The sequence below is a fragment of the Cohnella laeviribosi DSM 21336 genome (assembly GCF_000378425.1).
In the GTDB taxonomy this organism is placed as follows: Bacteria; Bacillota; Bacilli; order Paenibacillales; family Paenibacillaceae; genus Cohnella; species Cohnella laeviribosi.
This window is the reverse complement of sequence record NZ_KB899831.1, coordinates 1-57,671: the sequence shown is the minus strand read 5'-3', so window position 1 is coordinate 57,671 and position 57,671 is coordinate 1. Positions and strand designations below refer to the sequence as shown.

Sequence of the window (57,671 nt, the reverse complement as noted above, 5' to 3'; positions counted from 1 at the left end):
GTCCGGATTGCGGAAGCCGATATGATACGTGGACAAGCCTCCGGCGGACGATCCGATCAGACCGGTGTTCGCGGGACCGGGAAGCGTCCGGAACCGCCGGTCGATATAAGGCTTCAAATCGCGGATAATGAAATGCTCGTAATCGAGACCCGTGCACGCGATGTGCTTGGCCTCGGCAGCCGGCGCGACAAAATGGTAGTATTCGTTGGACGTCACCGGCCGGACGTGGGCAATCGCCACGATGATGATTTCCTCGATGATTCCTTCTTCGATCAGACGGTCAGCCGCCTTATGGATGTTCCACGACTCCGTCCCGGGCTTCGCCGGCTCGAAAGCCCGCTGTCCGGCATGCATGTACAGGACGGGATACCGTTTGGACGTCCTCTCTTCGTAACCGGGCGGCAAATATACGAGTATCCTTCTCTCATTGTTCAATCTGCGAGCATAAAAGCTGTCGATGGTGACGATTGCGGATTGGCCCGGCAATGGTCCTCCTCCCTTCGTCGCTTAGGCTCACGATGCTCCGTATGCGGAATTTCTCGCCTCCTTCGGACAACCGCCAATGCGGGGACATGCGCGAGCCGGCGCAACGGCAAAAAACCCCGCGTCTCCTCTCGAGATCACGGGGTTGTCTCTGAAACCATCGGTCGTTTCAGCGAAGCATGGCCCTCAGATTGTCGGAAGTTTGAAATTTCACTTTCATGATAGTATGAATCTACTATTTTGTAAAGATTTCATTAAAAATAATATATTGACAGATTACCTATAATCTGTTTAATATAATCTCGCGGAATAATTTGAGGGCTCTGATTTCTTAAGCCGTTCCGGTTTGAGAACAACCCCGGTATCTCCCCTTGGAGCTGCCGGGGTTTTTGCTTTAAAGGAGGTGACGGCGATGTCCTGAAGTCCCGCGTTTGCGGCAGGATTTTTTGTAAGCGTTTTACCAAAAAGCGGTTCCGCACGGGCTTTCCTAACAAAAATAAAAAACAATAAGGTGGGAAATTATGGTTAATCATTTGAAAAAATGGATCGCCGGCATGGCGTTGACGCTCGCTCTGTTGACCGGGACGGTCGTTCCCGGCCTTCCGGTCCAGGTCGCTTCCGCCGCGCCCGACACCTCCGTATCGAACAAGCAGAACTTCAGCACGGACGTGATTTACCAGATTTTCACCGACCGGTTCGCCGACGGCAATCCCGCCAACAATCCGACGGGCTCGGCCTTCAGCCCCGGCTGCACGAATTTGCGGCTGTACTGCGGCGGCGACTGGAAAGGCATTACGGACAAGATCAACGCCGGTTATTTCACCAATATGGGCGTAACGGCGCTGTGGATTTCGCAGCCGGTGGAAAACATTTATTCCGTCATCAACTACTCCGGCGTCAACAATACGTCCTACCACGGGTACTGGGCTCGCGATTTCAAAAAGACCAACCCTTATTACGGCACGTTCGCGGATTTGCAAACCCTGATCAATGCCGCGCATGCCAAAGGCATCAAGATCGTGATCGACTTCGCGCCCAATCACACCTCGCCGGCCCTGGAAACGGACAGCTCCTTCGCCGAGAACGGCCGGCTGTACGACAACGGCACGCTGCTCGGCGGCTATACGAACGACACGAACGGCTACTTCCATCATAACGGGGGAACCGATTTTTCCTCGCTGGAAGACGGCATTTACAGAAACCTGTACGACCTCGCCGACCTCAACCACAACGTCAGCCGGATCGACACCTACTTCAAGGAAGCGATCAAAGTCTGGCTCGACTTGGGAATCGACGGCATCCGCGTCGATGCGGTCAAGCATATGCCGATGGGCTGGCAGAAGAACTGGATGTCCTACATCTACGGTTACAAACCGGTGTTCACCTTCGGCGAGTGGTTCCTCGGCACGAACGAGAACGACCCGAGCAACGTCTATTTCGCCAACGAATCCGGCATGAGCCTGCTCGACTTCCGCTTCGCCCAGAAGGTTCGCCAGGTGCTCCGCGACAACACCGACACGATGTACGGGCTGGATTCGATGATTTCCTCCACCGCCTCCGACTACGCGCAGGTCGCCGACCAGGTCACCTTCATCGACAATCACGACATGGAGCGGTTCAAATCGGGCTCGGTCAGCAACCGCCGGGTGGAGCAGGCGCTTGCGCTGCTGCTGACGTCCCGCGGCGTTCCCGCCATCTATTACGGAACGGAGCAGTATATGAGCGGCGGCACCGATCCGGACAACCGCGCGATGATGTCCTCCTTCTCCGAGACGACGACCGCGTTTAACGTAATCAAAAAACTCGCTCCGCTTCGCAAGTCGAATCCCGCCATCGCATACGGTTCGACCCAGCAGCGGTGGATCAACAACGACGTTTACATTTACGAGCGGAAATTCGGAAACAGCGTGGCGGTCGTCGCCATCAACCGCAACTTGTCCAGCTCCGCGTCGATCAGCGGATTGGTCACTTCCTTCCCGGCGGGCACCTATACGGACCAACTGGGCGGCCTGCTCGGCGGCGGCAGCATCACGGCAAGCAGCACCGGCGCCGTATCGACGTTTACGCTCGGAGCGGGAGCCGTAGCCGTATGGCAATATACGCCGGCCCAAACGACGCCGGTGATCGGCCATGTCGGTCCGGTCATGGGCAAAGCCGGCAACACCGTCACGATCGACGGCAGAGGCTTCGGCTCCACGAAGGGCACCGTCTACTTCGGCACGACTGCGGTGACCGGTTCGGGCATCGTTTCGTGGGAAGACACGCAGATCAAGGTCGTCGTGCCTTCCGTCGCCGCAGGCAAATACAGCGTGAAAGTCCGCACGTCGGGCTCGGTCGACAGCAACAGCTACAACGGCTTTAATGTGTTGACGGGCAACCAGGTGTCCGTGCGCTTCATCGTGCAAAACGCGACGACCGTCAGCGGCGAAAACGTCTATCTCGTCGGCAACGTCGCCGAACTCGGCAACTGGGATCCGGCCTCGGCCATAGGCCCGATGTTCAACCGGGTCATCCGAACCTATCCGACCTGGTATTTTGACGTCAGCGTACCGGCCGGCACCGCCCTGGAATTCAAATTTATCAAAAAGAACGGCTCCGTCGTGACCTGGGAAGGCGGCTCCAACCATACGTACACGACCCCGGCCAGCGGCACCGGCACCATAACGGTCAACTGGCAGTAACCCGTTGGAAGCCAGGCGGCGCATAGCCGCCGCCGGAAGCCGTGCCCGGATTCCCCGACAGATGGCGCAACTCGCCGCGGGGGGTCCGCGGCACGGCTTTTCCGTTGCCGGACGCTTCTTTGACCGCGATCCGCCCGCTCCGGCTGTGGGCCTTCTAACGATAAGACCGGACCGGCTTTAACAGCCAGACGGCCGCAAGGCTTGCGGCGAACAGGCACCCGCCGACCGCGCCGAGCACATTCGAAGCGCCCCATCGGTCGGCCAAGGCGGAGGTAACCGCAAGCCCGACGGTCGGCGCTACATTCGTAATCGCGCCCATCGTGCCGTAAATTCTCCCCTGCATGTCGACGGCGACTTCCGAACGAAGAATGATTTGCGTCAGCATCGAGCAAAAGGCAAACATGACGCCTCCGGCCAGCACGAGCGGAAGCGCCGCATGCGCGCTCGGCATCTCCGCAATCAGGCAGAAGACGGGGCCGAGCGCAACCAATCCCGTCATGATCCAACTTCCTCTTTTGCCGAGCCTGGAGCTGAAGGCCATGATCAGCCCCGCCCCGATCATATAGCCGAGCGGGATGCACATTTCGATCAGGCCGAAGGCGACCGGCCCCGCTTTCCATTCCTTGACGGCGATCACTTGAACGAGCATGAGAGCGGACATAAAAAACAAAATGAGCAGAGGATTCAAAATGACGATCGACCGGGTAAGCGGGTCCCGGCGGATGAAGGCTAAGCCTCCGTTCCAGTCTTTGAAGAACGAACCGTTCGCCGAGGAGGCCCGGCGCTCAAGAGGCGGAAAGGCTCCCGCCGCAAGGACGCAGACAGCCGAGACGAAAAACGTAATCGAGGTAAACAGCATCGCGGAAAAGCCGCCGAAAGCCGCCACGACGACCCCGGCCAGCGCCAGCCCCGATATCCGCGCGACGTTGTCCGCCAGGTGGACGGTGCTCGTCGCCTGCTGCACCCGTTCTTTGCCTGCCAGATGCGTGACCGAGGCGTGAAAGGCGGGGCCCTGAAACAAGCTGGCAAAGGCCGAAAGCGTAACCAGTACAAGCACGACGGCAAACGGCGTTTGAAGATAGAACAGGCATACGGCCAGCGTGCCCGCGATGCTCGCTCTCAGCAGATCCGAGAGCAGCATCAGCTTGCGCCGGTCCACCCGGTCCGCCACCGTTCCCGCGAAGGAGCCGAACAGGATGGTGGAGGCCATATAGCAAATTTGGATCGCCGCCATAAGCTTCGCGCTCCCGGTCGTTTGCAGCACCCACAGGCTGAGGGCGATTCCGTTGAAGCAGTCGCCGAACACGGAGACCGTATTGCCCGCCAAAATCGACACGAACGCCCGGTTTTTCCATAACGGGCGCCCGGATTCCAGCGCCGGCCGCTTTTTACGGAGAACGGGCTTTTGTTCCTCGTGCGGACGCGAAATTTCCATCGTCGTCTCCCCTGTCCCGCGCCGTCCGGCGGACGGCGTTTGTTGGCCATCGGCTTCGTCCTTCCCTTCCCGCCAAGCCCGGCTTAAAACGATCCCGTTCGCCGCCGGAAAGGGGACGAACCAAAACGGCACAGCCGCGCGGAGAGCTGCTCTTGTAGGCTCTTTGACCGTCGTTGCTGTGCCGTTTTTTCCGTATGCGATAGGCGATGAAGGTGGTGAGCGCCGGATCGCTAGCGGATGATGACCGTGCTGAACGGAGCGATGGAGAGCGTTTCCCCGTCAAGCGAAGCGCCTTCGCCGCCGCTGCCGGTCTGGCGCACGATTTCCCGGAACGCTCCGTACCGCTCCGACGCCGTCAGCTTCGCCGACTGCTTCTCGCCGCTCATATTGTGCACGACGAGGACTCGGGCGTCCTTCGTCATCCGCACGTAAGCGCCGAGCTTCGCGTTGCCGGTATCGTACTCGTCGATATCCCCGTCCCGCAGCTCGGGCATTTCATTCCGCCACTTGATCAGCGTGCGGTAATGATGGAGCAGCGACCGCTCGTCCCGCTCCTGCTGCTCGACCGATGTGGCGCCGGGCTTGTTGTAGCGCAGCGGTTCCCAAGACGTCTGCCCCGGACCGCCCGATGGGCCGGCGTACCAAGGCATGGGCTCGCGGATCGCTTCATCGGGCTTCATGCCGAGCATGCCGATTTCCTCCCCGTAATAAAGGAAAGGATTGCCCGGCAGCGTCAGCAGCACCGCCGCGGCCATCTTCGCGTGATTTACGTTCCCGCCGAGCACGCTCATGGCGCGGTTCTGGTCGTGATTGGAGAGAAACGTCGCGTCCGTGAACGAACCGCCGGACGCTTGGCCGTAAGCGCCGTATACCCGCTTCAGGCTGAAGGCGACGTCCGGGTCGCGTTCCCCCTTCGCGGCGTCTAGAATCCGTCCCGCCAAATCGAAGTTGAATCCGGAATTGAGCGCCTTGTCGAGCAGAGGCGCGATCGTCGTCGCCGAATCCCAGATTTCGCCCACGAGGTAAGCGTTCGGATTGGCCTCGTTCAACCCGCTGCGGAATTCCTGCCACCACGCTTTGTTTTTGCCCGCGATTTCCTCCGAGTGGACGGTGGAGGCGAAATCCCCGTAAATATGCTTGGCCGCATCCAGCCGGAAGCCGTCAACCCCCTGCTCCAGCCAGTACCGGCCGACCTTGATCATCTCTTCGCGAACCTTCGGCTCGTCGAAATTCAAATCGGGCATGCCTTCCCAGAAAATCCCGAGGTATTTGTAGCTGCCCGCATCATGCCAGGGACTGCCGGTCCCCGCCGCGTTGTCCGAAGGCGCCGCCTCGTCCGGCGGTTTGATCGTATACCAGTTGCGGTAAGGGCTGTCCGGATCGGCAAGCGCCTCCTTGAACCAGGGATGCTCGCGGCTCGTATGGTTGACGACAAGATCCATAATGACTTTGATGCCCCGCGCATGCGCTTCGGCCAGCAGCCTTTTCAAGTCTTCCAACGTGCCGTAGTCGGGGTTGATCGCATAGTAGTCCGTCACATCGTAGCCATGGTAGCTCGGCGACGCGTTGATCGGCATCAGCCAGATGCCGCCGACTCCCAACTCCTTCAAATAGTCGAGCTTCTCCGTCACGCCGTTCAAATCCCCGATGCCGTCTCCGTCGGAGTCGTAGAACGAGCGCACGAAAATCTCGTAAAACACCGTCGACGGTTGTTCATCCGCTTTCCACCCTGCGGCTGCCGCGGACGGGACCGGCGCCGGCGTTCCGTCCGGAGCGGAAGACCGGGCCGCATGATCGGCAGGCGCGCTTTCTCCCCCGAAGCAGCCCGCCAGCAAGCATACGAGGACAAGCCACGCTGCCCAACGCGGCTTCATCCTTTGGACGCCCCCGACGTCAGCCCTTGAACGAGGAACCGCTGCAGGAAAATGAACAGCAGCGTAATCGGAATCGCGATGAGCACGGACCCGGCGGCAAACATCGTGAAGTTGCTGTTCTGATAACTGTTGACCAGATCCCACATGCCGACGGCCAGCGTCCATTTTTCCTTCGTCCGCAGCACCAGACGGGCGAAAATAAAATCAACCCAGGCGCCCGTAAAGCTGGTCAGCGCCACATAGGTCAGCATCGGCCGGGACAACGGCAGCATGATGCGGGTGAACACCTTCAGGTGGCTGGCGCCGTCGATCCGCGCCGCCTCGTCGAGGCTGCGCGGAATCGTGTCGAAGAAGCCTTTGACAATGAAGCCGCCTAGCACCGCCCCCGCCGAATACACGATCACGAGCGCCGCATGCGTGTCCAGCAGCTTGAGCTGCAGCAGGATGATGTACAGCGCGATCATGCTCATAAAGCTGGGGAACATGCCGAGCACGAGCATGATCGTAAGCGTCGTCTGCCGGCCGCGGAAGCGAAAGCGCGACAGCGAATACATGCCGAGCGTCACCAGTATCGTGGAAAAGATCATCGACAAGGTCGCGATTTTGAGCGTATTCAGGTACCACGTGGCGTAAGGGAACGCCTTGTTCCCGAACAGCTCCCGGTAATGATCGAGGGTAAACCGGCTGGGCCACATGCTCTCGCTGTACAGCGCCGCCCCGGGCCGAAGCGAGGACAGCACGACCCACAGCACGGGGTATATGGACACGACCGCAATCGCGATCAGCAGAATGTAGCTTAGCGTCAGCCGAACTTTGCCTTTGCGCTTTTTCATTGGATCATATCCTCCTCTTTAAACGACCGCGACCGCCGGAAATTCCAGATCGAGAACGAAGCGATCATGAGGAAGATGACAATGCCGATCGCCGAGGCCACGTTGAACTTGCTGTTGTCCAGCGTCAGCTTGTAGAGCCATGTCACCAGCAGGTCGGTCGCTCCCGCGAACTGGTAGTCTCCCTTGATCGGGCCGCCGTTCGTCAGCAGGAAGATGACGTTGAAGTTGTTGATGTTGCCCGCAAATTGCATGATCAGCACCGGAGCCGTCGCGAACAGAATGAACGGCATCGTAATAATGCGAAACTTCTGGAACGAGCTTGCCCCGTCCACTTCCGCCGCTTCGTACAGATCCTTCGGAATCGCGGTCAGAACGCCGAGAATGAGCACCATGCTGACCGGGATGCCCAGCCACATGTTGACGACGATGACCGTCACCTTCGCCCAGAACGGATCCGTCAGCCAGGGCAGTCCGTCCAGACCGAACGCCTTGAAATATTGATTGATCGGGCCGAATTGGCCGTTGAACAGGTTTTTCATAATGAGCAGCGAGATGAGCTGCGGCACCGCGTAAGGAAGAATAAAGATGGTGCGCCAAAGCTTTTTGAACCGGATTCCCTGCTGCTCGATGAGCAGCGCGACCAGAACGCCTCCGAAATAGGTCGTCACGGTCGCGACCACGGCCCAAACGATCGTCCAGAACAGCACGCCGAAAAACGTATGGCTCCAGCTCTTCAGGAACAGCAAATCTTTAAACGTCTTGAAGCCGACCCAGTCGACCAGCTTGGCCGGCGGTATATGGTCAGGCGCCGAATAGTTCGTAAACGCCAGCAATATCGTGAATATAATGGGCATGATGGTAAAAAACAAAACGCCGAGCGCCGGCAACGCCAGCATGAGATAAGGAAAGTACCGGCCGGTCGCATTTTCGTAGGATTGCCTGAAGCTTTTCGGCTTTTCGCCGCGGTCCCGGAGCAAGCCGGTTTTGTAAGCGTCTTGAATATTGAGAACGTAAATGACGAGAAAAACGATCAAAACAAAAACGACGATCAAGCCGTTGAGCATCAGGAAAATGGAATGATCGCCTTTGACCAGTTGCGCCGAATTGTTGACTTTCACGAACTTTTGCGTTGTCTCGCCGAGGGTCGCAAGCCCCCAGAACGCTTCGCCGAGGCGCGGAACCAAATAGACGAGTCCCAGCGCTTCGATCAGCAGCAGAACGATGCCTTTCAGCCGCTGTCCGTTGTAAATCTGACCGAGTCCCTGCACCAGAACGGACAAAATGGTCGCGGTCGTGCGATGCTGTTTCATGTTGTCCGGCTCCTTCCGTTAAAATGCCGGGATCACCCGCCGGGTGCGTTCCGGCGGGTGAACCGCGTTTCGGTAACCACGATTATTGCTGACCCGATGCGATCCCTTCCTTGATCTGGTTGACGGCTTTATCGAGCGATGCTTTGACATCTTTGCCTTCGTCCCAAATCTCGGTAATTGCGGCGGTAATCGGATTCCAGACGCTGCCCATTTCCGGAATGGCCGGCATCGGAACGGAGTTGGCGAACTGTTCGAGGAACGCGATCGTCACCTCGTCGCTCTTCACTTTCGGATCTTCGGCCACTTCCTTGTTGGCAGGCAAAATGCCGTTCATTTCAAAGTTTTTGAGCTGCGCTTCCTTGCTGAAGATGTAATGCGCAAACAGCTTGGATGCGTTGGGGTATTTCGTATTCGCGTTCACATAGTACGCCTTGACGCCGGAGAACGAAACGAACTTGTTGCCGTCGATCGTCGGCAGCGGAGCGACGCCGATATCGATGCCCGCGTTGCGGTAATCGGTAAGCGCCCAAGGCCCGTTGATGTCCATCGCCAGCGTGCCGCCCGTAAACAGCCCCTTCTTGATGTCGTAGTTGACGTCGCCCGTTTTGATCGGCAGCAGCTCCTTATGCAGCCGTTGCAGGAATTGCCCGCCTTTGACGGCGCCTTCGTTGTTCAGGCCGATATCGTCCTTGTTCGTGCCGTTGTCGCCGAACATGTACCCGCCCGTCGTGGCCAGGAACCCGAAGTCGTAGTAGAACTGCTGCAGTTCCCACATCATGGCGTATTTGTTGTTTTTCGGATCGTTAAACGTCTTGGCGAATTCGATGACTTCCTCGAACGATTTCGGCGCTTCGGGGATCAGTTTTTTGTTGTAGATGAGCGCATAGGTTTCAACCGTGTACGGATAGCCGTACAACACTCCGTCGAACGTGACGGCGTTCACCGCGTTTTCCAGACTGCTGTTTTTCGTTTCTTCCTCATAGACGTCGTTCGGCAGGATCAGACCCGCAGTGGCCGCGCGGCCGATCTGGTCGGAAGGAAAGACGACAACGTCCGCCGCGAGCCCGGCCGGCCCGTCGGTCGTCAGCTTGGTGACCTGTTCGGGCGGCGCGACCTTTTCCATCTTGACGGGCACGCCGTATTTCTCTTCGAATTCCTTGGCGATCGTCTCGACGAATGCGCGCTGATTTTCGTCTTCCCAAATCACGAGGCTTGCGCCCGGCTCCGGCTGCAGTTTTTCCGCCCCCGATTCGTTCGGATCCGAGGATGCGGAGGGCGATTCGGACGAAGCCGACGGCGACGACGATGCAGACGGCGAGGCTTGATTGTTCCCGTTGTTTCCGCCGCAAGCCGCCAGGGCGAACACCATAACGCTCGCGAGCGCGATTCCAAGCCATTTTTTCATTTGACTTTCCCCTTCCGTAATCGTTTTTTCTTTTCGAAACGAGCGCCGGTTTCGATCCCGCTTCCGCCCCTGTCGGGACGGCGATGCCGGCCGGTTGCGCGGAAAACCGGGAAACGATCAGGCCGACCGGAAAACGTTTGTGCAAACGTTTGTCCTAAATCAGCCGAAATCGCCCGAATTCCTCCGCGAAACCGTTGAAACCCAGCATAGCACAGGATCATTCACGGAATGTAAACGCTGTATTCGCATCCTCATCATACACCACGATGCCGCTATTGTAAAAACGTTTGCACAATTCATTTCGGGCGATTTCCCGAACGGAACGCCCTTTATTCTCCCGATTACGCGTTTTTGCGGTGTATGGCTCGTTATTTCGTCGCCTGGAATCCGTTTTCATGCTTTCTATTTACATTGTTTCCGCTTTGCATTAACATTAGGAATGACCTCTCGAGTGTGTTTGTTCAAACGATTGCAGAAAGGTGAAATCAGCCATGGTCACCATTAAGGATATCGCGAAGCTTGCCGGCGTCTCGCCTTCCACCGTATCCCGCGTCGTTTCGAATCATCCTCGCATCAGCGCCGAAACGTCGCGCAAAGTCAAGAAGATCATGGAAGAGCTCGGCTATCATCCGAACGTCATGGCTAAGAGCCTCGTCTCCAAAACGACCCATACGATCGGCATCATGCTGCCGCGGCCCGCGGAAGAGCTGTTCCGGAACGATTTTTTCGGCGAGCTGCTGCGCGGCATCGTCACCCAGTCGACCCGCATGGGGTACGATGTGCTGCTGACCACCGCCACTTCCGAACAGGATGAGCTGGGCGCCATTTCCCGCCTCGTGCGCGGGCGCCGCGTCGACGGCATCGTGCTGCTCAGTTCCCGCCGGGACGATCCGCTTATCGCCTATCTGAACGAAGAAAAGTTTCCGTTTGTCCTGATCGGACGCAGCGAAGCGTATGCCGACGTTTTGATGGTCGACAACAACAACGTTCAGGCCTCCTACGACGCGACCAAGCACCTGATCGCCCAAGGGCACGAGCGGATCGGCTTCGTCAGCGGGCCTCCGAACCTGATCCTGTCGCACGACCGGCTGAAGGGATACGAAAAGGCGCTGGCCGAGGCCGGGCTCGAGAAACGCTCCGAGTGGATTGTCGAGGGCGAATTCCTGCAGGAAAGCGGATTTCGCGCCATGTCGCTGTTCATGAGCCTGCCGGAGCGGCCGACCGCGCTCGTCGTCATCGACGACAACGTCGCCTTCGGCGTGCTGAGGGGACTTGCCGAGCTGGGCTACCGGGTTCCCGAAGACATCAGCGTCGTCAGCTTCAACAATATTCCGCTGGCGGAGCTGGCGACCCCTCCGCTCAGCTCGATCGACATCGGCACCTATCAGCTCGGCTACACCGCCGTGCAATCGTTGCTCCGCCTTGTCCAGGGCGAGCCCATTCATCAGAATCCGATCGTTATTCCGCACCGGCTCGTCGTTCGCGAGTCGTCCATTAATCCCGCTTTGAAGAGGAGTTAGAGCCACATGTCCAACAAACCTTATCTCATCGACGCCGTGATCGGCAACGGGCGGATGCTCGGTTCCCTCGGACGGACCGGACGCCTGTACCGCTTGTGGTGGCCGCATATCGACCACCCTCAGCACATCGATCGGATTCGCACCGGCATCCGGCTTTCCGAAGGGCGCACGACCTGGTTCGATGAAGAGGCGGATGGCTGGCGTCACCGGATCGGCTATTTGCCGGGAACGAACATCGTCCGGATCGGGGCCGCACGGCCGCAATTCCCCTTGGAAGTTCGGCAGCATGATTTCGCGCTTCCGGAGGAAGACGTGCTTGTCCGCCATTATACGTTTACGAATATTTCGAACGGCGACGTTTCGTTCCGCTTTGTCTGGTACTCGTCCTTTCACGTCGATGAAAGCCCGTTGTACAATACGACCCTGTTCAACGAAGAGCAGGACGCTCTTGTTCATTACCATAAACGGTCTTTTTTTGCGGTCTCGGGCGCAAACGTTTGCGCTGAATTCCAGTGCGGATCGGCCTGGGACGCGGCCGAAGGCGGCAGTCTGAACGGCAGCGAGATCGACATGCAGCCCGACGGCGCGATGGCATGGGAAATCAAACGGCTTGCGAGCGGAGAAAGCGTCAGCTTGCCGGTCTACATCGCCGCCGGCGAAAACCTGCCCCAAGCGCTGGAGCGGCTTGCCGCGGTCAAGCGGTTCCCGGCGGAGCATTGGCTGGAGCAAACCCGGACGCATTGGCACAACGAGCTGGGCAAAGCGCGCCCGTGCCCCGGCGGCGGCCCGGAAATCGCGGAGCTGTACGAGCGGTCCGTGCTGACGTTCAAGCTGATGTCCGACCGGCAGAGCGGCAGCCTCCTCGCGGCGCCCGAGGTGGACGAGAACCATGCCCGCTGCGGGGGGTATGCCTACTGCTGGGGAAGAGACGCGGCCTTCATTACGACCGCGCTGGACCGCTGCGGTTTGACGAAGGCATCCCGACGTTTCTACGAATGGACGCTGACCGCCCAGGATCCGGACGGCTCCTGGCAGCAGCGCCACTTCCACGACGGCAGCCTGGCCCCGTCCTGGGGATTGCAGATCGACGAAGGCGCCTCGATCATCTGGGGCATGTGGCAGCATTACGCCGCCACCGGCGACGACTCGTTCGCCCGCCGCATGTGGCCTGCCGTGGCGAAGGGGGCCGAGTTCCTCGCCGGATTTATCGATCCGGACACCGGCTTGCCGAAGCCGAGCGTCGACCTGTGGGAGGAACGGAACGCCCAGCATACGTATTCTTCCGCCGCGGTGTGCGCGGGACTGCAGGCTGCGGCGTCCTTCGCGCGGCTGATGGGGGATGAAGCCGCGGCGGCCGCGTGGGAGCAAGCCGCGGGCCGCATCGCTTCCGCGATTGAAACGCTTTGCTGGAACGAAGCGGAGAGCAGCTTCTACCGGGGGCTGCACCTGAAGGTCAGCCGCGACGAATACGAACGGGCGACCCGCTCCGGGGCGGAAGGCAGCGTGACCTATACGGCCAAGGGCTATCCCGTATACCGGTTGAAATACGACCCGATCGTCGACATCAGCCTGCTGGGCGTATCCGTCCCGTTCGGCGTGCTGCCGCCGGAACACGGCTATATGCGCCGGCTTGCCGACACGATCGAACGCAAGCTCACCTCTCCGCGGGTCGGAGGCATCAAGCGATATGAGAACGACCCGTACATCGGCGGCAACCCGTGGATTCTGACGACGCTGTGGCTCGCCCATTACCGGACGGCCGTCGGACAATACGAAGCGGCTCGCGAGCTGCTGGATTGGGCCGTCCGCCACCGCACCGAAACCGGCCTGCTGCCCGAGCAGGTCGACAAGGATACGGGGGCGCCGGCCTGGATCGTTCCGCTCACCTGGTCGCACGCCATGTTCGTGCTGGCGGTCGACATGCTGGCTGCGGCCGGGCAGTTGCCCGCAGGAGAGACAGCGCGGGCGGAGGCGGATTCGGCCGCCGGCAAAAGCTGACCGCTTGCGGCGGTTCGGCGGTTCCTCCGGTCGGGCTCCCTCCTGCCGGCACAAAGGTGAACCCGGCACAGCGCCGAACCCCGACGGGCGGGAGTAGCTGGCCGCTTGCGGGCGGTAACTCCCCTGGAGCGGCATTCTCCTGCTTGTGCACCCAGCCGGTTGCTATTTTTTCTAAGGCCGCCTCGGCAGTGTTCAAGGGAGCGTCATCGGAGCGTATGTTGGAAAAAATCCAGCAAAATCGAACGTTTGGGCGCCGGGAGCCGAACTACGTTGGATTTATCCAGTCTAGGAGCCCGTTCTGGCCGGAAATGGCGTCTTGCTTAGCCTTTTTATTGGATCAAGTCCAACATAGGTGGCGGGTTAGAGCCGAAAGCGCGCGTATCCTGCACGAAATCCAGCATAGTCTTGCGCAAAGCCTGTGCATGCGGTTTGGCAGCCGCCATGCAGCCGCATGCAGCGCGCAACAGGAGCCGGAAGCGGCTCGCATTGGGGAAACGTTAGACGCGCTACCACGCGCGGCCGACATGACCGAGGTTCGGCACCAACTCACCATGAACCGGACTCCGCCGCAAATCGCATACTCTTTTCCGCAATAAAGCGGCAAGCGTCCCTTCCGCCGTAGGGTTCGCCTCCGACGCGGGACGCTTGCCTTTTTATATGCTCCAATGATGCCATTCCTGCTGGCGCTGTTCATAGCCGCCCAACCAGTCCGCGGTGGCCTGAAACAGCTCCTTTTTGTGTTTGCCGTTTGAATACGTATGATCCGCCTGAAAAATGATCACTTTGTCGCAGCGCCCCTCTCCCCGGAGCCAGAACGTCTTCTCGAGCAAAAACGTATAATCCGCCGGGATCACATCGTCGCCCGTTCCGTGCACAAGCAATACGTCGCCCGAAAACCGCTGCGTTTCCTGAAACGGCTGATGCCGCATCAGCGAGTCGAAAAACTCGGGCTTCAGCGTATAGCCGAGATAATCGGCGGAGCCGCGGGTTACCGATTCGTCGTACGTTTTCCGGCCCACGATGCGCAAAATATCGTTGAACGGATACCCGACCGTCGACCAGAGCACGAGCGATTTGATCCGCCGGTCCCGGGCGGCCGTCAGCAGCGCGACCGCTCCGCCCAGACTGTGGCCGAGCAGCGTTACGCGCAAGGGATCGACAAGGTCGAGCGAAAGGCCGTATTCCAGCACCGTCCGGGTTTGCTCAATCATCGAGTCGAGCCCGTGTTCGCCGTAGACGCCTTCGCTTTCCCCGCAGCCCGCAAAGTCGAAACGGATGACCAGATTGCCCTTTTGCGCAAATTCCCTGGCGGCGAGCACAAACAGCCGGTCCACGCCGATCCGGTTGCCCACAAAGCCGTGATTGATAATGATCAGCGGCAGCTTCTGCCCTTCCTTCTTGCCTTCCAGATTCGGATAGTGGATGGTGGCGGCAAGATTCAAGCCTTCGTGGCGTATCGTAAACGGTCTTTCCATAACGCAAGTCCCTCTATTCCTTATATTCCGATTAAATTACTGTGTTTTAAATCTTAACATTCCGGCCGACTCTCTGTCAATAGACGCCGAAAAAAACCGTCCCGTTCGGGGCATGCTACATTTGCCTTCGTTTCCAGCGGAGCGACTCTAGACAAAGCAGGTGTCAGGATGAACGCACTCGTGAACTGGCTGTCGAGCCATGTGCTCACAACGATTCTGATCATCGGAACCCTCGTTTCCGTCGGTTGGATTATTGCTCACCGTAAAACCTTGTTCTATAAAGAATAACCCGAATCGGTTCCAAAAATAAACGGCGGCGCGCCCGGTTTTGTCCGCATCAAGCCGTTCAGGCCCGGCCGCTATAAAAACCACAAAAAGACGGCCCGCCCGAAAGAGCGGAGCCGCCAGCGAACCTCATGTTTTTTCTTGCTCCCGTTTGTTATCCCTTGACCGTTTGCGCCTGCAAGGCCTTCATGGCAATATCGGTGCGGAAATGCTTGCCCTGGAATCGGATTCGTTCAGCGGCCGCATAGGCGCGTTCCCTTGCCTGCGCGATGTCCGCCCCTAATCCGACCACACCCAGAACCCGGCCGCCGCTCGTGACGACTTTACCGTCGCTGCGGGCTGTTCCCGCATGGAAAACAAGGACGTCGCCGGTTTGTTCCAGCCCCTCGATCGGCAGCCCTTTCGCGTAAGCTCCCGGATACCCTTCGGAAGCCAGCACTACGCAAACGGCGGCCTCGTCGCTCCACGAAATGTCGATATCGTGCAAACGGCCGTTGATCGAGGCGAGGATAATATCGACCAGATCCGTCTTCAGCCGCGGCAGCACGACCTGCGTTTCCGGATCGCCGAACCGGGCGTTGAACTCGATCGTTTTCGGGCCGTCCTTCGTCACCATCAGCCCGGCGAACAGCACGCCGCGGAACGGCCGGCCCTCGGCCACCATCGCCCGGGCGGTCGGCTTGATGATGTTCTCGATCGCATCGTCGATGACCGATTGCGGAATGTGCGGCAGCGGCGAATAGGTTCCCATGCCGCCCGTGTTCGGCCCTTTGTCGCCGTCGAACACCGGCTTGTGGTCTTGCGCCGGCACCATCGGCCGGACGGTCTCGCCGTCGACGAACGACAGAATGGACATTTCCTGGCCTTCCAGATACTCCTCGATCACCACCTTGTCGCCGGCCGCGCCGAACGACTTTTCGACCATGGTCTCCCGCAGCGCCCGCTCGGCTTCTTCGGCCGTAAAGCAGACGGTGACGCCCTTGCCGGCGGCAAGGCCGTCCGCCTTGATCACGATCGGAACCGGCTGGCTGCGAAGGTACGCGAGCGCCGATTCGTAATCCGTAAACGTCTCGTATTTGGCCGTCGGAATGCCGTATTTGCGAAGCAGGTTTTTCATGAAAATTTTGCTGCCTTCGATTTCCGCGGCGTTTTTGCGCGGACCGTATACCGGCACTCCGGCCGCCTCGAATGCGTCCACGATGCCTGCCGCAAGCGGATCGTCCGGCCCGACGACGACCAGATCGACCGCGTTGTCCTGCGCGAACTGCACGAGGCGGTCGAATTCCATTTCGCCGATGTCCACGTTTTCCGCAAGCAACGCCGTTCCGGCATTGCCCGGAGCGCAAAAGATATGCTTGACCTTCTCGCTGCGTTTCAGCGCCCAGACGATCGCATGCTCGCGCCCGCCGCGCCCGATGACAAGTATTCGCATGTTAACAGGCTCCTCCTTCATGTTCCTCCGCCAAGTCCTTGGGTCCGGACCCCGGACGGCGCCGAGCGGCGGGCTCTCAGTGCTTGAAGTGGCGCACGCCGGTCATGACCATCGCGATGTTGTTGGCGTTCGCCACCGTGATGGACTCCTCGTCCTTGATCGAGCCGCCGGGCTGGATGACGGCCGTAATGCCGGCCTTCGCCGCCAGCTCGAGCGTGTCGCCCATCGGGAAGAACGCGTCCGAAGCGAGCACGGCTCCGCGCGCTTTTGCCCCCGCCTGTTCGATCGCGATTCTCGCCGCTCCTACGCGGTTCATCTGCCCTGCGCCGACGCCGACCGTCATGCTGTCCTTCGCGAGCAAAATCGCGTTCGACTTCACATGCTTGACGACCTTCCAGCCGAACAGAAGCTGCTTCAGCTCTTCGGGGGTCGGCGCGCGGTCGGTGACCACCTTCAAGTCGGCCTCGCTCAGGCTGTGCACGTCGCTCTGCTGCACGAGCATGCCGCCTTCGACGCTGCTGATCAGCCATTCCGGCTTGCGTTCGGCCGCCGCCGCGATATCGCCGAGCCGGAGCAGGCGGATGTTCTTTTTCTTCGTCAAAATGTCCAGCGCCTCCGGCGTGAAGTCGGGCGCCAGGACGATCTCCAGAAAGATTTCGCTAAGCCGCTTTGCGGTCTCCGCGCCGATGACCCGGTTGGCCGCGACGATGCCGCCGAAGATCGAGGTCGGATCGGCTTCGTACGCCTTGCGGTACGCTTCGTCGATGTCGCCGCCGATGCCGACGCCGCACGGGTTCATATGCTTGACGGCCACGACCGCCGGCTCGTCGAATTCCTTCACGATCGCAAGGGCCGCGTTCGCGTCGTTGATGTTGTTGTACGACAGCTCTTTGCCGTGAAGCTGTTCCGCCGTCGTAATGCTGCCCGGAGACGAAATCGGCTTGCGGTAAAACGCGGCCCGCTGGTGCGGATTTTCGCCGTAGCGCAGATCCTGCACCTTCTCGTACGTCACCGTCAGGCGCTCCGGCAGCGGCTCGTCCAGCACTTTGGCGAAATAATCGGAAATCAGGGCATCGTACGCCGCCGTGTGGCGGAAGACTTTGGCCGCCAGCCTTTTGCGCGTATCCAGCGTCGTATCGCCGCTTTGGCGCACTTCCTCCAGCACCTTGGCGTAGTCGCCCGCATCGACGACGACGGTGACGAAAGCGTGGTTTTTGGCGGCGGAACGCAGCATCGTCGGCCCGCCGATATCGATATTTTCGATCGCTTCCTCGTACGTGACGCCCGGCTTTTCGATCGTCGCCTGGAACGGGTACAGATTCACAACCACCAGATCGATGTAATCGAGGCCCAGCTTCTCCATCGTTTCGCGGTGCTCCGCGTTGTCCCGGATCGCGAGAAGCCCGCTGTGCACCGCCGGGTGCAGCGTCTTGACGCGGCCGTCAAGCACCTCGGGAAAGCCCGTTACGTCCGAAATGCCGATGACCGGCACGTTTTCCTTTTCCAGCAGCGTTTTGGTTCCGCCCGTCGAAATGATTTCGACGCCAAGCTGCGACAGCTCCCGGCAAAACTCCACAATGCCCGTCTTGTCCGATACGCTGACCAGCGCCCTTCTGATCGCCATGATTTCACTCCCAATCTTCTGACTTCGCCGCTCACCGCGGCGGCCACTGCCTGCAAAAAAACTTCTGTACGCATCGATCATCATCCTGCCGGCCCGCATACGAAACCGAATCAAAATACGATTGCGGCGCTATGGCCTATGACCTATGGCCCGACTTCCTTCGCAACCGTAACCTTCCGTCCGTCCAGCTTGATGCGGCCTTCCGCCATCCACCGCACCACGCGCGGCAGCAGCTCGTGCTCGGCCGCATGAATGCGCTCGGCGAGCGTTTCCTCCGTGTCCCCGTCCAGCACTTCGACCGCCTGCTGCGCGATGATCGGACCCGTATCCATCCCGCCGTCGACAAAATGGACCGTCGCTCCGGTCAGCTTGACGCCGTATTCCAGCGCCTGGCGGACGGCTCCGATGCCCGGGAACGCGGGCAGCAGCGATGGGTGGATATTGATCATCCGTCCGTAAAAAGGGTTGAGCAAAATGCCCGTGATCAGCCTCATGTAGCCCGCCAGCACGACCAGCTCCACGCCCTCGGCTTCCAGCCGGGCGACGATTTCCCGCTCGTACGCTTCGCGCGAGGCGTATTCCTTCGGCCGGAACAGCAGCGTCGGCACGCCGAGCGCCTCGGCGCGCCGGACCACTTTCGCCTCCGGCCTGTCGCACACCAGCAGCGCCAGCTCGGCCGGAATGCCGCCTCCCGCGATCGCTTCGGCCAGCGCCTGAAAGTTGCTGCCGCTGCCCGAAGCGAATACGGCGATCCGCAGGGGAGACGAAACCATTATAGCTCAACGCCTCCAAACGTCACGATGCGGCTCCCCGGCGTTACTTTCCCGATCGTATAGGCTTTATCCCCGCATTCGCCGGCCAGCGCCACCGCCCGTTCGGCTTGCCCGGCCGGAACGACCAGCACCATGCCGATGCCCATGTTGAACGTCGTGAACATGTCGCGGTCGCTGATGGCGCCGTCGCGTTGCATGATGCCGAAAATCGGAGGGACCGGCCAGGCGCCGCGCTCGATGTCCACGTTCACGCCCTCCGGCAGCACGCGCGGAATGTTCTCGATGAAGCCGCCGCCGGTAATATGCGCCATGCCCTTCACCTGCACGCTTTCCAGCAGGCGAAGCACCGTCTTGACGTAAATCCGCGTCGGTTCGAGCAGCACATCGCCGAGCGTCCTGCCTTCCAGCTCGGGAAGCTTGTCGGTCAAGCGGTAGCCTTGCTTCTCCAGCAGCAGCTTCCGCACGAGCGAAAAGCCGTTCGAGTGGACGCCGCTCGAAGCGAGCCCGATGACCGTATCTCCCGGCGCGATCGCCGATCCGTCGATCGCCTTCTTCTTGTCGACGATGCCGACGGCAAAGCCGGCGATATCGTATTCGCCGTCTGGGTACATGCCCGGCATCTCCGCCGTCTCGCCGCCGATCAGCGCGCAGCCCGCCTGCTCGCAGCCGTCCGCGACGCCTTTGACGATCGCCTCGATTTTTTCCGGCACGAGTTTGCCGCAGGCTAGATAATCGAGGAAAAACAGCGGCTCCGCCCCCGTTACGACGACGTCGTTGACGCACATGGCGACCGCATCGATGCCGATCGTGTCGTGTTTGTCCATCTCGAACGCCAGCTTCAGCTTCGTGCCGACGCCGTCGGTTCCGGACACCAGCACCGGCTCCTCGTATTTGTCTTTGTTCAGCCCGAACAGCCCGCCGAATCCGCCGAGCCCGGTCAGCACCTCGGGACGGAACGTCCGCTTCACGTGCTTCTTCATCCGTTCGACCGCTTCGTTGCCCGCCGCGATGTCGACGCCGGCCTGTTTGTACGCTTCGGACACTGGATGGTCCCCTCTTTCCGTTGTGGTTGGATGCCGCTTCTATTCTCTATTTGCAGCAGCATTTGCAGCAGCCGTTGCGCCTTGCTTGCCGGGCCGTGCGCCGCGCTCATCGGATGGCGCGCGGCGCACGGCCTCAGTCGCAGCTGCAGGACGTCGCCTTCGCAAGCTCGAACTTCACCTGCGTCGGGTAGTCGTTATCGAAGCAGCTCAGGCACAGGCCGCGGTTTTTCTCGTTCTCGTGGCCGCCGATCGCTTCCAGCAGACCCTGTTTGCTCAGAAAATACAGCGAATCCGCATGAATCGCCTTGCGAATCTCTTCGACCGTTTTCGTCGAGGCGATCAGGTCGGCCGGGTTCGGCGTGTCGATCCCGTAAAAACACGGATTCATGAACGGCGGCGACGTAATCCGCACGTGCACCTCGACCGCGCCGGCCTCCCGCAGCAGGTTGACGATCCGCAGCGAGGTCGTGCCGCGCACGATCGAATCGTCGATCATGACGACGCGCTTGCCCTCGACGACCTTGCGGACGGCGGACAGCTTCATTTTGACGCCCCGCTCCCGCAGTTCCTGCGAAGGCTGGATAAACGTCCGGCCCGTATATTTGTTTTTGATCAGCCCCAGCTCGTAAGGAATGCCCGTTTGCTCCGCGTAGCCGATTGCGGCCGAGATGCTGGAGTCGGGAACGCCCGTTACGACGTCGGCGTCGACGAACGATTCGAGCGCGAGCCGTTGCCCCATCCGCTTGCGGGCCGAGTGCAGGTTGATCTGGTTGATGTCGCTGTCCGGACGGGCGAAATAGATGTACTCCATGGCGCAGACCGCGCGCCTCTCCAGCGGGGCGTACCGCTCCTCGCGCAGGCCGTCCTTGTCCAGCACGAGGATTTCTCCCGGCTCAACATCGCGCACGTACTCGGCGCCGACCGTCTCCAGCGCGCACGTTTCCGAAGCGAACACGTACCCCTCTCCCAGGCGTCCCATCACCAGCGGGCGGAACCCGTTCGGATCGCACGCCGCGATCAGGCAGTCCTTCGTCATGATCAAAAACGCGTACCCGCCGATCAAGCGGGCGAACGCGTCCTTGACCGCCTCGACCAACTCCTTCGGCGAACGGGCGATCAGGTGCGCGATGACCTCGGTGTCGCTTGTCGTCTGGAAAATCGAGCCCTGCTCCTCCAGCTCGCGGCGAAGGACCGGCTCGTTGACGAGGTTGCCGTTCGTGCATACGGCGAGGTCGCCCCCGCGGTATTTGAACACCAGCGGCTGCGCGTTGCCGATGTGGCTGGACCCGGAGGTCGAGTAGCGGACATGGCCGATCGCGCGGTCGCCGGTCAGCGAATCCAGCTTTTCGCGGTCGAACACTTCCTTGACGAGCCCCATGCCGCGATGGTAATGGAACCGGCCGCCGTCGGCCGTGCAGATGCCGCAGCTTTCCTCGCCCCGGTGCTGAAGGGCATGGAGGCCGTAGTAGGTGAGCGAAGACGCATGGGGAATGTTGAACACCCCGAATACGCCGCACTCCTCTTTCAATTTGTCGAAGACGTCCTCGTGAGCGTGGCCCTCGTTGTAGTAATCCCCGGTCCAAAAGCGCGACGGCGACGAGGCCGCGGCCCCGATGGCAGCGCCTGCCGCAGCCGAAGCCGCCGTGCGTCCGGAATTCACTTCATCCGGCATGGGATCGCATCCTTCCATTCTTTGCGGAGTTCGTCCACGGAAGCATCGATGGCCGCGCGGCCGTTCACGCGGATCGTCAGCCGGTCGCCGCCGACCGTTCCGAGACGCTGCGCCGGAACGCCTTGCGAGTCGAGCCAAGCGGCCAATTCATCCGCGCGTTCGGGTCTTGCGGACAGCAGCGCGCGCGATTGCGATTCGCTGAACAGCGCGATGTCGGGGCGCAGATTCGATTGAAAATCGACCGAAGCGCCCAGCCCGCGGCCGAAGCAGGCTTCCGCCAGCGCCGCCGCAAGTCCGCCTTCGGACAAGTCGTGTGCCGAAGCGACGAGGCCCTGTCGGATCGCGCCCAGAATCGCGCCGTGCAGCTTCTTCTCCGCCGCAAGATCCAGCTCCGGCGGCCGGCCTTCGGTTACGCCGTGGATGGCGTACTGGAACTCGCTTCCGCCCAATTCCGCCTTCGTCTCGCCGAGGAGGAAGATCACGTCGCCTTCCGCTTTGAATTCCTGCGTCGTAATATGATCGAGATCGTGCACAAGGCCGACCATGCCGACGACCGGCGTCGGGTAGATGGCCCCTTTCGCGTTTTCATTGTACAGCGACACGTTGCCGCCGATAACCGGCGTCTCGAAATAGCGGCAGGCTTCGGCCATGCCGTCGACCGCCTTTTCCATCTGCCAGAACACTTCCGGCTTCTCCGGAGAGCCGAAGTTCAGGTTGTCCGTTATCGCAAGCGGCTCGCCGCCGGAGCAGACGATGTTGCGCGCCGCTTCCGCGACCGCGATCCGTCCGCCGACTTCGGGATCGAGATAGACATAGCGCCCGTTGCAGTCGGTCGTCATCGCCAGCGCCTTGCGCGTGCCGCGGATCGTCACGACCGCCGCGTCCGAACCCGGCACAACCGCCGTCGACGTTCGGACCTGGTAGTCGTACTGGCTGTACACCCACTCTTTGCTCGCCAGCGACGGCGAACCGAGCACTTTTTTCAAAGCGCCGTTCAAATCGAGCACCTGCTCGTAGCGGTTCGTATCGATCGAGCCGTTCTTCACATAATAATCCGGCACCTTGGAAGGCTTGTGGTATACCGGGCAGTCGTCCACCAGCGCCTTGACCGGAATGTCGGCGACCTGCTCGCCCTTGTGGAACAGCCGCAGCCGCCCGTCGTCCGTCACTTTGCCGACTTTGACGCAATCCAGGCCCCACCGCGCAAAAATCGCCTTCGCCTGCTCCTCGTGCTGCGGCTCGGTGACAAACAGCATCCGCTCCTGCGATTCCGACAGCATCATTTCGTACGCAGTCATGCCTTCCTCGCGCTGCGGCACCTCGTCGAGATACAGCTCCATGCCGTTGCCGGCCTTGCTCGCCATCTCCGCGCTGGAGCACGTCAGCCCCGCTGCGCCCATATCCTGAATGCCGAGCACGATGCCGGATTCGATCAGCTCCAGCGTCGCTTCCATAACCAGCTTTTCCATAAACGGATCGCCCACTTGCACCGCCGAGCGCTTCGCTTCCGATTCCGCCGTCAGGTCCTCGGACGCGAACGTCGCGCCGTGGATGCCGTCGCGGCCGGTGGCCGGCCCCACATAGAACACCGGGTTGCCCACGCCCTTGGCGACGCCGCGCTGAATCCTGTCGTGGTCGATCAGGCCGACGCACATCGCGTTGACGAGCGGGTTGCCTTCGTACGACTCGTCGAACATGACCTCGCCGCCGACGGTCGGAATGCCGATGCAGTTGCCGTAGCCGGCGATGCCGGCGACAACGTTCTCGAACAGGTAACGCACGCGGTCGTTCTCCAGGCGGCCGAACCGCAGGGAGTTAAGCAGCGCGATCGGACGGGCGCCCATCGAGAAGATGTCGCGGATAATGCCGCCCACGCCGGTCGCCGCTCCCTGGTAAGGCTCGACGGCCGACGGGTGGTTGTGCGATTCGATTTTGAACGCGACCGCCTGGTTGTCGCCGATGTCGACGATGCCGGCCCCTTCTCCCGGACCCATGAGGACGCGCGGACCGGTCGTCGGGAACCGTTTGAGCAGCGGCTTGGAGTTTTTGTACGCGCAATGCTCCGACCACATGACGCTGAACACGCCGATTTCGGTGTAGTTCGGCCGGCGTCCGAGGAAGCCGCAGATAAGCTCGTACTCGGCGTCGGTCACGCCGAACTGGCGGTAAATTTTTTGCTCGGCGATCTGCTCCGCCGTCGGTTCTTTTGCGGACACTTGCTGCGCCATTGCGTTACCTCCTTAGTAGGCCCGGGCGCCGGTCGTGGCGCCGGACTCGGCCCGCTTCTTAAAAGCGTTTAGTACTGACGTAAACATCCGCGCGCCGCCCGTGGACCCGAGCAGCTCGGAAACGGCGCGTTCCGGATGGGGCATCATGCCGACGACGTTGCCGGCTTCGTTGCAGATGCCCGCAATGTTGTCGACGGAGCCGTTCGGGTTCTCCCCCGCGTAGCGGAACACGATCTGGTTGTTCGCTTTAAGCTGCGCGAGCGTTTCTTCGCTGCAGTAATAGTTGCCTTCCCCGTGCGCGATCGGGATCGTAACCACTTCGCCTTCCTCGTAGTCGAGCGTAAACGCCGTGTTCGCGTTCTCGACGCGCAGATCGACCGGATGGCAGCGGAATTTGAGCGACTTGTTGCGGATGAGCGCGCCGGGCAGCAGCCCCGCTTCGGTCAAAATCTGGAAGCCGTTGCACACGCCGAGAATGAACTTCCCTTCCGCCGCCGCTTTGCGCACTTCGTTCATAACCGGGGCGAACCGGGCGATGGCGCCGCAGCGGAGATAATCCCCGTAGGAGAAGCCTCCCGGCACGAGAATGGCGTCGTATTTCGAAAGGTCGTCGGCCGTATGCCGCACATAATCGACGGGCTGGCCGACCGTGTCTTCCACGGCCTTCAGCATGTCGATATCGCAGTTGGAACCGGGAAACACGAGTACCGCAAAGTTCATGAACGCCTCAGCCCTCCAATTCAAAGCGATAATCTTCGATGACGGTGTTGGCGAGCAGCTTCTCGCACATCGCCTTGACGCGTTCTTCCGCCTGCGCGCGGTCCGCCGTGTCGAGCTGGATTTCCATGTACTTGCCGATGCGGACTTTGCCGACTTCGTGGAAGCCCATCGTATGCAGAGCGTTTTGAACGGCGTTGCCCTGCGGATCCAGGACGTTCGCTTTGATGGTCACATATACCGTCGCTTTCATGTATGAGGTTCTCCTCCTAAGGTGGGGATTGTTTGGGGAAAAAAATAATGGCCGCAAGCCTTGGCGAATCCGCGCGATGAAGCGAGATTCCGTGAGATTGGCGGGATTTACGTTTACGATTGGGTCAATCGGCGGAAAATATCCCGGTAGCGCTCGGATGTCGCGTTCACCACTTCGTCCGGCAGCGGCGGCGGCGGGCTGTTTTTGTCCCAATCCGAACGGGCCAGATAGGTCCGTACCGGCTCCTTGTCCATGCTGTCGATCTCGATGTCGAGCGCGTATTTCTCCTGCGCCCAGAAGCGCGAGGAATCCGGGGTGAACAGTTCGTCGATCAGAACGACTTGCCCGTCGATCAGGCCGAACTCGAATTTGCAATCGGCCAAAATAATGCCGTGCTTAGCGCAATAATCGCGGCCGAATTCGTACAGCCGGAGGCTGCGGTCGCGAAGGCTTTCCGCGAGCTCCTTGCCGATGCGGCGGGCCATTTCCCCGAACGGGATGTCCTCGTCGTGGCCGACGTCGTTTTTGCCTGCGGGCGTGAAGACAGGCTGCTCGAGCTTGGCGTTTTTGCGCAGGCCTTCGGGCAGCTTGATGCCGTTCACTTCGCCGGCGGCCCGGTACTGCCGCCAGCCGCCGCCGGTGATGTAGCCGCGCACGACGCACTCGATGTCGATCCGCTGCGCCTTGCGGGCGACCATGATGCGGCCCTGCAGCTTGTCCGGATCGCGGATGACGCCGCCGAGCCGGCTTGCATCGGTATGCACGACGTGGTTCGGCTGGATGCTCTCGGTGAGCCGGAACCAGTGGGCGCTAAGCTCGTTCAGCACCCGGCCCTTGTCCGGCACGGCGGGCTCGAGCACATAGTCGAACGCGGAAATGCGGTCGGTGACGACGATGAGCAGGTGCTCGCCCAGATCGTACAGCTCCCGAACCTTGCCTTTGTGGATGAGCGGGGCGTTCACGAGCCCGGCTGCGGTAGTCAAAGCTTCTGTCGACATGGCGGCCTCCTTCCACCCCCCGATATATAATCGGTCGGGTTGTCCGGCCAACGGCCCGAACGGCCGTTAACCGGCGATATCCAAGCGGGTTTTCAATTCAGTCCAAGGCGTTCAAAAATCGTGTCCACATGCTTCAGATGCCAGCTCGGATCGAAGCAGTCGGCGATTTCTTCCGGGGACAAAAGGCTCGTAATTTCCGGCGTGGAAGATACAATCTCGCGGAAATCGCGCTGCTCCTCCCAAGCCTGCATCGCGCGCGGCTGCACCGTGTCGTAGGCCTGTTCGCGGCTTAAGCCTTTGTCGATCAGCTTGGTCATGACGCGTCCGGAAAACGGCACGTTGTACGTTCTGCGCATGTTCCGCTTCATGTTTTCCGGGAACACCGTCAGGTTTTTCACGATATTGCCGAACCGGTTCAACATGTAATTCAGCAGCATGGTCGCGTCCGGGAGAATGATCCGCTCGACCGAGGAGTGCGAAATGTCGCGCTCGTGCCACAGCGGCACGTTCTCGTATGCGGACAGCATGTGGCCGCGGATGACGCGCGCCAGGCCGCTCATGTTCTCGCAGCCGATCGGGTTGCGCTTGTGCGGCATCGCCGACGAGCCCTTCTGGCCTTTGGCGAACGGTTCCTCGACTTCGCGGAACTCGCTTTTTTGCAGGCCGCGAATCTCCGTGGCGAACTTGTCGATGGACGTGGCGATCAGCGCCAGCGTCGCCATGTATTCGGCATGCCGGTCGCGCTGCAGCGTCTGCGTGGAAATCGGCGCGGGCTTGATACCCAGCTTTTGGCATACGTACTGCTCTACGAACGGGTCGATGTTGGCGTAGGTGCCGACGGCTCCGGACAGCTTGCCGAATTGGACGCCGTCCGCCGCCCTGCGGAACCGCTCCAGATTGCGCTTCATTTCCTCGTGCCACAGCGCCAGCTTCAGGCCGAACGTCGTCGGCTCCGCGTGCACGCCGTGAGTGCGCCCCATCATCGGGGTATGCTTGTATTTGATCGCCTGGCTGCGCAAAATCTCGATAAACGCGACAAGATCCCGCTCCAGGATGGCGTTCGCCTGCTTCAGCAGGTAGCCGAGCGCCGTGTCGACGACATCCGTCGAAGTCAGCCCGTAATGCACCCACTTCCGTTCCGGTCCGAGGCTTTCGGATACCGCGCGGGTAAAGGCGATGACGTCGTGGCGCGTCTCCTCCTCGATTTCATAGATGCGCTTGATGTCGAACTTGGCGTTTTGCCTAAGCTTGACTACGTCCTCCTTGGGAATGTGCCCAAGCTCCGCCCAGGCTTCGCAGGCGGCCAGCTCCACCTCGAGCCATGCCCGGAATTTGTTCTCTTCCGTCCAGATGGCCCGCATCTCCGGGCGGCTGTAACGATCGATCATGCTGTATCAGACCCTCCATATTTTCGATTGGCTTATCCACTCAAGCGCCGCGCCGACATCCGGGGCAAGCACATTGACGTGTCCCATTTTGCGCTTCGGTTTGGCATCGGCCTTGCCGTACAAATGCACCTTCGGCTCCACGCCCAGCCGTTCCGCCGCCGGGTCGCGCTCCCGCATCCATTCGAGAAGCGGCGCGACATGCTCGCCGAGAATATTCGCCATGACGACCGGCGTCAGCAGGGCGGTATCCCCAAGCGGCAGATCGCAGATGGCGCGGATGTGCTGCTCGAACTGGGACGTGCGGCAGGCTTCGATCGTATAATGGCCGGAATTGTGCGGCCTTGGCGCCAGCTCGTTCACATAAATCGTGCCGTCCTTCGCCACAAACATCTCGACGGCGATCAGGCCGACGACGCCGAGCGTCTCGGCAATCGACACCGCGAGCCGCTCCGCCTCGCGGCGCACGTCTTCCCCGATGCGGGCGGGCACGATCGACAGATGCAAAATGTTGTTCACGTGCACGTTCTCCGCCGGCGGAAACGTCCGCACCTCGCCCGATGGCCGCCGCGCGGCGATCACCGAAATTTCCATCGCGAAGTCGATGAACTTCTCGAGCACCAGCTCCGTTCCGGCGCGCTCCGCTTCCAGCCAGGCCGGCTCCAGGTCCGCCTCGCCGCGCAGCACCCACTGGCCTTTGCCGTCGTAGCCTCCGGTCGCCGTCTTCAGCACCGCCGGCAGGCCCAGCCTGGCCGCCGCCGCTTTCAGCTCCGCAAGCGAAGCGATCGCCGCGTAAGGCGCAACCCGCGCGCCCGCCGCCTCGACGGCGCGCTTCTCCCGCAGCCGGTGCTGCGTCGTGTGCAGCAGCGCGCTGCCCTGGGGCACGTACGATTCGGCCTCCAGCATCGCGGCTACGCCCGCGTCGACGTTTTCGAACTCGTACGTGATGACGTCCGCGCGGCGCGCCAGCTCGCGCGCCGCCTCGCGGTCCGCGTAGCCGGCGACGATCTGCTCCGCCGTCTGGCCGCAAGGCGAATCCGGCGTCGGATCGAGCGTCACGAACCGGTAGCCCATCCGGCTGCCGGCATGCGCCAGCATCCGGCCGAGCTGCCCGCCGCCGAGCACGCCGATGGTCGCGCCGGGCGGAATGACGCGGCGGGCGCGGTCCGCGCCCGATGCGCCGGCAAGCGCGCCTGCCGCGCCCGGCAGGGCGTTGGCGCCGTCCGTCACGCCGTCCTTCGCGCCTTCCGCTTCCCCGCCGATCGGACCGCAGCCGTCCGCGCCGCAGACAAGCCCTCCGTCAAACAGGCGTTCCAGTTTGTTCTCTTCGTTCATGGCAGTTCTCCATTCGCCAGCACTTCCTGCGTAATTCGCTCGCGGCGTGCCTCAACGCGCCGCTGAACGTCCGGGTCGAACGCCCCGATGATCTGGGCGGCCAACAGCCCGGCGTTCGTCGCCCCGGCCGCGCCGATGGCGACGGTCGCCACCGGAACGCCCCCCGGCATCTGCACGATCGACAGCAACGAATCAAGCCCGTTCAAGGCTTGCGACTTGACGGGCACCCCGATGACGGGCAGGACGGTTTTGGCCGCGACCATGCCCGGCAGATGAGCCGCGCCGCCCGCTCCCGCGATGATGACCTTAAGCCCCCGGGACGCGGCGGATGCGGCGTATTCGAACATCAGATCCGGCGTGCGGTGCGCCGAGACGACTTTTTTCTCGTAGGCAATGCCCAGTTCATCGAGCACGTCGCACGCTTTTTTCATCGTTTCCCAGTCCGACGTGCTTCCCATGATGACTCCGACGAGTGCGGACATGATTCCACCCTTTCCCGGCCGACCGGTGATCGTTCCCAAACATACAAAAAGGGCGACGGGTCCATGTGGTAAGCATTCCCCGTCAAGCCCATCTTCTCTCGCGAAACCGGCCCTTTCGGCCAGCAGCCAACAGGACGTCGCTAAGGCGCAACACCGCCCGGTCGAATGTTGTCGCAGACCGATAGCGGCATTCCACCTGCCGTCCAGTTGGCTCGTAGTCCGAAAATTTACGGTTTCCGGGTAGAGACGATCGGGCCATATTCCCGAAGATATACGAGCAAAATTGCGGTTTTACGGTTCTAAGTTTACTGTAATGGCGGCCGATTGTCAAACGAAAGACGAACGCTAATGTTACATGAAAATATAAATGTTCGGATTTTGGAGCAAGAGAAGGCAGGAGAAAAAACAAAAAACGGACAAGGCCCCATGACGGGCCCTGTCCGCCGCCGCGCCGGTCCGTGGCGTGCGTTATTCGCTCCACAGCTTGACGCGGTCTTTCACCAGCTGCGTTCTCAGCTCCTCGGCCTTATGAACGCCCGCTTTTTCGAGCTGCTGCAAGTAATCGTCCCACACCCGGTCGAATTCTTCCGGCTTCGCCAGAACCGCTTTCGGAATCATTTTCCAGGTGATCGTTTTCAGCTTCTCGTCCAGCACCGTCAGCTCGTTGTCGCTCGGCACCGGAATGTTCCAGGCCGCGCCCCACGGCTTGACTTTGAATTCGCTCTCCTTCGGGAACAGGTCTTTCCAGGTCGTGGCCCCGTACGCCTTAAGCACTTCCTTCTCCACGTCGCTGTAGCCTTCCACGAGCTGTTCGGGAAACCTCAGCGTGTAATAGTTGCCGCTCGGGTCCTTGACGCCGTCGCCGTAGTGCGGACCGATCGTATTGTAGTTGCCGATGCCGGTCTCCTTCTGGAAATTGGTGGCGTCGTTGACGCGGCGGTCGTTCACTTCCTTGATCATCGAGCGCTTGCCGTTTGCGTCCACCGTATAGTGCTTATCCTTGATGCCCCAGTTCAGCAGCACTTGCCCTTCGTCGGAAGCGAGGTAATCCAGGAATTTGATCGTGCGCACCGGGTCCGGGTTCGTCTTGGAAATCGCGATTCCGTAGCCGGCTAGGAAGCCCGTCGGCCAAAAAGACGTGTCCTTGTAGTTTTCGTTTAACGTAACCGGATAATGGCCGTACGTATATTCGAACTTGCCTTCGGCTTTCAGCGCTTTCTCTCCGTCGGCGTAATCCCACAGCTGGTCGATCAGCCCGAGCACGCGGCCGGAGGCGATTTTCGCTTTGTACTGGTCGTATTTCTGCACGAAGCTGTCGGGATCGAGCAGGCCTTCCGCGTTCATATGGTTGAGCCAGCGGAAGTATTCCTTCTCCTCCGGACGGAGGTAATGATACGTTGCTTCGTAGGTGTTCATGTCGATGTAATATTCGCCGTCATCCGGCGCGCCCGTGGCGAAGAAGGCCGGGTTCGTCACGGAGATGTACATGTGCCAGTCGTCCGCGTTCAGCGACACGCCGATGTTTTTGTTTCCGTTCTCATCCGTCGGATGCTTGGCGAGATATTGCTTAATAGCGTTTTCAAAATCCTGGACCGTGCGGATTTTCGGATAGCCCAGCTCCTTGACGACGCGATGCTGCAGCGAGAAGCCGCCGCCCGCTTCGAAAATCGTATTGCCTACGCCGTCGTACGTCGGGATGACGTAGATGGAAGGATCGTCGTTGCTGTAGCGGAGACGGTTCATCTGGTCTCCGAACAGCTTCTTGATGTTCGGGGCGTGCTGGTCGATCAGCTCCGTCAAGTCGATGACGGCGCCCGCGTCGACGAATTTGTTGATGCTGTTTTTGGCGCTGATGATGTCCGGATATTTGCCGCTGGATGCGATCAGCGCGGATTTCTGCACCGGGTCGCCGACCGCAAATTCCGCATTCAGGGTAACGCCGGTCTTTTCCGTAATGACTTTGCCGATCTCATCCTGCATGTTGGTCCAGTTCGGATTCGGGTCCTCGCTGTAAAAGGTGAATGTAATCGGCTTCAAATCGTCCGATGCCCCCGAACCCGCTTCCGCGGAGCCGGAGCCCGACGGACCGGCGTTGCCGCCGCCGCTTTCGCCGCAGCCCGCCAGCAAGCCGACCGAAAGCGCCGCAGTCAACAGCACGGCCGGCCATTTTTTCTTGACTGCCATGTTTGTACCCCTCCTGTTGGTTCAGCAAATGTATTGTATAACAGGTCGCCCTGTCTATACCGGATGTCTGCCCAGGCGTCAGCCCTTTACGGCGCCGAGCGTCATGCCTTTGACAAAATACCGCTGGAGAAACGGATACACGAGCAGGATCGGCACGGTGACGACCATCGTGATCGCCATTTTGACCGATTCGGGGGAGACGGTCGACAGCACTTGCGTCATGTTGGTGGTGCGGTAGTCCCCGCCGTTGCCGGCCGTCGTGCTCTGCAGCACTTTGGTCAGCTCGTACTGCAGCGTCGTCAGATGCGGGCTGGTCGCGTTGTACAAATACGTGTCGAACCAGGAATTCCACTGGCCGACCGCGATGAACAGCGCGATTGTCGCCAGCGCGGGCGTCGTCATCGGCAGCACGATGCGCCAGTAGATCGTAAAATCGTTCGCCCCGTCGATCTTCGCCGATTCCTGCAGAGCGTACGGAAGCCCGTCGATAAAGGAGCGGATCACGAACACGTTGAACGCGCTGACGAGCCCCGGCAGAATATAAACGGCGAACGTCCCCATCAGATGCAGATCCTTGATCAGCAGATAAACGGGAATCAGCCCTGCCGACACGTACATCGTGATGGCCAAATAGACGGATACGAACCGGCGTCCCTGGAAGTCGGGACGGGCGAGCGCATAGGCCAGCATGGAGGAGCTGATCAGGCCCAGCAACGTGCCGACGACCGTTCTCAGCACCGAAATTTTAAAGCCGGTCACAAGCCCGCCGAAGGAGAAGATGAGCTTGTAATTTTCCAGGGTGAACTCGCGGGGGATAATCGTGATGCCTCCCCGCACGCTGTCCGTCGAATCGTTTAAGGAAAGCGCGAGCACGTTCAGGAACGGATAGATCGTCACGATCGCGACGGCGGCCAGAATGACGGTGATGAACAGGTCAAGCAGCCGATCCGCCCAGGAAACGCTTTTGCGCCAGGTTTGGGTTGCCAACGGGGTACCTCCTCGCATGATGCATGCCATGATGGGTTACATAATGCTTTCTTTCGTCATGCGCTTGAACAGGCCGTTCGCGACGAACAGCAGAATCAGACTGACGACCGAGTTGAAAATGTTCACCGCGACGCCGAAGGAATAGCGGTTCATTTGCAGCCCGTATTGCAGCGAATACAGGTCGAGCACCTGCGAATAGTCGAGCACGAGATTGTTGCCGAGCAGGAACTGCTTCTCGAACCCGATGCTGACCAGATGGCCGATCGACAAAATCATCAGCACGATGATCGTGGAACGGATGCCGGGCAGCGTAATGTGCCAGATTTGCCGCAGACGGCTGGCGCCGTCGACCTTGGCCGCTTCGTACAATTCGCCGCTGATGCCCGTCATCGCCGCCAGATAGATGATCGCGTTCCAGCCGGTTTCCTTCCAGACGTCGGAAAGCGTGACGATGCCCCAGAAGAAATGGCCGTTCGCCATAAACTGGATCGGTTTGTCGATGAGGCCGAGCCCCATCAAAATATCGTTTACGACCCCGTTGTCGGTGGCGAGCATCCGGGTGACGATGCTGGCGGCAACGGCCCAGGACACGAAGTGCGGCAGATAGGATACCGTTTGCACGAACCGTTTGAAAAACATGTTGCGGACTTCGTTAAGCAACAAGGCGAATACGATCGGAACCGTAAAGGCGGCGATCAGCCCCATCACGCTCATGGCCAGCGTGTTGCGCAGAACCTGGTAAAACAGGTCGTCCTGGAACAGCGTTTTGAACTGATCGAACCCGACCCATTTCTGCTCGAATAGCGGCTTTCCCGGCTTGAAGCTTTGAAACGCCATCAGCCATCCCCAGAGCGGATAGTAGCTGAAGACGAACACCCAGGCGACGAACGGAAGCGTCATCAAATACAAGTACCGGTTGCGGTAAGCGGTTTTCCAGAATTTCGGCGCTCGCCCCTCGGGCGGCATGCCGCCGCTTGGAACGGCCGCGCTTGACATCGCTTTCATGAAACCCCTCCCTGCTGTATGCCTCCATGATAAAAAAACCGGACCCTCCGCTCTACCCGAAGGATCCGGCATAAATTCATATCAAAATTAGTGGAGGCGCTTACGGTATTCGGAGGGCGAGACGCCCACGTATTTGCGGAATTTGCCGTGAAAATAATCGACATTGGCATAGCCGACCCGTTCCGCGACCTGATACACTTTCATTCCGTCGGCCAGCAGTTCCTTCGCCTTCTCGATGCGGACCTGATCCAGATACGTGTTGAAAGAAACGCCCGTCGTCTGTTTGAACAGCTTGCCGAGGTACGAGCTGTTGTAATTGAACACTTCCGCCAGCGATTCCAGCTTCAGATTTTCGGAATAGTTCCGCCGGATGAGCTCGATCATCCGCTGGACCTGCTTGTCGCCCCCGCAGCCGCGGAACGGCTCCGCCATCTCGCGGGCCAGTGCGGTCAGCCGCCCGATCAGACCGGAAAACCGGTATTCGGCGTAGATGTCCGGCACCGCGGAGGAATAGGCCTGCACTTTCTCCTTAAGCTCCGGCCGGTTCTGCGCCAGCTTGCCCAGCGCCATCGTCAGCATTTGCGCGAATCCCGCCTTGATCTCCTGCTCGGTCATTCCGGCCTCAAGCATCGCCTCGCCCGTACCCCGGATCAGCTCGGCCGCCGTGTCCGCGTTCCCGATATCCAGCGCAAGCAGCAGCTTTTCGCCCGCGGCGTTCAGATCGGGCGCCTCCTTGCCGCCGCCGGCCGCGCCGCCCCCGGCATGCCCTTCGGACGCCGGCGGTTCCCAGACATGCACCTTGCCCCCTTCGAGCGCAAACCGGCTCTTCATCCTCTCACGGGCGTTGCGGTAGGAGCGTTCCAGCTCGTCCAGCCGGGCGACGGCTCCTCCGCTGACGGCGGTAAAATCCAGGCCGCTATCCGCGCAGGCCCGCGCGATGGCCCGGCAAGCCGCGTCGAGCGCTCCCGGATCGCCCGCGCTGTTTTTCAGCACGATGCCCAAATACGGGTCCATGGAAAAGACGACGCCCCTGCCCGCCGGCTCGTAGGTTTCCGACAGCTTGCGCTTGACGCGGGCGGTTGTCGCTCCGTCGATCTCCTCCCTGCTCTGCGGCTTGATCAGCACCACCTCGAATGAATCGCCGTCAAGCCCCGCGCCGGCGACCGCTTCCTCGGGCACCGAGCCGAAGTCGCCGGCCAGCAGGGACGCAACGATCCGTTCCCCGCTCCATTCGGCTGGCGGCACTTTTTCCTTCCGGCTTTCCTCGTCCAGAATGCTTTTCATCTTCGCCAGATGCTCGGTCAGCTCGTCCTCGTCGACCGGCTTCAGCAGGTAGCCTTCCGCCTTCATCTCCAGCGCCCTTCGCGCGTATTCGAAATCCGCATGCCCGCTCAGAATGAGAAAATGCGGCTTGGGCCGGGACCGTTCCCGGACGGCGCGAATCAGGTTCAGCCCGTCCATGCCCGGCATCCGGACATCGACGATAACCAGATCGGGCGCAAGCTTCTCCGTCTTTTGGAGCCCCTCCAGACCGTCCGAGGCGCTTCCCGCCACGACGAACCCGTGCTCCTCCCAGTTGACGATCGTCCGCAGTCCTTCCCGGATCAACGGCTCGTCGTCCACGATCAATACTCTGTACATTCGATTATCCCTCCAACGGAATCCGGAATTCGATTCGGGTTCCCGTCCGATGTCCGCTCTCGATCCGCAGGCCGGAAGCTTCGCCGTACGTCAGCAGCAGCCTTTGATGGACGTTGTATAGCCCGATCCGCTCGGCTTCCTGCTCCGCGAACGACTGCCGGATTTGCTCCAGCTTGTCGGGAGCAATGCCGATCCCGTTGTCTTCGACGCAAACGCGAAGCTCCCCGTCCGCCCTTCGGGCGCTGACCTTCACTATGCCGCCGCCGGAACTGCCCTCCAGGCCGTGAACCACCGAGTTTTCGACCAGGGGCTGAATCAACAGCGGGGGCAGCTTTACGTTCAAGACGGCCGGATCGATATCCAGCTCGTAGTCCAGCCGGTCCTCGTGACGGAATTTTTGAATCTCCAGATAGCAGCGGCTGAGCTCGATCTCGTCTCTCAGGGGGATCGCTTGTCCGGTCAGTTCCAGGTTTTTGCGCAGCAGCTTGCCGAGCATCTTGACCGCTTGGGAGATTTCTTTTTGCCCGTTGATATGCGCTTTCATGCGGATCGATTCCAACGCGTTGTAGAGAAAATGCGGATGGATCTGGCTGGCCAGCATTTTCAACTTGATCTCGTTTTGCTTGCGCTCCAGCTCGCTGGCGCGGCGATGGGAAAGCGTGACCTCCTCCATCAGCTCTTTGATGTTTGCGACCATCTGGTTGAACTGCCGCGAAATCTGGCCGATCTCGTCTTTCCCGTCCACGGTCAGCACCGCATTGAAGTTCCCCGTCGACACTTTGCTGATCTGGCGGCTGAATTTAAGCAGCCGGTTCGTCAAAACCGTGCAGATGAAGTAGATGAGCAGAACCGACAGCACGACGAAGACGGCGATGATCTTCATGCCGAGGACGCTGATCCGGTTCGCTTCGTGCACGATGCTGTCGATCGAATAGATCGTGATGACGTTCAGGCTGGTAAAGCTCTTGTCCGGCAAAAGCCGGTCGATGATCACCTTGGACCTCACGCCGTCGACCCTCATTTCGTAAGTGCCGGGCTTCTTCTGCCCGATGTCGGGACCAAGCCGCGTATCTTTGAGCAGCCGGCCGGTCAGGTTCGGGCGGTTGGAGGCGACCACGTATCCGTTCTCGTCCGTCAGCAGCGTCTCGGAATTTTCCTGCTTCAGCACCGAATTCAAGTAATCGGTATTCAAGTCGATCACAAGCACCCCGAAGGACTTGCTCTCCTGGAAATAAACGCTGCGGACCAGACTCAGCAGGCTGCTTGGCGTCCGGGTTTCGTCCGTGAAATAATACCAGCCGATCAAACCGCTGTGCTTTAGCGCGGCCTCATACCAGAATGTATGCGTTTTCTCCGGACCGGCGGGGAAAAACTCCCAGTTGTTGAGCAGGGTAGGGTTCTCGACAAGCAGTTTGATCTGGTGGATTTCCGGATTGAATTCGAGGTAGGTCCTGAACGTGTTGTAATCCCGGTAAGCTTCCACGACATCGCTTGTATTGGCGTAATGCGTCGTCGCGATCTGCTGCATCGTCTGGTCGAGCATGAGCCTGCTTGACAGATTGATCGCCACCTGCAACGTTTCGTCCGTCCGGTTTTTCACCCGTTCCACCGCACTCTCCGTCTGTTCGATCGCCTTGTCGAGCGCGGACTCGCGGTACTCTCGTACGATAAAAAAGCCGACGATGATGACCGGCAGAATGAAAAACAGCATGTAGGATAACACCATTTTGTTGCGCAGCTTCATGTCGTTAAACCGCATAAACAAGCCCTTCAAAACGTTCCCCTCCCCCGGCCGCAGCACCCGCAAAGCGCATGTGAGCTTGCGATTGAACTTATTTTGAAGCAAGATTTCCGGCGGACGCAACCCTTTTCTTCAATTTGTCCCTGCGCGGTCTCCCCGCTTCGCGGACGCAAGGACATCGTTTTGGAACTGAGCGAAGGCGTTCGGATCGCCTGGTTCCGCTTCGCTTGACGCTGGCTTTCCCTTTTAGACGCACAGAGGCTGTCCACGGCATAAGCCGTGAACAGCCTCTGTTTATGCGGGATTCGCGATTCCGCTGGTACCGCCTCTTCATTATTCCGAATTATTCCGAACCGACGAACAGGTAGCGGGCGATGACGAGAACGAACAGAATCCACATCAGCCAATGCACGCTGTATTTCTTTTTGCCGAACCAGCTCGACACGGAAGCCAGCAGCACGTAAGCAACGATGCCGAACGAAATGCCGTTGGCGATGTTGTACGTGAACGGCATGAGCGCGACCGTCAGGAAGGCCGGAATGCCGATGACCAGGTCGGAGAAGTCGATTTCCTTGACCGACTGCATCATCAGCACGCCCACGATAATGAGCGCCGCGCTCGTGGCCGGCGTCGGAACGAGCAGCGCGATCGGCGCAAGGAACAGGGAGATGAGGAACAGCACGCCGGTCGTGGACGAAGTCAGGCCGGTCCGGCCGCCTTCCGCGATGCCCGCGGAGCTTTCCACATAGGCCGTCATCGTGCTCGTGCCGAGAATCGCGCCGCCGCTGACGGCAATCGAGTCGACCAGCATCGCTTTGCCGATGCGCTTGTTGCCTTCTTCCTTGTTCTTGAGGAACCCGGCGCGGTTCGCCGTGCCGACGAGCGTGCCGAACGTGTCGAACAGCTCGACGAACGTGAACGTGGCGATCGCCGACAGCAGACCGGTCGTCAGCAGATCCCCGAAATCGAAGTCGAAGAAGTTCAGCTTGCTGAAATCCGGCACCCAGTTTTGACCCTTAAGCGAATCGAAGTTTACGACGTCTACACCCGGAATGGCGCCGATCAGGGTCGTAATCAGCATGCCGATCAAGATCGCTCCGCGCACGTTCAGCACCATCAGAATGCCGATCAGGAACAGTCCGACAATCGTCAGCCATACCGACGGCTGCGTCAAATCGCCCAGATGGATGACCGTCTCGTTGCCCGCCAGCGCCGTATAGGAGCCCTGAGGGAACTCGCGACCGAACGCGTCGAGCGAAATCGTCAGCACGCCGCTGTTTTTGAGCCCGATGATGGCGATAAACAGGCCGATCCCGACCGTAATCGCATGCTTGAGCCCGTCCGGCACGGCCACGACGAGCATTTGGCGGATTTGGGTGACCGTCAGAATGAGGAAAATAATCCCCGAAATAAAGACGGCCGCCAGCGCCATCGAAGGGGTGATCGGATGGCCGGTCGCTTGCGAGGCGACGACGGTCGTGGCGAAATAAGCATTAAGCCCCATTCCGGGCGCAAGCGCCACGGGAAAATTGACGAAGAGGCCCATTGCGATCGTAAAAATGCCTGCGGCCAGCGCAGTCGCAAGGAAAATGCTGTAGCTGTCCAGTCCCGATGCTCCGAGGATGACCGGATTGACCGCGAGGATGTACGCCATCGTCATGAACGTGGTAATGCCCGCCATGATTTCCGTGCGCACGTTGGTCCCGTTTTCCTTCAGCTTAAAAAACTTTTCCATCCGAAAGCGTTCCCTCCTTGATATCGTCCGCTACAGGGATAACCGAAAATAACCGGGCCAAAAAACGAAACTCGACTCTTCTAGGTTCCGTAAGGCAGCCAAAAAGCATTCGGGAAAAACGCGAACGTTCCTTTTCGCAACCTGCCGTGCGGACATTCCCGCCGAGTCGGCCGGGCCCATTTCGTACATATCCTTTGTTGCCCTTCCTCATTCTAGGTAGAAAGACCTCGCCCGTCAACCATTAAAACGAACATTTTTATATTTTTTCGGTAAATTTGTTCGATTTGAAAGCGATTACATATGAATTTTCGAGACTTTTTTCGGTTTATCGCTCGTAGAGAGACGTTGATCGGTTCCATCGGGCGGGCGCAAAAGGGGCGGCACCTAAGGAGGAATTCCAATAAAGCCGGTTTCGATAAAAAAATGAACCTCCCACAACCCGCTGTAAAAGCAGGTTTTTTGGAGGTTCATTTGGAGTATCCGGTCTGACGGACCGGACGGGCGAAGCTGTAGTTGCCCTAACAGCAACTGCAAAGCCGGGTTTTGCCGCGGCCCCCGGTTTAAGTGCCAAAACGGCAACTGCATCGGGCATCCGGTCCGCTGGACTGGTCGGGTGAAGCTGCAGTTGCCCTAACAGCAACTGCAAAGCCGGGTTTCGCCGCGACCCCCGATTTAAGTGCCAAAACGGCAACTGCATCGAGCATCCGAGCCGTCGAACCGGTCGGGCGAAGCTTGGATTCGCACAAGGGCTTCCGCCATTACTCCCATTCGATCGTCGCCGGCGGCTTCGACGTAATGTCGTAAACGACCCGGTTTACGTTTTGCACCTCGTTGACGATGCGCACGGAGATTTTCTCCAGGACATCCCACGGGATGCGCGCCCAGTCGGCGGTCATGCCGTCGATCGAGGTGACCGCGCGGATGCCGACCGTATACGAGTACGTTCGGCCGTCGCCCATGACGCCGACGCTCTTCATATTCGGCAACGCCGTAAAATACTGCCAAATTTCGCGGTCGAGGCCCGCTTTGGCGATTTCCTCGCGCAGAATCGCATCGGATTCGCGCACGATTTCCAGCTTCTCTTCGGTTACTTCCCCAAGCACGCGGATAGCCAGACCCGGTCCCGGGAACGGCTGGCGCCAAACGATGGCGTCAGGCAGACCAAGTTCCTCTCCGACCTTACGCACCTCGTCCTTGAACAGCGACTTGAGTGGCTCGACCAGCTTGAACTTCATGTCTTTGGGCAGGCCGCCGACGTTGTGGTGCGACTTGATCGTCTGCGCCGTAGCCGTCCCGCTTTCGACGATGTCGGTGTACAGCGTTCCTTGCGCCAAAAAAGCGAAGTCGTCGAAACGGGCGGACTCTTCCTCGAATACGCGGATAAATTCCGTGCCGATGATTTTCCGTTTCTGTTCCGGGTCCTCCACGCCGCGCAGTTTGCCGAGGAAGCGCTCGCTTGCGTCGATCTTGACGACGTTCATATCGAATTTGCCGACGAACGTGTCCATGACGCTCTCCGCTTCTCCTTTGCGCAGCAGGCCGTGATCGATGAACATACAGGTAAGCTGATCGCCGACCGCGCGGTGAACCAGCGCCGCCACGACGGACGAATCGACGCCGCCCGAGAGCGCGCACAGCACCTTCTGGTTGCCGACCTGGCTGCGAATGTCCTGAATCATATCCTCGATGAACGATTCCATGCTCCAGTCGCCTTTGCATCCGCAAATCCGGTACAGGAAGTTGCGGATCATCTCGTTGCCGTGCACCGAATGGCGCACTTCGGGATGGAACTGGACCGCATAGAGCTTGCGGGAGCGGTCGCTCATGGCGGCCACGGGCGCATGCGGCGTGCTTGCGTCGACAACAAAGCCCTTCGGAAGCTCGGTCACGTGATCGCTGTGGCTCATCCATACGGTCTGACGGCTGTCCAACCCGTGGATCAGCTCGCAATCGGCATTAAAGTCGACATCCGCTTTGCCGTATTCGCGTTTGAGCGCAGGCTCGACCTTGCCTCCTTGCTGATGCGTCATCAACTGCATGCCGTAGCAGATGCCGAGAATCGGCACGCCAAGCTCGTACACGCCGGGATCGACCGTCGGGGCACCGTCGGCATAAACGCTTGCCGGACCGCCGGAGAAAACGATGCCTTTCGGGTTCAGTTCCCGGATTTTGGCGGCGGGCGTATTGTAAGGGAGCAGCTCGCTGTATACGCCAAGATCGCGGATACGGCGGGCGATAAGCTGGTTGTATTGACCGCCGAAGTCGATGACGACGATCAGTTCGTGCGATTTGTTGTTCACGGTGGGTAACGGGCCTCCTGAGTGTAAATCTAAATCGCCCGACCGGGAACGCTTTGCGCTTAAGGGGCGCAGGGCGCTGCTGCGGCAAAACGGGCGATTGCGCTTTTAGCGGGACATGCTAGTCAATTGAGGTAATTATAGCTTTGCGCAAGAGAAAGCGTCAAGGCGGGCGTTTCGCGCCGTCCCGGTACGACGGCCCCTGGCCGGCGAGGCGGTCGCAGTGTCTTTCAGACGCAAACTTGCTTTCCTCGTTCTTTGACCTGCCCAGCCGTTCCAGAAACCTCGGTGCTCAGCCGCTAAGCAGTCCGCTCAGTACGCTTCTTTGCCGCCAACCCCGACGCTGACCCGCCATGTAGTCCGCCCAGTACCCTTCTTTGCCGCCAGCCCCGACGCTGACCCGCCATGTAGTCCGCTCAGTACGCTTCTTTGCCGCCAACCCCGACGCTGACCCGCCATGTAGTCCGCCCAGTACCCTTCTTTACCGCCAACCCCGACGCTGACCCGCCATGTAGTCCGCTCAGTACCCTTCATGGCCTCCAATGTCCAGATCAGCGGTAAAGCACCCGCAGAGATTTTACTCTGCCTTTGCCCTATTCGTCCGCCCGCTCGAAGACCAGCGCCTCCAGCCGGACGGGGGCCCTTTGCGCTTGCAGCACCAACCGGTGAGCGCCGCTGTCGAGCGGCGGAAGCTCGCGGTCAAGTTCAGCCGTCTCCCATTTTTCGCCTGCCGCCTGCACTTCGCCGACGGTTTCCCCGTTCAAGGATACGGCAACCGAAGCGGCTCCGTCGGGAGCCGCAAGCCGCAGCCTCAGACGGAAGCGGCCGGCGCTCTCGTCCCCGGAAGGCGATCCTGCCGTAAAATCGTAGGCCAGCCAGTCTCCGGGGGCAAGCTGCACGCAGAGCTTCTCGTCCGGGTCCCAGCGATGCCAGCCCGTTCCCTCCGGCGGCGTCTTGGGCTGACCGTCCAGATGGCGAATCTCGACGCCGTCGCTCTTGCGGTAGCCGCTTTCCCAAGCGCTCCGCTTCGCGATGCCGAAGCTTTTGCCTTCGCCCTCGTAGCCGTAATGAATGGCGGGAATGCGCACCGGCAGCCTGCGGAACAGCGCCCGGACGACCTCGGGCCGGTAATCGCAGGCTTCAAGCGGCAGATTGTCCAAATATTCGCCGAGAATCCGCTTCGCGCTCTCGCGGTCCGGACGCTCTCCCCCTTGCAAATACGCGCCGAGCGCTTCCCAACCCTGCGGCTTTCGGATCGAACACGGCGAGTTTAACGTATCCATCTTTTTCCACGTCCAAAAATTCCAGCCAATTCGGTGATCTTCGAACAGCCGAAAAGCGCCGGCGTACCAGTCCAGATCGTTTTCTCCGCCCTCGCCCATAAAAACGGGAACGTTCCAGCCATCCCGGAAATCCAGATAGCGTTGAATGCTTTCCGTGTCGGGGTTGTTCCAGTATTTGTGGAACTGGTACAGCACGTTGTCGTCCAGCCGCTCCGTAAAAATCGAAAAATCCGTCGCCCAATGCGCTCCTTCCAAAATGATCAGATGCCTGTCGTCGACTTCGCGTATGGCCCGGATCATGTCCCGGTACAGCGGCTGCAACAGGCTGTTGTACGCGCCGTGGTAGTCGGGCAGCGGCTCGTTCAGCAGATCGTAGCCCGCGACGATCCACTCGTCCCGGTAACGCTTCGCCAGCATGCGCCACATATCAATCGCCGCTTGGCGATATTCCTCACGGATGAACAGCTCCGGCTGATCGCGCTCGGAATCGTCGATATTCGCGCCTGTCTGCCCTCCCGGGGCGCCGTGCATGTCGAGGATGACGTACAGCTTCCAGGTCCGGCACCAGCCGATGACGCGATCGAGCAGCGCAAGAGCGGAATCGTTGTATCCTTCCGCGTTCGTCTCCCCTTCCAGCAGCATCCGCGCATTAAACGGAACCCGCACGGAATTGAAGCCCTCCTCCGCGATCCGCCGGATATCGTCTTCGGCAATATAGCGGTCGCGGTACGTTTTCCAGAAAACAGACGCTTCCTCAGGGCCGACCAAGTCCTCAACCAGACGCTCGATCCGCCGCGGCCGGTCTCCGCCCTCCGGCAGCTTCCACATGTAGCCCTCGGGGAGAAGCCAACTGCCCAGGCCCACCCCTCGCAGAATCAATTCCTCTCCCCGTCCGTTGACGAGCTTCTTTCCTACCGCCCGCACCCAGCCTTCCGCTTCCTGCCGCTTCCATTCCGCCACGGGAACTCCTCCTTCAGTCAAAAACGGATTGAACTCCGATACACTTGCCTGAAAAAACATCCGGAGCCGAGCCTGCAGAGCGCCAGGCTTATGGCATCCGCTAACTCGACGCAAACCAGCGCCAGGGCCTCACAGCTCCCACTGACCCGGCAACAAGGCATCAAGCCTTACGACTCCGCCCACCAGACGAGAACCAGCGTCAAGCTCCTCAACATTCCCTAGCCCAACGCGAACCAACATCACGGTTCCTGCTAACCCGGCGAATACCGACTTCAAGCCTCACAGCATCCGCTAGACCCGTGAGAACGAGCGCCGCCGCCCCGCATACGCCCGGGCTTTCACGACGGCCCCCGCCCCCGGAACTGCCGCCGGCTCCTGTATTCCAACGGCGAAATGCCCTCGGCTTCCTTGAACACCCGGGTAAAATGCTTGACGCAGTCGAACCCGGCTTGCGAGCTGATTTCATACACTTTAAGCTCCGTATGCTCCAGCAGCTCCTTGGCCTTAGCCAGGCGCAGCTTGCGGAGGTAGGCGGAGAAGCTCTCCCCCGTGTACTCTTTGAACGCCTGGCTGAAGTAGGTGTAGTTCAGCGAGATGTAGTTGGACACGACGGCCATGTTGAGATCCTGCTGGAAATGTTCGTGAATGTACTCCAGCGCCTTTTGCATATCCGTGCGTTCGGCATGGGCGGAGCGGACGCGGCCGACATATTCGTCCAGACGCTCCATCAATTGCTCCACATGCCGGTAGTAATCGTGGAACCGCGCGAAATTGTCGAAATGGCCCGCTTGCTTGTACAGCTTAAGAATTTCGATCGACTCTTCCCCGTAGCTGCGGAACACCCGGTCGAACACTTCCTCGTTGAGTTTGCGGCCGACCGTCTCCAGATAGCCGATCTCGCAGCGGGCGATCGTGCGGATGTCCAGCACCTGCTGCAGCAGCCGCTTCATTTCCGGCAGCCGGTTCGAGCCCATCAGATTGGAAATTTTCCGGATTTTGTCCTCCGGAACGGGGCAGCCCGAATCCAGGCTGCGGATGCTGTCGTACGCGACGATTCCGCCTTCGGCATGCAGCAGGAAATATTTCAGCGCCTGCCGGGCCTGGCTGTAAGCGAGGCGCAGCCGCTCCATGCCCTTGATCCGCGAACTGAGGCCGATCCGGGGCTGAAAAAGCGCGTGGCCCGCTATACGTTCCAGCAGCCGCGCAAAAAACGCCGGGTCCCGCGCAACGACGACCGTAAGCCCCTCCCGGTCCTGACAGCGTCCCCAAAACGCCTCCCCTTCCAGCAGCCGGTCCAGTCCCGACAGCATCGCCTGACGGCCGGAATCGCCGCCCGTTTCCTTAAGCAGGCCGACCGCATATTCGCCGTCCAGCCACTCCAGACCGGCCTGCGCCAACCGCTCCCGGATTTCCCGTTCGTCCGCGCTCTCCTGCAGCAGCACGTACGCAAGCTGATCCGCCGCAGCCCTTGCCGCCGGCAGCGGCGCCGAGCCGCCCCGCTGTTCGCTCCGCCGCCCCAGCTCCGTCTCCATCCGCTCCAGCACGGAAAACAGCTCTTCGCGCACGATCGGCTTCAGCATATACTCCTTGGCCTGATAGCGGATCGCCGCCTTGGCATACGGAAAATCGTCGTACCCGCTCAAGATGACGACCGCCGGCCTCTCCGGCAGCTCCTGCAGCCGTTCCATCAGCTCGATCCCGTCCATGACGGGCATCCGGATGTCGGTAATCATCAAATCCACGCTCTCGCGGGCAAGGACGGCCAGCGCCTCGGCGCCGTTGTCCGCGAACGAAAACTCGTAGCGCGCGGGATACTGCCGCTCGATCATCGCTTTCAGGCCGACCCGGATATTTTTTTCGTCATCGGCGATCAGCAGCCTGCGTTTCATCGGCTCTCCCCTCCGGCCAAAATGAAATGCGGCAACGTCATGACGACGCGGGTGAAGCGGCCCTCCACGCTCTCCACCCGGATGCCGTGCTCCATGCCGTAGCTCATGACCAGCCTTTGGTCAACGTTGCGCAGTCCGATGCCGCTGCTTTCCCGGCCGTCCCGCTCGAGCCGGCTCCGCAGCTCCATGTAGTCGGACTCCTCCATGCGCAGCATGCGGTTGAGCAGCCGCAGGCGATCCTCGGAAATGCCGCAGCCGTTATCCGTAATCTCGATGATGCACGCGTCCATCCGCACGGCGGCGGACAGCGCGATCGAGAGCTTTTTCCCTTGCTGGCCGGAGCGGTTCATGCCGTGCTTGACGGCATTTTCGACGATCGGCTGAAGCGTCATTTTGAGCACCTCCTGATCCAGAAGCTCCGGCGGAACGTCCAGACGCAGCTCAAGCCGGCCGTCGTAACGGATGTTCATGATGGCGATATAGTTTTGAATGTGCTGGATTTCGTCCCGGAGCCAAACGCGGTCGCGCGTCCACTGGAGGCTGTAGCGCATCATCCCCCCCAGCGAGGTCAGCGCGTCGGAGATCGTATAATGGCCTTCGACTTCCGCCAGCATCTTCAAATTTTCCAGCGTGTTGTAAAGGAAATGCGAATCGATCTGGTTCTTGAGCGAACGCAGCTCCGCTTCCTTGGTCGCCGCTTGCCGGTTAACCTGTTCCACGATCAGCTCGTTGATCTTCTTCAGCAGCTGCCGGTAATGATGGCCGAGCTCTCCCACCTCGTCGGTGCCGTATACGGGCACGTCCAGATGGAAGTCGCCGACGCGCACCTTCTTCATGGAATCGCGCAGCACGCGGAGCCGCTTGAGAATGAGCGAATGCATGAAGTAGGAAATGATGCACAAGACGCCGACCAGCACGAAAACGATGAGCACCATGTTGCTTCGCGTCCGCCGGATATCGGCCAGCGTGTCCGCCAGCGAAACGACGTTGACCAGATGAACATCCAGCCGCGGAATATAGGACTGAATCGCCAGATACGACTGCCCCTCGTAGTCGAACACTTCGCTATGGTTGCCTTCCTGCTTGGTCAAGGCGATCCGTTCCGCGAGCTTTGCGGCGGGAGCGTTTTGGAAAATGCCGGCTTTTTCGTCCGTATACACCTCTCCGCTGCGGGTGACGACAAGCAGTTGCGAGCTCGGATCCTGAACGCTGCTGAACGTCTTCGTGAAAAAATGGCTGACCTCCATGCTGACTTCCAAAATGCCGTTATGGGTCAAATCGGGATACGTAAATTCCCGGAACAAAGACACATACGGCGTCTCGACGGCCGGGCCGACGGTCGTGTCGGACAGGATTTCCCGGCTCCGCTGGATTTCCCACCAGACGATCCCTTTTTGCCGCATAACCGTATCGTACCAGGGCTTGTTGCGGATTCTGGACTCGTTTAGGACAACGGGCCAAAACTCATGCACGTACGGGTTGTCGGTAAAAAGCCGGATGTTCGCGATACGCGGGTTGTTGAACAGGAAATGCTGGAAGCTGCTGAACGTTTTCGTCTTGAATTCGAGCAGCCAGGCGGTATCCATCTCCTCCCGAAGCTGCAAATAGTCGTTCATATCCTGGTTCGACAGCGCAATCTGCCCCGTCCATTCCATGACCTCGATGTTGTTTTGGATATTGATTTTTTCGATGTCGAGGATGTTCTCGTTTTTCTTGACGAGCTCCTGAATGGCGTTGTCGGAGATGCCGTTGAACATGTACCAGGAAAAGAAAAGGGTCGGAATGAAAATGATCAGCACAAACGACAAAATCAGCTTCACCTGAATGGGCAAGCTACCTGTAAAAGATCGGATCGCCGATATCCGTTTTCTTCCGGTTCCTGTCAAGTTGGCGCTCACATCCCGCTAGTTATGGATGCAAGCCCGGCCGCCCGCCGGAATCGGGACGGGGACCAGGCTTGCGTTCTGCAGTAAGGCGCGGCTTGGATGCTTCCTTATTTGTTGTTGATTTCTTCCAGCTTTTTGATATTTTCCTCGTACGCTTTTTGGCGATAGGCTTCGATAGCCTCTTGATCGGCGCGGTTTTGCAAATATTCGTTAAAGATTTTATCAAATTCTTCGTCCGATTTCGCCAGCAGCAGCTTCGGCAGCGTCTTGCCCCAGAGGCGGGCGTTTTTGCTGTTCGACACGCCTTCCTTCGACGTCGGCGGCGGGTCCAGGTTGTCGAACTCGGACATGCTGATCGACTTGCCTTTCGTCCAGTCCTCCATCTGCTTGGCGGGATCGACGCTCGGCGGAGCCCACTGCAGGTTCATGTTCGTATCCATCAGCATCCAGTACGTGTAGGAAGCGCCGTATTTTTGGTCGAAGGCGGCCCGGTCCGTGTTCAGCAGATTAAGCACTTCCGGCTTGAACTGGTCTTTTCCGTCGATCGTATCGTACGTGACGCCCTTTTCGCCGAGGAACAAATCCTTGTTGCCTTCTTCGCTGATCAGGTAGCTCATGAACGCGATGGCCCGCTTCTTGTCTTTCACGTCCTTGGAGATCAGCGTGACCGTCCAGCCGGAGATGCCGGGACCGGCCAGCGTCGGCTGATCCTTGGCGGCATTGGCCGGACCGTCGATCGCGATGTAGGCGGAGTTGGGGTCTTTCTGGTAGCGCGCGATGTTTTGCGTAGCAAAGTCGGTGCGTTGGTACAGCATCGCAAAATACCGGCCCTGCGCGATCTTCTCCTCCATTTGCGGACGCTTGTCGATGAAGATGTCCTTGGCGAGCAGCCCCATCTCGTTGGCTTTGCGGAACGTCTTCAGCCAGCGGAGATATTCCGGGTCCTGCCTGCGGTCGTACAGCTTGCCGTCCTTCTGCTGCGGAATGGCCAGGAAGTTCTGCAGGTACGACTCCAGCGAGTAGTTGCCCGTATCGGTGAATTCATGCAGCCCGAGCGGAATGAGCGGCTGGCCGTCCACTTCCGGGAACTTCTCCTTCGCGGCCTTCAGGGCGTTCAGGAAGCCTTCCGGCGTGCTCATATCGGGCTTGCCGAGCGCTTCGTACATGTCCTTGCGCACGACGAACGTCTGGTTGGAGGTGAAGTTCTTCCCGTACTTCTCGTAATCCGCCGGAGAGGAGGAGGCGTTCGGATAGCCGTACACGTTGCCGTCCGGCTGCGTATACCAGCCCAGCTTGGCCGGGTCGGTCACCTTGAAGAAGTACGGATCGTACTGCTCGGCCAGCTTGTTCAGCGGCAGCACCAGCTTGCCGTTGATCATCTTTTTGACCGCTTCGTTGTTCCAGTCCAGCGTGATGAAATCGGGCAGCGAGCCGGAAGCGAGCATCGTGTTCAACTTCTCGTTTTCGTTGCCGGCCGGCACGATGAAGTTGATGCTGACGCCGGTTTTTTTGGTGACGTATTCCGCCGTGGCGTCGCCGCCCCATTTTTTGTTGAACCACGAGAAGTTGATGTACCAGTCGAAAGTGATCGGCGACGTGTCCTGCTGCCAGCCCGGCGTGTCGCCGGACGGTTGCTGCGGCTCCGCGGACGCTTCCTGGCTTGCGGACGGACTTGCCGGGCTGCTTGCGGGCTGGCCGCCGTTTGCGGCTTTGTTGCCGCCGGAGCATGCCGCAAGCGAGAAGATCATCGCCGCCGCGATCGCGGAGGTCAGCCATTTGCGTTTTGCACCCATGTTTCAGGCCCCTTTGCTATCGTATTTTGATTTATTATCAGTTCGCGCCGCCGGCGCGGACGGATAATCGAGCGGATTGCCGCCTGGCCCCGGATGGTTGGCATGTCTTCCCTGAGGTTGGCCTGGCCGGGCCGGATGCGGGTTGCCGGTTGCCGGGCCCCGAGGGCATTAGCCCTTGATGGAGCCGATCATGAAGCCTTTTACGAAATATTTCTGCAGGAAGGGATACACGAAGACGATCGGAGCGGTCGTCACGACCATGGTGGCGAGCTTGAGCGACTGGCTCGTGACGTTGACGGCAACGCCGCTCGGCATCGCCGCAATCATCTGGTTGGAGCTCGACTGCGCCACGACCCGGTAAAGATAGGTTTGGATAGGCTGCATATCGGTGTCGTTGATATAGATCATTCCGGTAAAATAGTCGTTCCACTGGTAGACGCCGTGGAACAGGGCGATCGTCGCCACGACCGGCATGGAAACGGGAATGACGACGCGCAGGAAAATCGAGAAGTCGTTCGCCCCGTCGATCTTGGCCGCCTCCTCCAGTCCGACGGGAATTTCCCGGAAGAAGCTGAGGAAGATGATCAGGTCGAAAAAGCTGAACATCACCGGGATGATGTAGACGAGAAACTGGTCCAGCAGGCCGAGATCGCGGATCAGCAGGTAGGTCGGAATCAGGCCGCCGCCGAAAAACATCGTGATCGTGCCGATGATCATATAAAGATTGCGGCCGATCAGCTCCTTGCGCGACACCGCATAGGCGACCATCGCCGTGAACAGAACGTGGACGACGGTGCCGACGACGGTTTTGGCCACCGTGATTCCCATCGCGGTCATAATGCCGTCGCTGCGGAATACGGTCACGAAGCTGTCGAGGCTGAACTTGCGGGGCCACCAGTAGATGCCGCCCCTCATCGCGTCCGCCCCGTCGTTGAAGGCGTTTACAAGGACGTACCAAATCGGGTACAGCGTCAGAAAGCAGATAACCAGCATCAGAAAGCCGTTGACGAGCTCGAATATCGCTTCGCCCGGCGTCCGGCGTTTGAGAAGGGTGAACATGGACTCGCCGCCTTTCGGGGAAAATCGGTCCGGCCGCCGCCGGTTGGGGAGCCGGCCGGAACCGGAATCAGAACAGAGAAGTATTGTTCAGCTTCTTCGTTACGTAGTTCGCCCCGAGCAACAGGCCGAGCGCGAACACCGATTTGAGCAGGCCGACCGCCGTCGAATAGGAGTAGCGGCCGTCCACGATGCCGGTCTGGTAAACGTAGATGTCGATGACGCTGCTGGCGCTGTCGTTGAGCGAGTTGCGCAGCACGAGAATCTGATCGAAGTTGGAGTTGAGCAGGCCGCTCACCGCCAGAATAAACAGGATGGTAATCGTGCCCTTGATGGTGGGCAGCGTAATGTTCCACATTTTCTGAAAGCGCCCCGCCCCGTCGATCGTCGCCGCTTCGTACAGATCGGGCGAAACGCTGCTGATTGCAGCCAAGTAAATGATGGCCGACCAGCCCAGCTCCTTCCAGATGTCGGAGGTAATAACGATGGACCAGAAATATTTGGGCTCCGCCAAGTACGTGATCGGGGCGTCGATGAGGTTCAGCGCCATCAGGATTTTGTTGATAATCCCCACATCCGCCAGCCAGGTGGACAAGATGCCGCCCAGGATGACCCAGGAAAGAAAGTGGGGCAGATAGGAGATCGTTTGAATCGACTTTTTGAACAGGACGGAGCGGATTTCATTCAGCAAAAGCGCAAAGATGATCGGCAGCGGAAACCCGATGACAAGCTTGATCAGGCTGATGCCGAGCGTGTTGCGGATCACGTTGCCGAGGCTGTCGTCGTTCAGAAACTCCTTGAAATGATCCAGTCCGACCCACGGCGCCTGGGAAATCGGCAAAATAATGTCGAATTCCTTGAAGGCGATGATGATGCCGTACATCGGAATATAGTTGAACACAATCATCCAGGCGACGCCGAGCAGCGCCATCACCTGCAAATACCGCTGACCGTACAGCTTCTTCAGCCATTTCACCCATCTCTCTTTGCCGGAAGCCGTTGCGGCGGTCCGAACCTTCGCCTCTGCACTCGGTTTCACCTCTTGGGGCACCTCCGCGTCCTGTTGCGATTTAAGCGCGTTCAAGCCTGTTCGGATTCATTGTAAGCGCTTCATACGCCGAATAAAAGACAGTAAATTATAGGTAGAGTGATATTTTTTCGGGTCCGATCCAACGATTTTCCATACCGGGACGACGCACAAAAAAAGCGGGCCCCCGACGCCGGGAAACCCGCTTCTTGCCGTTTTTCTGTCCGGCGTTACGGCCGGGCCGCCGCCAGAACCTCTTCCACATGTCCCTTGACCTTGACATTCCGCCATTCCTTCGCGAGCACGCCCTGCTCGTCGATCAGAAACGTCGAACGCACGATGCCCATGTACGTTTTGCCGAACGTTTTTTTCTCCTGCCAGACGCCGAACATCTCCGCCACCTTATGATCGGTGTCCGCCAGCAGCGGAAACGGGAGATGGTGCTTGGCGATAAATTTGGCATGGGATTGGACCGGATCCGGACTGATGCCGAGCACGACGGCGTTCGCTTCCCCGAACGAAGCGTTGGCGTCTCTGAAGTCGCACGATTCCTGGGTGCAGGTCGGCGTCATGTCCTTGGGATAAAAGTAGAGCACGACCTTGCGGCCGCGAAATTGGCTGAGCCGGACAAGCGTCCCGTCCGAAGACGGGAGCTCGAAATCCGGCACGGGTTGTCCGATTTGAACTTGAGACATGCCTATTGCTCCTTCCGAATTCATCTTTTGGGCTTCGCCCGATCGGCATCCGTCATTTCCGCCTCGCCCCGCCGCCGGTCAGGATCCCGCGCCGCGGTATCGTTTGACCCCATGGTTCCAGACGGCCAGCCCGATGGCGGCGAAGATCGCGCCCATGACCGGCGTCAGCCACGCCATCAGCAGGTGGTGATGCCGCTCCAGGAAAAAGGCCGCCGGATATACGCCGACGAACGCGAACGGCAGCACCCAGGTCAGCAGAAACCGGATGCCCTTGTTGTAAATCTGGATCGGATAGCGGCCGTAGTTCTGAATGTTGAACATGAGCGGCACGATCCCGGTCGGCGCGTCGGAGTAAAACGAGATGGCGGCGAGCGCAATGTAGATGCCCATGTAAATCAGCACGGAGCCGGCGACCATCACGATCAGCACAAGCGGATCGTACCAGTCCAGCGGCAGCCCGAGCCGCGCCCAGGCCGCGCCCATAATCCCGAGGCCGACCAGCGACCCGATGAGCGAAGGCGGATCGACGTTTTCCAGCAGCACCTGCGACAGCGAGCCGGCCGGCCGGGTCAGCACCCGGTCCATTTCGCCCTTGACAATGTACCGTTCGCTGAAATTCCACAGGTTGACGAACGCGCCGAAAATCCCGTACGGGATCATGAAATACCCATATACGAACACGACCTCGGCCTGGCTCCAGTCTCCGAGAGACGGCGTATGCTGGAACACGACGAAGATAAAGACCAAATTCATGGCCGAAAACATCAGATCGGAGACGACCTCCACCCAGAAGTCCGCGCGGTAGGTCATCTTCGTTTTGATGTAGTTCGCCAAATATTCCCGAAACAACGACAGCGTATACCCGATTTTCAAACGGCTTCAACCTCCCTGCACAAACAGCCGCTTGCGCGCCGCCCGCCACATGAGCGCGATCGGCGCAATCAGCGCTACGAACCAGGCGGCCTGGACGAGCAGCGCCTCCCAAACGGCGGAGCCGGCGATGCGCCCCGTAAACACCGAGCCGGGCAAATACGTGATCGCCTGAAACGGCAGCCACTTCAGCACTTCCGAGGCCCACCCGGGGAAAAACGCAATCGGCACGACAACCCCGGATAGCAGGTCCACCGTCACCCTTTTCATCCGCATAAGCCCCTCGTTGTTTTCCACAAAGAAAGCGAACAATCCCGTCATTACGTTGATCTGCGAATTGATGAGAAAGCTGAACCAGATCATGACCAAGAAAATCATCCACAAAACGGGATCGGTTGGCAGCTCGATGGGAAAAATAAGGGTGACGACGACCATCCCGGGCGCCATGAACAGCAGCAGCCGGAACAGCCCTTCGCCGAAGCCCTGCATCATTTTGACCATAATGTAGGAATAGGGCCGCGTCATCTGCACCGCAACGCTGCCGTCGCGGATATCGTTGGAGATCTCCCGGTCGAGATTGTTGAAGTAAAACGCCCTGGCCATCCAGGACACCGCGACATAGGTGGTCATTTGGCCGGCCGTAAAGCCGCCAAGCTGCTCCGCGTCGCCATAGATCGCTTTCCACATAAAGTAATAGGCGCCGATGTTGATGGCATAGATGACGATGCCGCTGTAATAATTAACGCGATAAGCGAGCATCGTCAGAAACCGGATGCGGATAAAATCGACGTATGCGCTAATCACGGCTGTCCGCCCCCGCCATGGCCGGCAAGGCCTCGCCGTTTTCGGCTTCCGCCGTTTTTTCCGAACCGCCCGTCCGGTAAATCTCGCGCACGATTTCATCGGTGTTCGTTTCGAAAATTTTGATGTCGCTGATTTCCATCGCGCCGACGACGCGGGACAGCACGTCCGACACGTTCATCTCGCGCGGAATCCAGACTTTCGCCGTCATTTCGTTCTCCTTCGTCCAGCGGACCCCCTGCCCGGCGGTAAGGGCGGACAAGGCCTGCAGCGACACCGGGTCCGAAAACTGGAATTGCACTTCGCGGCCTTTGCTCCAGCGGCTCTTGAGCTCCTCCAGGCTGCCGTCGTAAATAATGTTGCCGTCATCCAGCATGATGACGCGGGAACAGAGCGCCTCGATGTCCTGCAGGTCGTGGGTCGTCAGCAGAATCGTGGTGCCGTGTTCGCGGTTGAGACGCTTCAGAAATTCGCGGATTTCGGTTTTGACCACGATATCGAGCCCGATCGTCGGCTCATCCAGAAACAAAATCGACGGGTTGTGCAGGAGCGCCGCCACCAGCTCGCAGCGCATCCGCTGGCCGAGGCTCAGCTTGCGCACGGGGCGGTTCAGCAGATCGCCAAGCTGCAGCGTCTCGACCAGCTCGTCCAGACGCCGCTTGAAATCCCGCTCGTCGACCCGGTATACCTTGCGCAGCAGGCGGAACGATTCGATCACGCCGATATCCCACCAAAGCTGGCTGCGCTGGCCGAACACGACGCCGATGCCCTGCACGAAGGTTTCGCGGTCTTTGTACGGTACATAGCCGTTGACGAGAATTTTGCCGGACGTAGGCACGAGGATGCCGGTCAACATCTTGATGGTCGTCGATTTGCCGGCTCCGTTCTCGCCGATGTAACCGCATATTTCGCCCTGCGGAATCCGAAAGCTGATGTCCTTGACGGCCGTCACCTCGGTATATTCCCGTTTGAACAGATCGAGCAGCGCGCCTTTGAGGCCTTCGCGGTTTTTTTGCACTTTAAACTGCTTGCGCAGCCGTTCGACTTCTATAGCTAACATGGTGTATGAACGGTCCCCCAATTTTCGACAATACTTGCTTCAACCCTCTAGTAAACTTTATAATTTCATAATATGCAATCATACATCCAGATCCCACCCGCGTAAACGGTCATTCGCCGTTTGCGCCGAAAGGAAACAATGGTATGCGCAAAAACAAAACCAAAAAAAGAAAAATATTCGTCTACAGTCTTCTAGCCGTATTCTTGGCCGTTATCGCCGCGGTAAGCTGGTACGTGTACAGCGGCTACTCCCAGATGAAAGGCCTGCAAAAATCGGACAGCGAATCGCGTTTCGGCCAATTCGAGTCCAAACCGGAGGATAAGCCCCCGGAATGGACCGGAACCGAGCGAGTCAACGTGCTGCTGATGGGCGGAGACGAGCGCGGTCTGCGCGAAGGGGAAGTTCCCCGTTCCGACTCCATGCTGGTCGCCTCCATCGACCCTTCGACGAAGCGGATTCATTTGTTCTCCGTCCTTCGCGACACCTATATCGAAATTCCGGGCCACGGCAAAGACCGGGCCAACGCCGCGCTGGCGATCGGCGGTCCCGAGCTGGCCATGAAGGCGATCGGCAACCTGCTCGATCTCGATATCCAGTACTACGTGTACGTGGACTTCCAGGGATTTATCAAGCTGGTCGACGCCATCGGCGGAGTGGACTTCTACGTCGAGAAGGATATGCACTACACCGACGCGGCGGACGGGCACGTTTACGACATCGATTTGAAGAAAGGGCAGCAGCATCTGGACGGGGAGAAGGCGCTGCAGTACGTCCGTTTCCGCCACGACAAACTGTCCGACTTCACGCGCACGGAACGCCAGCGCAACTTCCTTAAGGCGGTGGCGGACAAGCTGCAGTCCGGCTGGAACATCGTGAAGCTCCCGCAGATTATCGGCGAAATCAGTCCGTATATCGAAACGAACCTGTCGCCGGAAGATATGTTAAAGCTCGCGAGCCTCGGCTTCAAGTCCCATCAGGCGGGCTCCGCGCAGGTTCCTCCGATGGAGCTCATCTCCGAGGAACGCGTCGGCGGCGCCGCCGTACTGGGCGTGCGGGATTTGGACGAGCTGCAACAGTACGTCCGGGAGGTGCTGGCGACGGACAGCTCCGTCAGCCCATCGCCGTCTCCAAGCGCCTCGCCGTCGGCCTCGGACGCTGAAGGCGGCTCGCCGGGAGGCTCCGAGTAAGCCTGCAAGAAACTGAACACCCATCGGAAAGCGGGGATCGCCGGCTGGCGGTCTCCTTTTCCGTTTTGGAACGGCGCCGGTGAAAGGCCGCTCACCTGAATCGGCGTAGCCATCTTCGCCAACCTGAAGCGTTGCTGCCATCGTCGTTAATCTGAAGCGATACTGCCATCTTCGCCAACCTAAACGTTATACCCATCGTCGTTAACTTGAAACACGTAGCAACCATCGCCGTTAACTTGAAACACGTAGCAACCATCGCCGTTAACCTGAGCGCCGTAACCGTCGCCGTTCCCAAGCGGAAATTTCTTTTCACAAACTGAACCTGGAGGTCGTTGAACATGCAGCGTACAAAATCCGAAGCTCTTTACGAGGAAGCCCTGCGCCATATCGTCGGAGGCGTGAACAGTCCTTCGCGCTCGTTCAAGGCGGTCGGAGGCGGCGCGCCGGTCTTCATGCAACGCGCCGAGGGCGCCTATTTCTGGGATGCGGACGGCAACCGCTACATCGACTATTTGGCGGCGTTTGGGCCGATCATTACGGGTCACGCCCACCCGCGGGTGACGGAGGCGATCGTGAACGCCGCCCGCAACGGCACGCTGTACGGCACGCCGACGGAAGGGGAAATCGAGCTGGCGCGCAGGCTGAAAGAAGCGATCCCGTCCATGGACAAAGTCCGGTTCGTCAACTCCGGCACGGAGGCGGTCATGACGACGATCCGCGTAGCCAGGGCCGCCACCGGCCGCACCAAAATCGTCAAATTCGCCGGCTGCTACCACGGCCATTCCGACCTCGTGCTCGTCGCCGCCGGTTCCGGTCCGTCGACGCTCGGCACCCCCGACAGCGCAGGCGTGCCGGTCAGCATCGCCAACGAAGTCGTCACCGTGCCGTTTAACGATGCCGACGGCCTGAGGCTGGCGCTGGAACGCTGGGGCGAAGATGTCGCGGCCGTCCTGGTGGAGCCGATCGTCGGCAACTTCGGCATGGTCATGCCGCAGCCCGGCTTCCTGGAGACGGTATGCCGGTTGGCCCGGGACGCGGGCGCGCTCGTCATTTACGACGAAGTCATCACCGCATTCCGGTTCCACTACGGCTCCGCCCAAACGTTCCGCGCCTTCCCGGACCCTTCCGCCATCGAGCCGGACTTGACCGCGCTCGGCAAAATCATCGGCGGCGGGCTTCCGATTGGCGCCTACGGCGGCAAACGCGAGATCATGGACCGGGTCGCGCCGCTCGGTCCGGCTTATCAGGCCGGCACGATGGCGGGCAATCCCGCCTCTGTCGCCGCCGGGCTTGCCTGCCTGGACGTGCTCCGCGAGCCGGGCGTCTACGAGCGGATGGAGGCGATGGCGGTACGCCTCACGGAAGGACTTCAGGCGTCGGCCGACCGGTACGGCATCCCGCTCACGATCAACCGCATCGTCGGCGCGTTTTCAACGCATTTCTGCAGCCACCCCGTCACCAACTACGAGCAGGCTCAAGATACCGACGGGGAAGCGTTCGCCCGCTTCTTCCGCGAAATGCTGGACCGCGGCGTCTATCTCGCGCCGTCGAAGTACGAGGCGTGGTTTTTGACGACCGCGCATACGGATCGGGACATCGACGACACGCTGGAGGCGGCGGAGGCGTCGTTCAAAGCGATGAGCGCAACCTGACGTACGACCCTCGCCGCGCATGGGTGTGACGGAAGACATGGTCGGTCACAAGCTTGGGCATCCTGATTCGCGGCCCTCGCCGCGCATGGGTGCATCGGGTGCGCAGGTTTGATCCGGTGCTCCGCTTTGCCGGTGTGTTGCTTACATCTCGGAGCGCACTCCGATGCGCTGCCTTTACCGATGCGCAGCTTTCATCGGAGCGCAGCTTTCATCCAATGACTAGCTTGCATTCCAATGTGCAGCTTTGATCCGGTGCGTAACCTTTGTCGATGCGCCGCCTTTACACGATACGCCGCTTTCACCGGCCCCGCCGTTTGATCAGAAAGCGGCGGGCCGGCTCTCCCTCCTTTCCCGGACGTGGACAGAAGATCCGCTATTTCCTACATGCAACCGAAAAACGTCCCCCTTCCGGACCGTAGAGCCGTTGATATGAACGAAACCTGTCAACCATTCTGTGGGCAGCCTTGTTTTTGGCGCACCTAAATAGAGCCTGTCAAGCGTTTTTCTTTACAGGCGACTCCATTTGCCCATACTTTCAAGGTCACCCGGCATTTTTGCCGGGCCTGCCTTACGGCGAGTAACGGGGTGCAGGGGGTTGTACTCCCTGCGTTTCCCCTTTAGGGGACGGAAGGGGGGATTCTTCCTTAGCTCAGAGGCAAAAGCAATACGTTGGTCGGCAAG

At 59.7% G+C, this 57,671-nt stretch carries 41 protein-coding genes and 1 riboswitch (1 of these 42 running past the window's edge); of the genes, 5 read left to right on the top strand and 36 right to left on the bottom strand.

The window, feature by feature from the left end; translation table 11 throughout:
* Positions 1 to 486, bottom strand: partial view of an alpha/beta hydrolase gene (locus F560_RS0115055; RefSeq protein ID WP_019006577.1) — the beginning only. The gene continues 909 nt to the left of window position 1, outside the view; 486 of the gene's 1,395 nt are visible here — the first part of the coding sequence; it begins with the start codon at positions 484 to 486; its stop codon lies beyond the left edge, outside the window.
* A 518-nt stretch (positions 487 to 1,004) separates the two neighbouring features.
* Here F560_RS0115055 and F560_RS0115050 point away from each other — a divergent pair.
* On the top strand, positions 1,005 to 3,164 hold the full coding sequence (locus tag F560_RS0115050) for an alpha-amylase family glycosyl hydrolase (RefSeq protein WP_019006576.1): 2,160 nt from the start codon (positions 1,005 to 1,007) through the stop codon (positions 3,162 to 3,164).
* Positions 3,165 to 3,318: 154 nt separating this feature from the next.
* On the opposite strand, the gene F560_RS0115040 is transcribed toward F560_RS0115050, so the two are convergent.
* The 5 genes from F560_RS0115040 to F560_RS0115020 all read right to left on the bottom strand — a co-directional run bounded on the left by F560_RS0115040 (position 3,319) and on the right by F560_RS0115020 (position 10,021).
* Entirely contained in the window at positions 3,319 to 4,599 is a 1,281-nt protein-coding gene (locus F560_RS0115040) for an MFS transporter (protein ID WP_156829009.1), read from the bottom strand.
* A gap of 230 nt (positions 4,600 to 4,829) precedes the next feature.
* A complete protein-coding gene (locus tag F560_RS0115035) occupies positions 4,830 to 6,473 on the bottom strand; it encodes an alpha-amylase family glycosyl hydrolase (RefSeq protein WP_019006573.1) in 1,644 nt (547 codons plus the stop codon).
* The gene (locus F560_RS0115030) at positions 6,470 to 7,306 is read right to left on the bottom strand and encodes a sugar ABC transporter permease (protein WP_019006572.1); all 837 of its coding nucleotides are present in this window, start codon (positions 7,304 to 7,306) and stop codon (positions 6,470 to 6,472) included. The genes F560_RS0115035 and F560_RS0115030 overlap by 4 nt, the downstream gene beginning before the upstream one ends.
* Positions 7,303 to 8,616 carry a carbohydrate ABC transporter permease gene (locus F560_RS0115025; protein WP_019006571.1) on the bottom strand — a complete coding sequence of 438 codons (1,314 nt, stop codon included), beginning with the start codon at positions 8,614 to 8,616 and terminating at the stop codon, positions 7,303 to 7,305. Before F560_RS0115025 ends, F560_RS0115030 begins: the two co-directional genes overlap by 4 nt.
* An 82-nt stretch (positions 8,617 to 8,698) precedes the next feature.
* The gene (locus F560_RS0115020; RefSeq protein ID WP_019006570.1) at positions 8,699 to 10,021 is read right to left on the bottom strand and encodes a sugar ABC transporter substrate-binding protein; all 1,323 of its coding nucleotides are present in this window, start codon (positions 10,019 to 10,021) and stop codon (positions 8,699 to 8,701) included.
* Positions 10,022 to 10,512: 491 nt separating this feature from the next.
* Between F560_RS0115020 and F560_RS0115015 the strand changes: the two genes are divergently transcribed.
* Together F560_RS0115015 and F560_RS0115010 are read left to right on the top strand one after the other, a co-directional pair.
* Entirely contained in the window at positions 10,513 to 11,541 is a 1,029-nt protein-coding gene (locus F560_RS0115015) for a LacI family DNA-binding transcriptional regulator (protein ID WP_019006569.1), read from the top strand.
* 6 nt (positions 11,542 to 11,547) lie between these two features.
* Positions 11,548 to 13,539 (top strand): glycoside hydrolase family 15 protein, encoded by a 1,992-nt coding sequence (locus F560_RS0115010; RefSeq protein WP_019006568.1) that lies wholly within the window; start codon positions 11,548 to 11,550, stop codon positions 13,537 to 13,539.
* Between the two features lie 653 nt (positions 13,540 to 14,192).
* On the opposite strand, the gene F560_RS0115000 is transcribed toward F560_RS0115010, so the two are convergent.
* From F560_RS0115000 to F560_RS0114850, 30 genes are all read right to left on the bottom strand, one after another.
* Positions 14,193 to 15,014, bottom strand: a complete 822-nt coding sequence (locus F560_RS0115000; RefSeq protein ID WP_019006566.1) for an alpha/beta hydrolase — start codon at positions 15,012 to 15,014, stop codon at positions 14,193 to 14,195.
* Positions 15,015 to 15,453: 439 nt separating this feature from the next.
* Positions 15,454 to 16,731 (bottom strand): phosphoribosylamine--glycine ligase, encoded by a 1,278-nt coding sequence (gene purD, locus F560_RS0114990; RefSeq protein ID WP_019006564.1) that lies wholly within the window; start codon positions 16,729 to 16,731, stop codon positions 15,454 to 15,456.
* Between the two features lie 76 nt (positions 16,732 to 16,807).
* On the bottom strand, positions 16,808 to 18,355 hold the full coding sequence (purH, locus tag F560_RS0114985) for a bifunctional phosphoribosylaminoimidazolecarboxamide formyltransferase/IMP cyclohydrolase (RefSeq protein WP_019006563.1): 1,548 nt from the start codon (positions 18,353 to 18,355) through the stop codon (positions 16,808 to 16,810).
* A gap of 143 nt (positions 18,356 to 18,498) precedes the next feature.
* Positions 18,499 to 19,128 carry a phosphoribosylglycinamide formyltransferase gene (purN, locus tag F560_RS0114980; RefSeq protein WP_019006562.1) on the bottom strand — a complete coding sequence of 210 codons (630 nt, stop codon included), beginning with the start codon at positions 19,126 to 19,128 and terminating at the stop codon, positions 18,499 to 18,501.
* Entirely contained in the window at positions 19,128 to 20,171 is a 1,044-nt protein-coding gene (purM, locus tag F560_RS0114975; protein ID WP_019006561.1) for a phosphoribosylformylglycinamidine cyclo-ligase, read from the bottom strand. Before purM ends, purN begins: the two co-directional genes overlap by 1 nt.
* Positions 20,172 to 20,304: 133 nt before the next feature.
* Complete coding sequence (gene purF / locus F560_RS0114970) at positions 20,305 to 21,843, bottom strand: amidophosphoribosyltransferase (RefSeq protein ID WP_019006560.1); 1,539 nt, start codon at positions 21,841 to 21,843, stop codon at positions 20,305 to 20,307.
* Positions 21,828 to 24,071, bottom strand: coding sequence for a phosphoribosylformylglycinamidine synthase subunit PurL (purL, locus tag F560_RS0114965; protein ID WP_019006559.1), 2,244 nt, complete (start codon positions 24,069 to 24,071; stop codon positions 21,828 to 21,830). The genes purF and purL overlap by 16 nt, the downstream gene beginning before the upstream one ends.
* Before the next feature lie 12 nt (positions 24,072 to 24,083).
* Positions 24,084 to 24,791 (bottom strand): phosphoribosylformylglycinamidine synthase subunit PurQ, encoded by a 708-nt coding sequence (gene purQ / locus F560_RS0114960; RefSeq protein ID WP_019006558.1) that lies wholly within the window; start codon positions 24,789 to 24,791, stop codon positions 24,084 to 24,086.
* 7 nt (positions 24,792 to 24,798) lie between these two features.
* Positions 24,799 to 25,041, bottom strand: coding sequence for a phosphoribosylformylglycinamidine synthase subunit PurS (gene purS, locus F560_RS0114955; protein WP_019006557.1), 243 nt, complete (start codon positions 25,039 to 25,041; stop codon positions 24,799 to 24,801).
* A gap of 113 nt (positions 25,042 to 25,154) precedes the next feature.
* Positions 25,155 to 26,039, bottom strand: a complete 885-nt coding sequence (locus F560_RS0114950) for a phosphoribosylaminoimidazolesuccinocarboxamide synthase (RefSeq protein ID WP_019006556.1) — start codon at positions 26,037 to 26,039, stop codon at positions 25,155 to 25,157.
* 92 nt (positions 26,040 to 26,131) lie between these two features.
* Entirely contained in the window at positions 26,132 to 27,427 is a 1,296-nt protein-coding gene (purB, locus tag F560_RS0114945) for an adenylosuccinate lyase (protein WP_019006555.1), read from the bottom strand.
* Positions 27,428 to 27,433: 6 nt separating this feature from the next.
* Complete coding sequence (purK, locus tag F560_RS0114940) at positions 27,434 to 28,759, bottom strand: 5-(carboxyamino)imidazole ribonucleotide synthase (RefSeq protein WP_019006554.1); 1,326 nt, start codon at positions 28,757 to 28,759, stop codon at positions 27,434 to 27,436.
* On the bottom strand, positions 28,756 to 29,241 hold the full coding sequence (gene purE, locus F560_RS0114935; RefSeq protein WP_019006553.1) for a 5-(carboxyamino)imidazole ribonucleotide mutase: 486 nt from the start codon (positions 29,239 to 29,241) through the stop codon (positions 28,756 to 28,758). Before purE ends, purK begins: the two co-directional genes overlap by 4 nt.
* 195 nt (positions 29,242 to 29,436) lie before the next feature.
* Positions 29,437 to 29,538: riboswitch (purine riboswitch) on the bottom strand.
* Positions 29,539 to 29,709: 171 nt separating this feature from the next.
* A complete protein-coding gene (locus F560_RS0114930) occupies positions 29,710 to 31,425 on the bottom strand; it encodes an ABC transporter substrate-binding protein (protein ID WP_019006552.1) in 1,716 nt (571 codons plus the stop codon).
* A gap of 78 nt (positions 31,426 to 31,503) precedes the next feature.
* The gene (locus F560_RS0114925) at positions 31,504 to 32,430 is read right to left on the bottom strand and encodes a carbohydrate ABC transporter permease (protein WP_425393286.1); all 927 of its coding nucleotides are present in this window, start codon (positions 32,428 to 32,430) and stop codon (positions 31,504 to 31,506) included.
* 18 nt (positions 32,431 to 32,448) lie between these two features.
* Positions 32,449 to 33,378 carry an ABC transporter permease gene (locus tag F560_RS0114920; protein ID WP_051088345.1) on the bottom strand — a complete coding sequence of 310 codons (930 nt, stop codon included), beginning with the start codon at positions 33,376 to 33,378 and terminating at the stop codon, positions 32,449 to 32,451.
* Between the two features lie 126 nt (positions 33,379 to 33,504).
* Positions 33,505 to 35,058, bottom strand: a complete 1,554-nt coding sequence (locus F560_RS0114915; protein ID WP_019006549.1) for a response regulator transcription factor — start codon at positions 35,056 to 35,058, stop codon at positions 33,505 to 33,507.
* 4 nt (positions 35,059 to 35,062) lie between these two features.
* Entirely contained in the window at positions 35,063 to 36,832 is a 1,770-nt protein-coding gene (locus F560_RS0114910; protein ID WP_026298310.1) for a sensor histidine kinase, read from the bottom strand.
* 310 nt (positions 36,833 to 37,142) lie between these two features.
* A complete protein-coding gene (locus tag F560_RS0114905) occupies positions 37,143 to 38,534 on the bottom strand; it encodes an NCS2 family permease (RefSeq protein ID WP_019006547.1) in 1,392 nt (463 codons plus the stop codon).
* A 758-nt stretch (positions 38,535 to 39,292) separates the two neighbouring features.
* Positions 39,293 to 40,834, bottom strand: coding sequence for a glutamine-hydrolyzing GMP synthase (gene guaA, locus F560_RS0114900; protein WP_019006546.1), 1,542 nt, complete (start codon positions 40,832 to 40,834; stop codon positions 39,293 to 39,295).
* 590 nt (positions 40,835 to 41,424) lie between these two features.
* Complete coding sequence (locus F560_RS0114895; RefSeq protein WP_019006545.1) at positions 41,425 to 43,074, bottom strand: cellulase family glycosylhydrolase; 1,650 nt, start codon at positions 43,072 to 43,074, stop codon at positions 41,425 to 41,427.
* Positions 43,075 to 43,412: 338 nt separating this feature from the next.
* The gene (locus F560_RS0114890) at positions 43,413 to 44,963 is read right to left on the bottom strand and encodes a response regulator (RefSeq protein WP_019006544.1); all 1,551 of its coding nucleotides are present in this window, start codon (positions 44,961 to 44,963) and stop codon (positions 43,413 to 43,415) included.
* Positions 44,960 to 46,783 (bottom strand): sensor histidine kinase, encoded by a 1,824-nt coding sequence (locus F560_RS0114885; RefSeq protein ID WP_019006543.1) that lies wholly within the window; start codon positions 46,781 to 46,783, stop codon positions 44,960 to 44,962. The genes F560_RS0114890 and F560_RS0114885 overlap by 4 nt, the downstream gene beginning before the upstream one ends.
* A 173-nt stretch (positions 46,784 to 46,956) precedes the next feature.
* A complete protein-coding gene (locus F560_RS0114880) occupies positions 46,957 to 48,642 on the bottom strand; it encodes a type 2 periplasmic-binding domain-containing protein (protein WP_019006542.1) in 1,686 nt (561 codons plus the stop codon).
* A 168-nt stretch (positions 48,643 to 48,810) separates the two neighbouring features.
* Entirely contained in the window at positions 48,811 to 49,701 is an 891-nt protein-coding gene (locus F560_RS0114875; RefSeq protein WP_019006541.1) for a carbohydrate ABC transporter permease, read from the bottom strand.
* Positions 49,702 to 49,768: 67 nt separating this feature from the next.
* Positions 49,769 to 50,674 carry an ABC transporter permease gene (locus F560_RS0114870; protein WP_051088344.1) on the bottom strand — a complete coding sequence of 302 codons (906 nt, stop codon included), beginning with the start codon at positions 50,672 to 50,674 and terminating at the stop codon, positions 49,769 to 49,771.
* Between the two features lie 281 nt (positions 50,675 to 50,955).
* Positions 50,956 to 51,420 carry a thioredoxin-dependent thiol peroxidase gene (gene bcp, locus F560_RS0114865; protein ID WP_019006539.1) on the bottom strand — a complete coding sequence of 155 codons (465 nt, stop codon included), beginning with the start codon at positions 51,418 to 51,420 and terminating at the stop codon, positions 50,956 to 50,958.
* Between the two features lie 78 nt (positions 51,421 to 51,498).
* Positions 51,499 to 52,293, bottom strand: a complete 795-nt coding sequence (locus F560_RS0114860) for an ABC transporter permease (protein WP_019006538.1) — start codon at positions 52,291 to 52,293, stop codon at positions 51,499 to 51,501.
* A gap of 6 nt (positions 52,294 to 52,299) precedes the next feature.
* Complete coding sequence (locus F560_RS0114855; protein ID WP_019006537.1) at positions 52,300 to 53,094, bottom strand: ABC transporter permease; 795 nt, start codon at positions 53,092 to 53,094, stop codon at positions 52,300 to 52,302.
* A complete protein-coding gene (locus F560_RS0114850; protein ID WP_019006536.1) occupies positions 53,087 to 54,151 on the bottom strand; it encodes an ABC transporter ATP-binding protein in 1,065 nt (354 codons plus the stop codon). The genes F560_RS0114855 and F560_RS0114850 overlap by 8 nt, the downstream gene beginning before the upstream one ends.
* 143 nt (positions 54,152 to 54,294) lie before the next feature.
* Here F560_RS0114850 and F560_RS0114845 point away from each other — a divergent pair, with 143 nt between their 5' ends.
* Positions 54,295 to 55,338: an LCP family protein gene (locus tag F560_RS0114845; RefSeq protein ID WP_019006535.1), complete on the top strand. Its 1,044-nt coding sequence runs from the start codon at positions 54,295 to 54,297 to the stop codon at positions 55,336 to 55,338.
* Positions 55,339 to 55,676: 338 nt separating this feature from the next.
* Positions 55,677 to 56,990: a glutamate-1-semialdehyde 2,1-aminomutase gene (locus F560_RS0114840; RefSeq protein WP_019006533.1), complete on the top strand. Its 1,314-nt coding sequence runs from the start codon at positions 55,677 to 55,679 to the stop codon at positions 56,988 to 56,990.
* Positions 56,991 to 57,671: the final 681 nt, after the last annotated feature.

What these genes read in the sequence shown, in the direction of transcription:
- F560_RS0115050 (WP_019006576.1), top strand. Translation starts at nt 1,005, where the DNA reads ATGGTTAATCATTTGAAAAAATGGATCGCCGGCATGGCGTTGACGCTC.
- F560_RS0115040 (WP_156829009.1), bottom strand. Translation starts at nt 4,599, where the DNA reads ATGGAAATTTCGCGTCCGCACGAGGAACAAAAGCCCGTTCTCCGTAAA.
- F560_RS0115035 (WP_019006573.1), bottom strand. Translation starts at nt 6,473, where the DNA reads ATGAAGCCGCGTTGGGCAGCGTGGCTTGTCCTCGTATGCTTGCTGGCG.
- F560_RS0115030 (WP_019006572.1), bottom strand. Translation starts at nt 7,306, where the DNA reads ATGAAAAAGCGCAAAGGCAAAGTTCGGCTGACGCTAAGCTACATTCTG.
- F560_RS0115025 (WP_019006571.1), bottom strand. Translation starts at nt 8,616, where the DNA reads ATGAAACAGCATCGCACGACCGCGACCATTTTGTCCGTTCTGGTGCAG.
- F560_RS0115020 (WP_019006570.1), bottom strand. Translation starts at nt 10,021, where the DNA reads ATGAAAAAATGGCTTGGAATCGCGCTCGCGAGCGTTATGGTGTTCGCC.
- F560_RS0115015 (WP_019006569.1), top strand. Translation starts at nt 10,513, where the DNA reads ATGGTCACCATTAAGGATATCGCGAAGCTTGCCGGCGTCTCGCCTTCC.
- F560_RS0115010 (WP_019006568.1), top strand. Translation starts at nt 11,548, where the DNA reads ATGTCCAACAAACCTTATCTCATCGACGCCGTGATCGGCAACGGGCGG.
- F560_RS0115000 (WP_019006566.1), bottom strand. Translation starts at nt 15,014, where the DNA reads ATGGAAAGACCGTTTACGATACGCCACGAAGGCTTGAATCTTGCCGCC.
- purD (WP_019006564.1), bottom strand. Translation starts at nt 16,731, where the DNA reads ATGCGAATACTTGTCATCGGGCGCGGCGGGCGCGAGCATGCGATCGTC.
- purH (WP_019006563.1), bottom strand. Translation starts at nt 18,355, where the DNA reads ATGGCGATCAGAAGGGCGCTGGTCAGCGTATCGGACAAGACGGGCATT.
- purN (WP_019006562.1), bottom strand. Translation starts at nt 19,128, where the DNA reads ATGGTTTCGTCTCCCCTGCGGATCGCCGTATTCGCTTCGGGCAGCGGC.
- purF (WP_019006560.1), bottom strand. Translation starts at nt 21,843, where the DNA reads ATGCCGGATGAAGTGAATTCCGGACGCACGGCGGCTTCGGCTGCGGCA.
- purL (WP_019006559.1), bottom strand. Translation starts at nt 24,071, where the DNA reads ATGGCGCAGCAAGTGTCCGCAAAAGAACCGACGGCGGAGCAGATCGCC.
- purQ (WP_019006558.1), bottom strand. Translation starts at nt 24,791, where the DNA reads ATGAACTTTGCGGTACTCGTGTTTCCCGGTTCCAACTGCGATATCGAC.
- purS (WP_019006557.1), bottom strand. Translation starts at nt 25,041, where the DNA reads ATGAAAGCGACGGTATATGTGACCATCAAAGCGAACGTCCTGGATCCG.
- F560_RS0114950 (WP_019006556.1), bottom strand. Translation starts at nt 26,039, where the DNA reads ATGTCGACAGAAGCTTTGACTACCGCAGCCGGGCTCGTGAACGCCCCG.
- purB (WP_019006555.1), bottom strand. Translation starts at nt 27,427, where the DNA reads ATGATCGATCGTTACAGCCGCCCGGAGATGCGGGCCATCTGGACGGAA.
- purK (WP_019006554.1), bottom strand. Translation starts at nt 28,759, where the DNA reads ATGAACGAAGAGAACAAACTGGAACGCCTGTTTGACGGAGGGCTTGTC.
- purE (WP_019006553.1), bottom strand. Translation starts at nt 29,241, where the DNA reads ATGTCCGCACTCGTCGGAGTCATCATGGGAAGCACGTCGGACTGGGAA.
- F560_RS0114930 (WP_019006552.1), bottom strand. Translation starts at nt 31,425, where the DNA reads ATGGCAGTCAAGAAAAAATGGCCGGCCGTGCTGTTGACTGCGGCGCTT.
- F560_RS0114925 (WP_425393286.1), bottom strand. Translation starts at nt 32,430, where the DNA reads ATGCGAGGAGGTACCCCGTTGGCAACCCAAACCTGGCGCAAAAGCGTT.
- F560_RS0114920 (WP_051088345.1), bottom strand. Translation starts at nt 33,378, where the DNA reads ATGCCGCCCGAGGGGCGAGCGCCGAAATTCTGGAAAACCGCTTACCGC.
- F560_RS0114915 (WP_019006549.1), bottom strand. Translation starts at nt 35,058, where the DNA reads ATGTACAGAGTATTGATCGTGGACGACGAGCCGTTGATCCGGGAAGGA.
- F560_RS0114905 (WP_019006547.1), bottom strand. Translation starts at nt 38,534, where the DNA reads ATGGAAAAGTTTTTTAAGCTGAAGGAAAACGGGACCAACGTGCGCACG.
- F560_RS0114890 (WP_019006544.1), bottom strand. Translation starts at nt 44,963, where the DNA reads ATGAAACGCAGGCTGCTGATCGCCGATGACGAAAAAAATATCCGGGTC.
- F560_RS0114880 (WP_019006542.1), bottom strand. Translation starts at nt 48,642, where the DNA reads ATGGGTGCAAAACGCAAATGGCTGACCTCCGCGATCGCGGCGGCGATG.
- F560_RS0114875 (WP_019006541.1), bottom strand. Translation starts at nt 49,701, where the DNA reads ATGTTCACCCTTCTCAAACGCCGGACGCCGGGCGAAGCGATATTCGAG.
- bcp (WP_019006539.1), bottom strand. Translation starts at nt 51,420, where the DNA reads ATGTCTCAAGTTCAAATCGGACAACCCGTGCCGGATTTCGAGCTCCCG.
- F560_RS0114850 (WP_019006536.1), bottom strand. Translation starts at nt 54,151, where the DNA reads ATGTTAGCTATAGAAGTCGAACGGCTGCGCAAGCAGTTTAAAGTGCAA.
- F560_RS0114845 (WP_019006535.1), top strand. Translation starts at nt 54,295, where the DNA reads ATGCGCAAAAACAAAACCAAAAAAAGAAAAATATTCGTCTACAGTCTT.
- F560_RS0114840 (WP_019006533.1), top strand. Translation starts at nt 55,677, where the DNA reads ATGCAGCGTACAAAATCCGAAGCTCTTTACGAGGAAGCCCTGCGCCAT.